This is a genomic window from Rathayibacter sp. AY1C2 (assembly GCF_002931195.1).
In the GTDB taxonomy this organism is placed as follows: Bacteria; Actinomycetota; Actinomycetes; order Actinomycetales; family Microbacteriaceae; genus Rathayibacter.
Genome location: NZ_PSWG01000025.1, coordinates 1 through 53,978, shown reverse-complemented (window position 1 = coordinate 53,978; position 53,978 = coordinate 1). Strand labels below are relative to the sequence as shown.

Here is a 53,978-nt window from a genome sequence, read left to right as displayed (position 1 = left end):
CCCCGCTCCAGCCCCCCACGGCCGCTCGTGCCCCCGGCACGGCGCCCCGCGCTCGCGCCGCAGGCACGGCGCCCACCCCACCAGCACAGGGCTAGGCGGCGTCCGGGTGCGGTTCTGGCAAGGCGGAGGAGGAAGCCGTAGCGGCGCTACGGCGCCCGACGACAACGCCGCCAGAACCGCACCCGGGCGGCGCCTAGTCGTTGCCGAGGATGATGATGGCGGCGGTAGGGGGTAACGCGTCCTCGTGGTATCGCTCGATCTCCTCGATGGCGATCGGGTCGGCCTGCTGGAGGAACTGGGTGAGGCGGGTGACCTCCTCGGTCTCGCCGATGGAGTCGGCGGCGCGGCGGAGGGCGTAGAGGGAGAGCAGGAATCCGCGGTTGGGTCCGTGGCGCCAGGGGATGGGGCCCTGGCCGCGCCAGCCGGCTCCGCGGAGGAGGTCGAGGCCGCGGTGGTAGCCGACGCGGGCGTAGGCGTAGGAGGGGAGGGCCGCGTCGATGCCCCAGACGCTGTCGGCGAGCAGTGCCCAGGCCAGCGGGGAGCGCGGGTGGGCGGCGGCGAGGGCGGCGAATTCGACGGCTCCCGGGTTCGCGTGCTTCGCGAGGGCCGCGGTGACCGCGGGCTCGTCGGGGAGGAGGGTCGGTTCGGGGCCCAGCAGGTTCTCGCCACTCATGCCTCCCAGGCTATCCCGCTCGCGGCTGTGCGGGTCCGGGGTCCGGCCGTCCGGCGCACGACGGTCGTCCCTCCACAGGGGCGTCAGCGGAGGGAGCCGGGCGGTTCGCCGGTCGTCGCCGTCGTGCGCGGGGGTGCCGCCGATAGCATCGACCCATGGCGACGAACCGCAGTGAAGTCGAGGCCTGGCTCACGGACATGGACGGCGTGCTGGTGCACGAGAACAAGGCGCTCCCCGGCGCGCCCGAGCTGATCCAGGAGTGGACCGATTCGGGCACGCCGTTCCTGGTGCTGACGAACAACTCGATCTTCACGCCGCGGGATCTGGCGGCGCGGCTGCGCGGGTCGGGGCTGCACGTGCCGGAGGAGCGGATCTGGACGAGCGCTCTGGCGACGGCGGACTTCTGCGCGTCGCAGAAGCCGGGCGGGAGCGCGTTCGTGATCGGCGAGGCGGGGATCACCACCGCGCTGCACGAGGCGGGCTTCATCATGACGGAGACGGCGCCGGACTACGTGGTCGTGGGCGAGACCCGCAACTACAGCTTCGAGGCGATCACGAAGGCGATCCGCCTGATCGTCGCGGGTGCGCGCTTCATCGTCACCAATCCCGATGCGACGGGGCCGAGCGCCGAGGGCGTGCTCCCGGCGACGGGGGCGATCGCGGCGCTCATCACGAAGGCGACGGGCAAGGATCCGTACGTCGTCGGCAAGCCGAACCCGATGATGTTCCGCTCGGCGATGAACAAGATCGGCGCGCACAGCGAGAACACCGGGATGATCGGCGACCGGATGGACACCGACATCGTCGCGGGCATCGAGGCGGGCCTGCACACCGTGCTGGTGCTGACGGGGATCAGCGACGAGGCCGAGATCGAGCGCTACCCGTTCCGCCCGGACGAGGTGCTGAGCGGGGTGCACGAGCTCCTGTCGTCGGAGCCGCTGGAGTCGGAGTTCCCGCCGGATTCAGCGGTCTGAGTCCCGGCGGCCCGGCAGCGGGCCGGGCGCCGGTTCCTGACACGGCACCGCGGCTCGCGGGGGTCAGAAGCGGACGTGCTGCAGCACCCAGGCGTGCATCGCGACGGCTGCCGCCGCCGAGGCGTTGATCGACCGGGTCGAGCCGAACTGCGTGATCTCGAGCACGGCCTCCGAGGCGGCGATCGCCTCCTCCGAGAGGCCGGGTCCCTCCTGCCCGAACAGCAGGAGGCAGCGCTCGGGGAGCCGGTAGGTCTCGAGCGGCACGCAGCCGGGGACGTTGTCGACGGCGAGGAGGGGCACGTCCGCCTCCGCGGCCCACTGCGCGAGGTCGGCCACCGTCTCGTGGTGCTGGACGTGCTGGTAGCGGTCGGTGACCATCGCGCCGCGCTTGTTCCAGCGCCGCCGGCCGACGATGTGGACGCCCTCCGCGCCGAACGCGTTGGCGCTGCGGACGATCGAGCCGATGTTCATGTCGTGCTGCCAGTTCTCGATCGCGACGTGGAACGGGTGCCGCGTGCGGTCGAGCTCCGCGACGATCGCGTCCATCCGCCAGTAGCGGAAGCGGTCGACCACGTTGCGCGCGTCGCCGCGCTCCAGCAGCTCCGGGTCGAGGCGGTCGTCCTCGGGCCGCTCGCCCTGCCAGGGGCCGACGCCGTTCGTGGTGAGCTCCACGGAGGCGGTGGGTCCGGTCGCGGGGGTCGCCTCGTTCTCCTGCACGACGAGCGATCCTACTGGGCGCTCCGCGGCTCGGCCGGGTGCACCGGGCCGGTGCCCGGCGGCGTCCCCCGAAGCCTGAGGGACGGCGCGCGTCAGGCCGCGGGAGTGCCAGCGAGGGAGCCGGTCAGTTCGCCGCCGCCCGCCCGGTCGACGAAGCAGTAGTAGCTGCGCTCGCCCGCGTCCCACTGCTCCTGGGTGACGGGGAACGCACCGGCGACCTGCACGTCGCCGTAGGTCTCGGCCGCGGCGACGTCCACGACGCCCTGCGCCTGGCAGAGCGAGGAGACGGTGACGGCCAGGGCGTCCTGGCCGGGGAACGCCGCGTCGGTCAGCTCCGCGGTGGAGACGAGCTGGGCGGAGTGGGCCCCCGCGCAGTCCACGACGGTGAACTCCTCCGCCCAGACGGAGTCGAAGGGCTCGACGCACTCGCCGCCGAGGAGCGCGCTCCAGGCCCAGGTGCCGACGGGCAGCGGTCCGACGGTCGGGAGGGTCGCGGTCGGCGTGGGCGAGGGGGTCGGCTCCGCCGTGGGCGTCTCGCTGACGACCGGGACGGCCTGCGGCTCTGCTCGGCCGCCGGCGCTCCCGACGGCGATGCCGATCGCGAAGAGCCCGGCGAGGAGGATCACCGCACCCGCCGCGATCAGGCCGATCAGGAGCCGGCGTCGGCTGAGCGTGCGCCACGCGGGCGCTGCGGCGGGCGCCGAGTCGCGTTCGCGGCTCTCGGGTCGGGACCGGGCGGAGCGGCGCTTCCGCGGCGGAGCGGCGTTGACGTGGGCGGCCGCGGGAGCGGTGCGGAAGGGCGCGGGCTCGGCGCGGTCGGCGGGCTCGGCGGCCGGCTCGAGGTTCCACGAGTAGGCGCCGGCGGTCTCGCGCCACAGCTCCTCGTCGCCGCCGTCCTCGTCGGGCTCGTCCTGCGGAGCGACGACCTGCTCCCACACGGGCGGCTGGTCCCAGTCCCCGCGCGGGTCGGGCCACTCGTAGACGGCGGGCGGAGTCGGCTCGCGCGGAGTCGGCGGGGTCGCGCCGACCGGGCGTCCGTCAGCGGGGTAAAGGGCGCCGGAGCGGTCCGCCGGGTCGACGTCGGCCGAGGATCCGGCATCGGGCTCATCGTCCGGCCGGTGGGCGCTGCGGAGTCCGGCGGGGGCGGTCGGCAGGTCGGCGGGAGGGTCGGTGTGCGGCAGGACCGGGCGCACGGAGTCCGCCCCGCGGCGGTGCACCTCGGTGCGGCCGGCATCGGCGGAGGCGTCGGAGCCGGAGCCGTCGGCGTTGTCGTCGCGGAGGGGGGCGAAGAACGCGTCGAAGGCGTCCTCGTCGGACACGTCCGCGTCGGAGGCACTCGTGTCGCGGGCAGTCGTCCCACCGGCACCCGTCTCTCGGGCACCCGTCTCGCTGGCACTCGCCTCACGGGCACCCGTCTCGGGCGCTCCCATGGCGCGGGCTCCCGTGTCGGGGGCTCCCGTGTCAGGGCCCGGAGAGCTCCGTCCCTCGGCGGGGACGCCGTCGCGGCCGGAGGAGCGCTCCGGCTCCGCGACCGTTCCGCGGTCGGCGTCGGCGTCCTGCTCCTCCACCGGAGCGGAGTCGTCCGCGGGGTTCGGGAGGTCGCCGCCGGCCTCCTCGGCGGCGGGCGTCGCACTCAGCACGGGCTCCCCCGGCCACAGGCCGACCGGAGCGGCAGGGGCACGGCGCGGCGCAGCGTCGGAGTCGCCCGAGGACGGTCCGGCCGCGTCGGCAGAGGAGGCCGACTCACTCGCAACGCTCCGCTCCTCCGTTGACGCGTGGGCCTCGTCGGCTGCGGACTCAGCAGGACCGGACGTCCGCTCCGCGCGCGACTCCTCCACGGGAGGGACGGGGCGGGGCGAATCGAAGATGCTCTTCAGGCGGCCGCCGCTGAGCTGCTGCAGCAGCCACTCGCTGCTGCCGACGGGACGCTCCGGCTCGGGTCGCTCCGGCTCGGCACGCTCCGGCTCGGAGGTCTCCGATCCGGCAGGCTCCGGCTCGTGGCCCTCCGGCTCGCGGCCCTCGGACCCGCGGCGCTCCGGCTCCGGGTGCTCGCCGCCTCCCGGGCCCCCGCCGCGTCCCCCCTCGTCGACCATCAGCTCAGGCCGAGGTCGGCCAGACCGATCGCGGCGAAGTACGGGTAACCGGCGTCCTCGATGATCTCGCGGGCCCCGGTCGCGCGGTCGACGACGACGGCGACTCCTGCGATCTCGGCGCCGACCTTCAGCAGGGCCTCGATCGCCTTCAGCGGCGAGCCGCCGGTGGTGGACGTGTCCTCGACGACGACGACGCGCTTGCCCTCGAGGTCGGGGCCCTCGACCTGCCGGCCGCGGCCGTGGTCCTTGGGCTCCTTGCGCACGACGAACGCGTCGTAGGCGAGACCGCGGGCGGCGCCCTGATGGAGGATCGCGGCGGCGATCGGGTCGGCTCCCATGGTGAGGCCGCCGACGGCGTCGACGCGCTCGATGGGCGCGATGAGGTCGAGCATGACCTGCCCGATCAGCGGCGCGACGCGGTGGTCCAGGCTCACGCGGCGCAGGTCGACGTAGTACGACGCCTTCTTGCCGCTCGTGAGGGTGAAGTCCCCGTGGAAGACGGCGTCGGAGCCGATGTACTCGATGAGCTGCTGGCGTGCGTCGGTCACGCGCCTACTCTACGGGGCGACCCCTCCCCCGCTCGGGAGCGCGCCCGCTGCGGCGTGCTCTCCCGCCTCGTCGCCTCCTCCGCGGAACTGTGTCATGTAGAGCTCGTAGTAGGCGCCGCGCTGCTTCAGGAGCGCCTCGTGCGCGCCCTGCTCGACGATCCGGCCCGACTCCATCACCAGGATGGTGTCGGCGTCGCGGATCGTGGAGAGCCGGTGCGCGATGACGAACGAGGTCCGGTCGGTGCGCAGCGCGTTCATCGCGTGCTGCACGAGCAGCTCCGTGCGGGTGTCGACCGAGGAGGTGGCCTCGTCGAGGATCAGCAGCGACGGGTTCGCGAGGAACGCGCGCGCGATCGTGATCAGCTGCCGCTCGCCCGCCGAGACGCTGCCGCCGTCGGCGTCCAGCACCGTGTCGTAGCCGTCGGGCAGCTGGCGCACGAAGCGGTCGACCATGGTGGCCTTCGCCGCGTCGACGATCTCCTCGTCGGTCGCGTCCAGGCGCCCGTAGCGGATGTTCTCGCGGATGGTGCCCTGGAAGAGCCACGCGTCCTGCAGCACCATGCCCACGCGCGAGCGCAGATCGCCGCGCGCGAGGCTCGTGATGTCGACGCCGTCGAGCAGGATGCGCCCTCCGGTGAGCTCGTAGAAGCGCATGACCAGGTTGACCAGCGTGGTCTTCCCCGCCCCGGTCGGACCGACGATGGCGACCGTCTGCCCGGGCTGCGCCGAGAAGGTCAGGTCCTCGATCAGCGGCTGCTCCGGGTCGTACGAGAACGAGACGCCCTCGAACTCCACGTGGCCGTCGGTGCGCTGCGGGAGCGACGCGGTCGCCGTCTCCGGCTCCTGCTCCTCGGCGTCGAGAAGCTCGAACGTGCGCTCGGCCGAGGCGACGCCGGACTGCAGCATGTTCGCCATGCTCGCCAGCTGGGTCACCGGCTGGGTGAACTCGCGCGAGTACTGGATGAACGCGGTCGCGTCGCCGAGCGTCAGCTGACCTGAGGCGACCCGCAGGCCGCCGACCACGGCGATGAGCACGTAGGAGAGGTAGGAGACGAAGGTCATCGCGGGCATGATCATGCCCGAGACGAACTGGGCGCCGAACGAGGCGGTGTAGAGGCTGTCGTTGCGGCGGTCGAACTCCTCGAGCATCTCGCGGTCGCGGCCGAAGGCGCGGACGATCTCGAGCCCGGAGAAGGTCTCCTCGATGTGGCCGTTGAGCGCGCCCGTGTTCTTCCACTGGGCGGCGAAGAGCTTCTGGGAGCGGGCGCCGATCACGCCCGCGATCACGCCCGAGAGCGGGATCGAGATCAGCGCGATCAGCGCGAGCTGCCACGAGACGATGAACATCATCGCGGCGATGCCGATGATGGTGAGCACCGACTGCACCAGCTGCGAGAAGGCCTGCTGCAGCGCCGTCTGGATGTTGTCGACGTCGTTCGTGACGCGCGACATCACGTCGCCGCGCTGCCGGGTGTCGAAGAAGCGCAGCGGGAGGCGGTTGAGCTTCGCCTCGATGTCCTGGCGGAGGCCGAAGACCACCCGCATCACGAGGCCGTTGAGGATGTAGCCCTGCGCCCACATGAGCACCGACGCGACGACGTACATCAGCAGCACGATGATGATCAGGCGGCCGAGGACCACGAAGTCGATGCCCGCGCCGGGCACGATGTCGGTCTTGGCCAGCATGTCGGCGAAGGTGCCGTTGCCCGAGGCGCGCTGCTGCTCGATGATCTGCTCGAGCGGGACGCCGGCGGGGAGCTGGGAGCCGATCACGCCGTTGAAGATCGTGTCCATCGCCTGCCCGAGGATCTTGGGCGCGATGACGGTGAGGACGACCGACAGCGAGACCAGGGCGACCACGAGGACCATCCGGGCGCGCTCGGGGCCGAGCAGCGAGAAGAGGCGCTTGGCCGAGGGCCAGAAGTTCTGCGCCTTGCGGGCGGGCGGCCCGTCCCCGAACACGCCGCCGTCGCCCTCGCCGGGCTCGAACTCGGGCTCGGGGGACGTCGTCTCCTCGGGGGCGGTGGTGTCGCGTGTGCGCGCCATCTCAAGACACTCCTTCGACGCTCAGCTGGGATTCGACGATCTCGCGGTAGGTCGCGTTCGTCTCGAGGAGCTCGTCGTGCGTGCCGCGGCCGACGATGCGGCCCGCGTCGAGCACGACGATCTGGTCGGCGTGGCGGATGGTCGACACCCGCTGGGCCACGATGATCACGGTCGCGTCGGTGGTGGCGTCGGCCAGCGACTCCCGCAGCCTCGCATCGGTCGCGACGTCGAGCGCCGAGAACGAGTCGTCGAACAGGTAGACCCGCGGCTTCGCGACGAGGGCCCGCGCGATGCAGAGCCGCTGGCGCTGCCCGCCGGAGACGTTGGTGCCGCCCTGCGAGACCGGCTCGTCGAGCCCGTGCTCCTTGCTCCGCACGAAGTCCTCGCCCTGGGCGATGCGCAGCGCCTCCCACAGCTCGGCGTCCGTCGCGTCGGGGCGGCCGAAGCGCAGGTTCGAGGCGATCGTCCCCGAGAAGAGGTAGGGGCGCTGGGGCACGAGCCCGATCACCTCGGCGAGCTGCGCCCGGTCGAGGGAGGAGACGGGCACGCCGTCGATCGTGACGCTGCCCTCCTGCGGGTCGAACAAGCGCGGCACGAGGCCGAGCAGGGTCGTCTTGCCGGCGCCGGTGGAGCCGACGACGGCCGTGGTGCGGCCCGGCTCCGCGACGATGTCGATGCCCGAGAGCACGGGGCGCTCGGCGCCCGGGTAGCCGAAGACGACCCCGGAGAACTCGACGCGGCCGCGCGCGGGCGTCGGGACTCCGCCCTCGGGCGTGGTGAGGCTGGTGCGGGCGTCGAGCACCTGCTGGATCCGCTCGGCGCAGACGACCGCGCGCGGGATCATCATCACCATGAAGACGCCCATCATCACGGCGGTGAGGATCTGGAGGAGGTACTGCAGGAAAGCGGTGAGCGAGCCCACCTGCATCTGACCGGCGTCGACCCGCTGCCCGCCGAACCACAGCACGGCCGCGGTGGCCAGGTGCAGGATCATCATGATCGCGGGGAACATCAGCACGAAGATGTTGCCGACCTTGATCGACACCTCGGTGATCGCCGCGTTGGCCTTGCGGTACCGCTCGGACTCGAACGGCTCGCGCACGAAGGCGCGCACCACGCGGATGCCCGTGATCTGCTCGCGCAGCACGCTGTTGATCCCGTCGATCCGGTCCTGCATGAGGCGGAACAGCGGCAGCAGCAGGAATACCAGGAAGCCGACCACGACGAACAACAGCGGCACCGACACCCAGACCAGCCAGGAGAGGCCGGCGTCCTCGCGCAGGGCGAAGACGATGCCGCCGACGCACATGATCGGCGCGGAGACCATGAAGTTGAGGGTCATCAGCACGAGCATCTGCACCTGCTGCACGTCGTTCGTGCCGCGGGTGATCAGGGTGGCCGTGCCGAAGCCGCCGACCTCGAGCCCGCTGAGCGAGTCGACGCGGCGGTAGACGTCGCGGCGCAGGTCGCGGCCGACGGACATGGCGGTGCGGGCGCCGAAGTAGACGGCTCCGATCGCCGCGGCGACCTGCACGACGCAGACGCCGAGCATGGTCATGCCGGTGCCCCAGATGAAGTCGGTGTCGCCGCGGCCGATGCCCTGGTCGATGATCTCGGCGTTGAGGCTCGGCAGGTAGAGCGCGGCGAGCGTCGCGACGAGCTGCAGCACGACGACGGCGGCCACCCAGCGCGCGTAGGGCTTCGCGTAGGCGGAGGCGAGGCGGAGCAGGATCATGGGTCCTCCGGAGGGGCGGAGCAGGAGCGGGAGGGGAGGGGACCGGGCTGGGGAGCAGTGAGCGCCGGGGAGCCCGTCGGGCCCGCACGGCGCGGGCGGCGGCGGCGTCCGGACGGCACGACGAACGGCCGGTCGGGACGGCGCTAGACAACCATCGACCACCGACACCGGTTCCGCAATCCGCCGAGGGGATGACTCCCCCGGCCCGCGGCCGCCGGGACGCGCGGAGGACGCGCAGGAGACGTGTCGGCGGCGGCTCCTACACTTCCAGGATGCGCATCGCCACCTGGAACGTGAACTCCATCCGGGCCCGCACCGGCCGCGTCGTCGACTGGCTCCTGCGCGAGGACGTGGACGTCCTCGCCATGCAGGAGCTCAAGTGCAAGCCCGAGCAGTTCCCGCACGAGGCCTTCGCCGACGCCGGCTACCACGTCGAGATGGTCGGGCTCAGCCAGTGGAACGGCGTCGGCATCGCCTCGCGCCTGCCGATGGAGGACGTGCAGATCGGCTTCCCGGGCATGCCCGGCTTCGCGAAGGAGGCGGCGGCCGACGGCTCCTACCCGCTCGAGGCCCGCGCGATCGGCGCCACGGTCGACGGCGTGCGCGTCTGGAGCCTCTACGTCCCGAACGGCCGCGCGGTCGACGACCCGCACTACCTCTACAAGCTCGAGTGGCTCGCGGCCCTCGAGGCGAGCACCCGCGAGTGGCTGGCCGCAGAGCCCGACCTGCCGCTCGCCCTGGTCGGCGACTGGAACGTCGCGCCGCTCGACAGCGACGTGGGCGACCCGAGCCTCGGCCCCGGATCCACGCACGTCTCGATCCCCGAGCGCGCCGCCTTCGCCGCCTTCGAGGACGCGGGCCTGCGCGACGTCGTCCGCCCGCTCGTGCCCGAGGGCTACACCTACTGGGACTACAAGCAGCTCCGCTTCCCGCGGAACGAGGGGCTGCGGATCGACTTCGTGCTCGGCTCCCCCGCGTTCGGCGAGCTCGTCACCGGCGCCTCGATCCACCGCGACGAGCGCAAGGGCGACGCCCCGAGCGACCACGTCCCGGTGGTGGTCGACCTCGACCTCGAGACGACCCTCGACGACGACCGCCCGATGATCTTCTGAGCATGGCCTCGTCGAAGAAGAAGCGCGCGCGGGCCCAGGCCGCCTCGGCCGGCGCCTCCCGCCCCGCCGCCCGACCCGCGACGGCACGCCCCGCGACGGCACGCCCTGCGACCGCCCGCCCCGGAGCCGCGCACGACGAGTTCCGGTCCGACGCCTACCGCTCGGTGGGCGAGATCATCGCCGCCGGGAAGCCGCGCCGGCGCCGCTGGGACCTCGTGCTCTCGATCCTCGGCTGCCTCGCCCTCGGCCTGCTCACGATCGTGCTCGGCTACCTCGCCGCGATCCTCTCGGTCTTCCCCGCGCAGTGCGAGGGCCAGAACTTCGCCTGCGACTTCGACCGGATCGACTGGGGCGTCTCGATCGCGCTGATCGGGCCGCCCGCGCTGACGCTGATCGCCGTGGTCGTGACGGTCGTGCGCTACCTCGTGGGCCGACGCGCGTTCCTCGTGCCGGTCATCGGGTTCGTGCTCTGCATCGCCACCGCGTTCCTCGCCTCCTCGCTCGTGACGAGCTCGATCCCCGGGTCGGCGCTGGTCTAGCACCGACCCGGGGGGCGCGTCAGCGGTCGGGCGGGCGGCGCTGGTCCAGCACCGACCCGGGGGCGCGTCGGCGGTCGGCGTGCTCGGGGCGCGATCGCGAGGTCAGCCGCAGGCGGGCTCGTCGTTCAGCGTCACCGCGGTGGGGTTGATCATCGGGGTCACCCGCACGGTCTGGTCGCCGAAGCCGGAGGCGTCGCCGGCGCTGAACTGCACGTCGAACGTCTCGGACTGGCCGGGCGAGAGCTGCACGGCGACCTTCGAGACGGGACGGCCGAGGTCGTCGAGGCTCTCGGGTCCGTAGCCCGTGCCGTCGGCCCAGGCCGCACTCGACACCGTGGTCCCGGGAGGGCCGTAGACGTAGATGTTGGTGACGAAGTCGCCCAGAGGGTACGCACCGCGCCCGCCGGCCGCGGCGACGTAGCCGGGCAGCGTCCGAGCGACCGCCTTCGAGATCGTGTTGGTCACGGTGACGGAGGTGGTGAAGACCGCGCCGGAGGCGGCGCACCGGCCCGCGCTCGACTGCGTGACCGCCGTGCTCAGGTAGTAGTCCATCTTCGAGCCGCCCGAGGCGTCCTGGAAGAACACTCCGGTGGTCGTGCCGTCGGTCGTCGTCTGCGGCAGGACCCCCGCGATCGGCGTGGGCGCGAGGAGCGCCTGCTCGTCGGCGTCGGAGCTGTAGGCGAGGATGCGGCTCTCGTCGACCGCCTTCACGATCGCCGGGAGCATCTTCGTCGGCTCCATCTCTCCGCCGAGGATCTTGCCCAGGACCGTCGCGCTCGCCTCCGAGAAGAACTCGTCGGTGCGCTCGGCCACGACCGACTCCGGGTATCGGAAGTAGACCTCGTTGAGCAGGGTCGAGACGGTGTTCTCGCTCGTGAGGACCGTGCCGTCGGTGAGGGTCACGGGCCCGGTCGAGCCGAGGAGGTAGGAGAGGGCGACGGGGTCGATCGCGAGGACGCCGTCGATCCTCTGCTCGGGGAACTTCTGCGCCCAGAACTGCGAGGCGATCGAGGCGGCCGTCGGGAAGTCGGGGCGGCTGGTCGAGACGTTGAAGGTCGTCGCCATGTTCTCGCCGATGGTGTCGAGCGCACTCTGGTCGACGGTGACGGGCGCCAGACCGCGGAAGTCGCCGCTGCCCAGCTGACGGCCGATCGAGATCGCGCCGCCGTCGACGTCGAGCTGCATCACCGACGACGCGCCGCCGCCCAGAGCCTGCGACTCCGCCAGGTTCTGGAACATCACCAGGTAGTGGCGCGGACCGGACGCTCCGAGGGAGTCGGGGAGGATCGCGGTGAGCGGCTCGACCTGCTCCATCGCCGCGGTGGCGGTGGCCAGCTGCGGAGTGAAGGAGTCGAGCGCGGAGGCGACCTGCGGCACCAGCGGGCCGCGGTCGATGCCCTCGACGCGGGTCTGCGCCGCGTCGACGACCTCCTTGGCGACGGTGATCTTCTGCGACAGCTCGGTGATCGCCGCGAGGTCGACCCTGCCGTCGACGGGCTTGAGGATGTCGAGCGAGGTAGTGGAGAGCGGCGTGACGATCCGGCCGGAGACGTCGTCGGCGATCTCGGTCGCGGCGCGGACCGCGGACAGGTTCGGCCCGAGGACGGGCACCACCTCCATCACCCGCCACACCGGGTCCTCGGTCTCGTCGCGCGCCTCGCCGGTGAGGGTCGCGATCCGGCCCGCGGTCTCCTCCGCACCGGAGGTGTCGAACGTCGTCAGCCTGTCCGTCACCTGCGACACCAGCGGGATCGCCTCGGTCAGCTTGTCGCGGACGGTCATCGCCTTGTCGTAGGTGCGCACGCCGAGGAGCACCGCGACGACGGCGCCGATCAGCAGGACCAGGAGGACGATCAGCGTGATCCAGAGGCCGCGACGGCGGCGCGGCCTGCCGCGGGCGGAGCGGTCGGCGGACGTGGTGGTGCTCATTCGAGAGAGCCTAAGCGACGGTCGGCGGAGTGCGACCGGGCCCGCGCCACCGGCCCCGTCCCAGGACGAGGGACACGCGACGCGGATGCGCGGGCCGTCCGGCGCCTCCGCCAGGCCCGAGCGGGAGCCGGGGATGCTGCTCCGCTCAGCCCAGCAGGAGGGACACCCCGATGAGCACGGGCACCGCGGCGACCGTGGTCACGAGGGCCGTGTCGCGGGCGACGGCGACGCCCCGGTCGTAGCGCGAGGCGAAGGTGAAGATGTTCTGCGCGGTCGGCAGCGCGGCGGTCACCGTCACCACGAAGAGGTGCTCGGAGTCGAGGTGGAACGCGAAGCGCCCCAGCAGCAGCGCGACCGCAGGCATCGCCAGCGACTTGAGCACGGAGGCGACGACCACCTCGACCCGCGCCGGCCCCGCCTCCAGCGGCCGCTGCCCGCGCAGCGACATCCCGAAGGCGATCAGCACCAGCGGGATCGACGCGTTGCCGATGATCGAGAACGGCTGCAGCACGGGCGCGGGAAGCTCCACGCCGGTGAGGGCGACGACGAGGCCGAGGGCGGAGGCGATGATCATCGGGTTCCGCAGCGGCTGCGTGAGGATCGCGCCGACCGAGGTCCGCCCGCTCGTCGAGACGTCGAGCAGCGTCAGGATCGTCGGCGCGAGGACGATCAGCTGCAGGAGGAGCGTCGGCGCCACCCACTGCGGATCGCCCAGCACGTAGATGGCGACCGGCAGTCCGATGTTGTTGGCGTTGACGTAGGAGGAGGCCGCGGTCCCGATCACCGTCTCCGGCAGCGGGCGGGGGAAGAGCAGCCGCGAGGCCAGCACGTAGAGCAGGGCGACGGTCAGCACCGTCAGGAGCGAGACGAGCAGGAACGAGGAGAAGAGGACGGAGACGTCGGCCCGCGACAGCACGGTGAACAGCAGCGCCGGCGTCGTGACGAAGAAGGCGATCCGCGACAGGATCAGCCGGCTCTCGGGCGGGACGATCCGGAACCGCGCGATCAGGTAGCCGACCGCGATGACGACCCCGATGATCGAGAAGCCGGTGAGCACGCCCTCCACGCCGCCGCCTCCCCGCCGCGGCCGGTCCGCTGTCGCGCCTCCACCCTAGGCAGTGGCCGGGGCGTTGCAGCGCCGGCGCGACGCGCCTACGGTGTGCGGCATGCCGCATCTCGAGGTCCCCGGCGCGAGCCTCCACTGGGAGGCGGACGGCCACGCCTCCGCTCCCGCCCTGCTGCTCGTGCACGCGGGGATCGCCGACCTGCGGATGTGGGACCCGCTCGTCCCCGACCTCTCGCGCGACCGGCTGGTGGTCCGCTACGACGTCCGCGGCGCGGGCGGAACGAGCACGGAGGACGTGGAGTACGACCCGCGCCGGGACGCCCTGGACGTGCTCGACCACCTCGGCGTCGAGCGCGCGGTGGTCGTCGGCTGCTCGCGGGGCGGAACGCTCGCGCTCGACCTGGCGCTCGAGCATCCGGAGCGGGTGACCGGCCTGGTCGTGATCGCCCCGGGCCTGGCAGGCTTCGACTACCCCGCGCTGACGGCGGAGGAGGAGCGCCGCTTCGGGGAGGTCGAGGCGCTGGAGCTCGCGGGCGAGCGGGAGGCCGCGGCGATCGTCGAGGCGGAGCTCTGGGCCGTGGGTCCCGACCGCTCCGCGGACGACGTGGCTCCGGAGTTCCTCGCGCGGGTCCGGGAGCTCGCGCTCACGGGCGTCGGCCACGAGGCGGAGGCCCCCCGCCCGATCGATCCCTCCGGGCCGGCGGGCGAGCGGCTCGGGGAGATCGCCGTGCCGACCCTCGTCGTGGCGGGCGCGCACGACCTCTCCGAGTCGCTGCCGGTCTGCGAGCACCTCGCCGCCGAGGTGGGCGGTGCCGAGCTGCACGTGCTCGAGGACGCGGCGCACCTGCCCGGCCTCGAGCACCCGGAGGAGTTCCTCGCGGTGCTGCGGCCGTGGCTGGAGCGCCACGGGATCTGATCAGGCCACGGCGGCCAGGTCGAACGCCCAGTCCACGTAGAGCTCCGGCGACTCGCCCTGCTCGACGAGGTCGATCCGGTCGAAGCCGGCCTCGACGCAGGTCGCGCCGGCGTCCAGGTCGCTCTCCGCCACGAAGGCGTGCACGAAGCGGGGCACGGGGAACGCCGCCGCCTCCTCGAGCAGCATCCGCACGGAGTCCGCGGTGATGCCGCGGGCGTGCGGAGCGATGCTCCATGCCGCCTCGTAGGCGACGACGCCGCGCGAGCAGCCGTACCAATAGCCGATGGAGCCGACGGAGAGTCCGTCCAGCTCGACCACGTAGAAGAACGCGTCGCCGTCCGCCCAACCGCGCAGGTAGCGGTCGTGGCGCGCGAGGATCTCGCTCTCGCTCTCGAGTCCGCCGCCCGCGTGCGCGAGGGTGTCGCGCAGGACGGAGGCGTCCGCCTGCGGCCAGGGGAGCAGGCGGAGGTTCTCGGGGTGGTGGTCGATGCTGGCTGTTCTCTGGTCGCTTCCGGGTTCGGGTCCCGTCACGCGCTCCGATCCTCTCTCTCAGGATGGCTCGCCGATCGAGCGCGCCGCCAGGGTGTTCGGCGCGCCTGTCCGATCGGATGTCTCCGCACTCGGGATGCGGACACGGTGTCGCCCCATCTTCGACCCGATGAGGGGAGGGAAACCGAAGCGGTGAGGAATCTAGCCCCGGACGGGGGGTGGCACCTGCACAACACCTGGGCAACCGCTGACCGCGGGGCCGGAGAGGGGCGGCGGAGACGTGCGCCCGCCCCTGCGAGATCGCCGCTTCGCTCCGCCGAGACGCAAGAAAAGCGCGCGCACGAGCCCATACGCTCGGAGTCGGAGCGCGTTCCGCTCCTGCAGCCCCGTATCACCAGCGTGAGGAGGATCACCATGTCGCAAGCCGTGCAGAGCACCGTCGTCGGAGAACCCGAGGTCGTCGAGGACCGCGTGGAGGACTCCGCCGCCTGGCTCGACCTGAAGGCCGCCGCCGCCGCGCTGCAGCCGCTCCAGTCTCAGGACGGCTCGCTCGCCGAGCCCGAGCGGCTCGAGGAGGCGCGCACCCTCGTCGAGCGGATCGTCGCCGGCGTCCGCACCCTCGCCCCCGCGTTCCCGCACGACGCCGCGTACCTCGACGCGCTGGTCGTCGACCTCGAGCGCTGGAGCGCCGGCGGACTCGGCCTGCCCGACTTCCTCGACTCGCTCACCGCGTTCCAGCCGCAGCTCGAGCGCGTCGACGGCCGCCGCCACCTCGTCGTCTTCCCCATGTACACCCAGAACGGCAGCCGCGACCGCCACGTCGAGGCCGTCCTCGTCGAGGTCGTCTGGCCGCGGTTCGTCGCCGAGCTGGAGGCGGGCGACTACTCCAACGCCCTCTTCGTGCCCGTGCGCTTCGTCGACTTCACCGCCGGCTACGACACCGACAGCGCCGTGCTGTTCCCCGAGACGGTCGCGATGCGCTCCGTCCCGTCCTTCACCTGGGGCGCGATCTTCGCCGACCGCGAGGCGGCCCGGTTCCGCCGCGTCGTCACGGAGGCGGCCCGGATCACCCGTCTCGAGCTCCCGGAGGACGCGCAGCGCCTGCTGGCCGACCAGCGCCTGGCGGAGGAGTCCTTCGTGATGTGGGACCTCATCCACGACCGCACCCACATGCGCGGCGACCTGCCGTTCGACCCGTTCATGATCAAGCAGCGGATGCCCTTCTTCCTCTACTCGCTGGAGGAGCTGCGGTGCGACCTCACCGCCTTCCGCGAGGCCGTCGCCATCGAGCGCCGCCTCGGCGCGCTGGACCGCCGCGACGACGAGGAGGAGGCGCTGGCCGAGCGCTCGCGCTTCGTGCAGTACGCGATCCTGTTCGACCGGCTCTTCCGCTTCCCGCTCACCGGGTCGCGGGTGCGCAACTACGACGGCCTCGGCGGCCAGCTGCTCTTCGCCTGGCTGCACCAGCACGGCGTCCTGCACTGGACCGACACCCGGCTGGCGTTCGAGTGGGACGGCGTCGCCGACGTGGTCGTCGCCCTCTCGGACGCGATCGACGAGCTCTACTGGCGCTCGATCGACCGGCCGAAGACGGCGCACTGGCTGGCCGCGCACGAGCTGATCGCGGCCACTCTCACTCCGCACCCCGCCTCCGCCTGGGCCCGCGGGCTCCCGGACGAGGTGCTGCTCGGCGCCCCGCGCGGCCTCACCGACGCGGTGCTGGACGACGAGTTCCCGCTGTCGATGTTCTACGAGGCCCTCGGGAAGAAGATGGGCGACGTCATCGCCTCGACCCGGGGCATCACCGGCCGGGACTGACGTCGCGCCCGGGAGGCGGCGGGGTGCGCTCCTCCGCCTCCCGGGGCCCCGTCCGACCGGCGTCGGTTAGCGTGGGGCGCATGCCCTCAGGTGACGGAGCCGCGGACCCGCTCGACGCGGGCTGGATCCGGCGAGCGCCGAGCCGGGCCGGATACGTGCGCGACGCGGTCACCGCGGGGATCCTGCTGGTGGCGACGGTCGTCTCCGTCGCGCTGTACTCCTCGGCGGGCTTCCCGGACGCGGCGCACCCCGTCGTCAGCGCCCACTGGGCCGTCCTGATGACCCTTCCCCTCGCGCTGCGCCGCCGGTTCCCCGCGAGCGTGGCGGCCGGGCTCTCCGTCGTCTACGCGCTCGGGATCGTGCTCCAGGTGCCGGAGTCGCTCTTCGGCCAGATCTGCCTGTTCCTCGCGCTCTACACGGTCGGCGCGTGGGGCCGGAACCGGCGCACGGCGCTCGTCGTCCGGGTGGCGATCGCGGTCGGGATGCTGGGCTGGCTGCTCACCACCCTCGCCACGGGCGAGTACTTCGGCAGCTCCGTGCCGGTCGACGACTCCCCCGGCCTGCTCTCGCCCTACGCGGCGGAGTCGGCCCTCGCGGTCGTCTCGAACCTGCTCTACTTCGGCAGCGCCTACGTCTTCGGCGAGGCGTCGTGGCAGTCGGCCCGCCGGCTGGAGGCGCTCGAGACGCGCACGGCCGAGCTCGACGACGAGCGGGAGCGCTCCTCGCGGCAGGCCGTGTCCTCCGAGCGGCTGCGGATCGCGCGCGAGCTGCACGACGTGGTCGCGCACCACGTCAGCGTGATGGGCGTGCAGGCGGGAGCGGCGCGGCGGGTGCTGGCGCGGGATCCGGAGCGGGCGGCGGCATCGCTCAGCGCCATCGAGGGCGACGCGCGCTCGGCGATCGAGGAGCTGCACCGCATCCTGGTCGCGCTGCGCGCCGAGGACGCGGTGCCGAATCCGCTCACCGACGCCGCGTCCACCCGCGGGGTGGCCCAGCTCGAGGAGCTGGTCGCGGCGTCCAGCGGGTCGGGCCTGCCCACCGTCTTCCTCACCCTCGGCACGCCCCGCGAGATCCCCGCGACGGTGGGGCTCAGCCTCTACCGCATCGCGCAGGAGTCGCTCACGAACGTCCGCAAGCACGCGGGGCGCGGCGCGCACGCCGAGGTGCGCCTCCGCTACGCCCCCGACGCGGTCGAGCTCGAGATCGCCGACGACGGCGGGTCCGGCCCGCACCCGAGCGCTCCCGCCTCCTGCGGACTGGGGCACACCGGCATGAGCGAGCGCGCGGCCGCGGTCGGCGGCTGGATCGAGATGGGGCCGAGGGGCGGAGGCTACCTCGTGCACGCCCGGGTTCCGCTGTCCCCCGTCCGGGCGAGCGTGCCGGACGCCGACGACCCGGTACCGTCGTCGGAGACGTCGCGGGGGCGTCAGGAGCGAGCGAGCGGGGGCCGCCCATGACCGAGCACGTGCGCGTGCTGCTCGTCGACGACCAGGAGCTCGTCCGCGTGGGCTTCCGCATCATCCTCGAGTCGGAGCCGGGGATCGAGGTGGTCGGCGAGGCCCGCACCGGGCTCGAGGCCCTGCAGCGCGCCTCCGAGCTGCGCCCCGACGTGATCTGCATGGACGTGCAGATGCCCGGCCTCGACGGCCTGGCCGCGACCCGCGAGATCGTGGCCGACCCGCGCCTGTGCTCGCGGGTGCTCATCCTCACCACCTTCGACCGCGACGACTACCTCTTCGAGGCGCTCTCGGCCGGCGCCAGCGGGTTCCTGCTCAAGAACGCGTCGCCGGAGGAGCTGGTCGAGGCCGTGCAGGTGGTCGCCCGCGGCGACGCGATGCTCGCCCCCGACGTCACCCGGCGCGTGATCGAGCGGTTCGCGTCCGTGCCCGAGCGCACGCCGGCCGCCGCCGAGCACTCCGGAGTGGCCGATCTGACGGACCGCGAGCGCGAGGTGCTCGTGCACCTGGCGCGGGGCTGGTCGAACGCCGAGATCGCGGCCGAGCTGTTCGTGGGCGAGGCGACCGTGAAGACGCACGTCTCGAAGATCCTGATGAAGCTCGGCGTGCGCGACCGGATCCAGGCGGTCGTGTTCGCCTACGAGCACGGGATCGCGGTGCCGGGGCGCCCCTGAGCGGTCGGCCGGGGGATCTGCTTGCGGGTGCTCGACGCCGGGGCGGTCAGCGCCGGGACTGGCTCGAGGCCGGGCGCGGCGGGATGCGGCGGACGAACTCCATCCGGATCTCCGGCACGATCTTCCGGTCGAGCACGACCGTCATGTAGCGGCCGTCGACGCGGGCGCCGATCGCGACCACGTCCGGATCGGTGTCCACGCGGTAGCCGCGCAGCGCCTCCCCGTCCACGATCACCGGGACGCCCCGCACGACGTCCTCGTCGCGGAGGGCGGCGGCGACCACCGGCATCCCGCCGCGGCGGCTGCGCACGCGGCCCGGGAAGGTGTTGCGGAGCACGTCGCCCATGTGGGCCGCGAGGCGGGACTCCAGGGGCCGGCTGCGCTCGGCGGGGATCGGCACGGAGGTGCGGACCGCCTCCCAGAGCACCGGGTACCGCATCCGCGTCACCTGGTCGACCATCCACGGCGGCAGGTGGTCGTTCTCGGCGCGCTCGATCGCGCGCTTCTGCTCGGGGGTCAGCGGGACGTGGTTGACGGGGTCGGCGCGGTTGCGCGGGTTCTTGTAGAACGAGTACGAGAGCGAGATCTCGACGAAGCGGCCGAGCGCCATCGTCTGCGCCGCGGCGAACTCCTCCAGCCTCGGCTGGGGCGCGAACGCGAGGACGGGATCGCCGAAGCGAGCCGCGATCTCGTCCACCCCGGGAGGGGCGGGCATGTCGCGGACAGCTTCCGTCGTGTCCATGCGCATACGTCAAGAGTGGCCTGCCTCCCAGCCGATACCAACTTCTTGACGGAGATCGGCTTTCGGGTCGTCGTCCTTTCACCTGCCCGAAACATGCGGGAGGCGGGAGGGGTGTCTCGGCGGGCGCCTCCGGGGCTCCTCCGGGCGGCGGGCTGCGAAGATGGAGGGATGAGCGCTCTGCACGATCCCGACGTCCGCGGCTTCGCCTCCGACAACTACTCCGGAGTGCACGACGAGGTCCTCGCCGCGATCGCCGCGGCCAACGGAGCGCACCAGATCGCCTACGGCGAGGACGTCTACACCGAGCGCCTGCAGGAGGCGTTCCGCCGCGAGTTCGGCGAGCAGGCCCAGGCCTTCCCCGTCTTCAACGGCACGGGCGCCAACGTCACCGGCCTGCAGTCGATGCTGCCGCGGTGGGGCGCCGTCGTCTCGGCGGGCACCGCGCACATCACCTCCGACGAGGGCGGAGCGCCGGAGAAGGTCGGCGGAATCAAGATCCTCACGGTCCCCACGCCCGACGGCAAGCTGACCCCGGCGCTGGTCGACCAGGAGGCGTGGGGCTTCGGCGACGAGCACCGCGCCCAGCCGCTCGTGGTCTCGATCACCCAGTCCTCCGAGCTCGGCACCGTCTACACCCCGGAGGAGGTGCGCGCGCTCGCCGACCACGCGCACGGCCTCGGCATGCGGCTGCACATGGACGGGGCGCGCATCGCGAACGCCGCGGCCGCCCTCGGCCTGCCCCTGCGCTCCTTCACGACCGACGCAGGCGTCGACGTGCTCTCGTTCGGCGGCACCAAGAACGGCATCCTGCTCGGCGAGGCGATCGTCGTGCTCGACCCGGCGGCCTCGACCGGGCTGACCTTCCTCCGCAAGACCAACATGCAGCTGTCCTCCAAGATGCGCTTCATCTCGGCGCAGCTGCTCGCCCTGCTCGGCGACGGCGGCGAGGAGGAGCCCCTGTGGCTCCGCTCGGCCCGGCACGCGAACGCCATGGCGGCGCGCCTGCGCTCGGGGCTCGAGGAGGCGATCGCCGCCGGCCGGATCACCGGGCTCGAGTTCACGCAGCAGACCCAGGCCAACGCGGTGTTCGCGACGCTGCCGCCCGGAGTCGCGGACCGGCTCCGCGCCGCCTACCGCTTCTACGACTGGAACCCGGCGACCGGCGAGGTCCGCTGGGTCTGCTCCTTCGACACGACGGAGGACGACATCGACGCGTTCACGGCCGCGATCGAGCGCGAGCTGGCCGCGTGAGGGCCCGCCTCCCGCGCCTGGCGACGGTCGGCGCCGCGCTCGCCGTTCTCGTCGCGCTGACGGGCTGCACGTCGGCCGAGCGCTCGGACGTCGCGGCCACCCCGTCGGCGTCCGAGACCGCCGCTCCGACTCCCTCCGCGACTCCGACGCCCTCGCCCACGGCCTCGACCCGCCTGGGCTGCGACTCCCTCCTCCCCGCCACACGGGCGGCCTCGGCGCTGGGGGTCTCCCGCAGCGCTCTCGAGGGCAGCCGCGAGGTGACGACGCGCTCCTCGGGCGAGCTGATCCGCGAGGCCGCGGAGGAGAACGGCGGAGTGCTCCGCTGCGCCTGGTACGACGAGGACGCCTCGATCACCGCGGCCGCGGTCGACGACGCCGCCGAGGCCTTCGCCGGCCGTCCGGGCCCGCGCCTCGAGACCGCCGTCGAGGCCTACGGCTCCTGCACCGACGGCAGCTGCGACCTGGACCTGCTCGCCGGCGCCACCTGGGTGACGCTGCAGCTGCGCGGCGCCCCCGCGGCCGTCGACCTCGCCGCGCTGGCGACCGGCACCGCCTCCGCCGCGCTCGGCACCCTCGACGAGCCGGTCACCGCGACGGCGCCCGTCTGCACCGAGGTCCTGACGGCCGAGCAGCTGTCCGGTGCCGCCGGTCTCGCGCAGGCGACCGCGGGGACGGGGACCGGGACGGCGACCACCGCGTCAGCCGCTGCCGCCGCCCGGGCCGGGTACGCCTCCTGCAGCTGGAGCGACGCCTCCAGCGCCGCCTACTCGGGCGTGACGGTCGACGCGCTCCCGAACGGCGACGACGGCTGGCGGAACCTCTCGCTGACCTCGGGCCTGGCGATCCCGCTCGGGCCGCTCGACGGCTTCGGCGAGAAGGCCCTCACCGGCTGCGCGGCGGGCGTCTGCGAGATCGACGCGCTGGCCGACGACGTGTGGTGGCGCGTGACCGTCACCGGCGACGCGGCGAAGGCCGAGGCCGTCGCCCGCGCCGTGCTCGCGAACGCCTGACCCGCGGCGCCTCTCTCCTCCTCCGCGAGCGGGTCAGCGCCAGTACTCGTACCAGGACGACTCGCGGCAGCCGAGGGACGCGTAGAGGCGGCGGGCGCCGGCGTTCTCGGCGAGCACCTGGAGCCAGAAGCGCGCGACGCCCCGGCCGGACGCGTCCTCGAGGAGGGCGCGGACCACGGCGGAGGCGAGCCCGCGGCGCCGGGCGTCCGGGCGGGTCGCCAGGGCGAAGAGGCCGCCCCAGAGCTCGCCGTCCGGCGCCGTGACGAGCGCGAGGCGGCCGGTCGCGGCCGGGCCGTCCCCGTCGACGGCGAGAGCGTAGGAGGAGGGGCAGCCCGCGAGGATGCGCTCGGCGACCGCACGCTCCTCCGCTCCACCGCGACCGTCCACCGACCACCAGAGGGCGAGCCAGTCCTCGTCTGGAGCCGGGGCGAGCCGGACGCGAGGCCGCGGCGCGGATATCGGCGGCGCGGGCCTCGACGTCGCGGGCAGGGCGGCGAGCGCCTCCTGCACCGATCCGGTCAGCACGAGCGTCCGATCGATCGGCGCGGCGCCCCGCTCGGCGAGCAGCCCGGTCAGACCGGCGGGGCTCGGCGGGCCGATCTGCACGAGGGGTGCGATCCCGTGCTCGCAGGCGAACGCCTCCGCCGCGTCGAGCGCCGCCTCCTGGTCGACGACGTCGCCGGACGCGAGCACCGAGTTCGCGCGCTTGGTGACCCCTGCGGAGGCGCGCAGCTCCCACGCGCCGAGGGGGCGCCGCACGAGCGCGGGCCAGGCGTCGGCGGCGAGGCGGTCGAGCAGGCGCGGATCCATCGGGCCACGGTAGCGGGAGCGGCGCCGGAGCCCGGCGGGCACCCCCGGAGACGGCTCCGGCCCGCCGGATCCGCCGCGGACGAGCCGAGCGGGATCCTGCGGGCCGGAGGCCGTGGAGGGACGAGCCCTACATGTTGATCATGTGCCCCTTGAGGCCGTGGAAGCCCTCCTGCAGCGCCTCCGACAGCGTCGGGTGGGTGTGCACGTTGCGGGCCAGCTCGGTCGCGGTGAGGTCCCACTTCTGGGCGAGCGTGAGCTCGGGGAGCAGCTCCGAGACGTCCGGGCCGATCATGTGGGCGCCGAGGAGCTCGCCGTACTTCTTGCTCGCGATGAGCTTCACGAAGCCGGTGGGCTCGCCGAGGCCGTGGGCCTTGCCGTTCGCCATGAAGGGGAAGGTCGAGACGGTGATCTCGTGTCCCTCGTCCGTCGCCTGCTTCTCGGTGAGGCCGAAGGAGGCGATCTGCGGCTGGCAGAACGTCGCGCGCGGCATCATCCGGTAGTCGCCCAGGGTCTGGGTCTCGGCACCGGCGAGGGTCTCGGCGGCGACGACGCCCTGCGCCTCCGCGACGTGCGCGAGCTGCAGCTTCGCGGTGACGTCGCCGATGGCGTAGATGTGCGGCACGTTGGTGCGCATGTGGTCGTCGATCGCGATCGCGCCGCGCTCGGTGAGCTCGACGCCCGTCTTCTCGAGGCCGAAGCCCTCGGTGCGGGGGACCCAGCCGATCGACATGAGCACCTTGTCGACCTCGAGGGTCGACTGCGTGCCGTCCTTCGCGGTGTAGGTGACCGTGACGTAGCCGTCCTTGTCGACGACCGACTCGACCTTGGTCGAGGTCAGGATCTCGACGCCGAGCTTCTTGTACTGCTTCTGGATCTCCTTGGAGACGTCCGGGTCCTCGTTGGGGAGGGCGCGGTCCATGAACTCGATGATCGTCACGTCGACGCCGTAGTTCTTGAGGACGTAGGCGAACTCCATGCCGATGGCGCCCGCGCCCACGATGGCCATCGTGTCGGGGAGCTCGCGGGTCATGATCTGGGTCTCGTAGGTGACGACGTTCTCGGAGAGCTCGACGCCGGGGAGGAGGCGGACGCTCGCGCCGGTCGCGATGATCGCGTCGTCGAAGGTCAGCGACTCCGTGCCGCCCTTGCTCAGCTGCACGTCGAGGCCCTGCGGGCCGGTGAAGGAGCCGACGCCGTCGAACTCGGCGATCTTGTTCTTCTTCATCAGGAAGTGGACGCCCTTGGTGCGGCCGTCCGCGACCGAGCGGCTGCGGTCGAACGCCGCGCCGAAGTCGAACGAGACGTCGCCCGAGATGCCGAACTGCTTCGCCTGGGTGTGGAAGAGGTGGGCGAGCTCCGCGTTGCGCAGCAGCGCCTTGGACGGGATGCAGCCGACGTTGAGGCAGACACCGCCCCAGTACTGCTTCTCGACGACGGCGACGGACTTGCCGAGCTGGGCGGCGCGGATCGCGGCCACGTATCCGCCGGGGCCTGCCCCCAGGACGACGACGTCGAAGTGCTGGGCCATGGATGATCCTCCAGAGTCGTGGATGGTGGTGCGCGGGGTGACCACGCCGTCTCCCACCGTACCGTTCCGGGGCTCGGAGGCGGCCCGCTCCTCCGTGGGCGAACGCGCGTGCGGGCGCCTGCCGTGCACGCGCGGGAATGCCCGCGGGGCGGGGACGGTTGGGCTCCACGGGCGACGGAGCCCCTCCCCCAGTCCCCCGCACGGAAGAAGCCCCGCGATGTCCGCCACCGCCTCCCGCACCGCCAGCACCAGCGCCCCGATCCTCGACGTCCTCGCGGAGCGCTGGAGCCCCCGCTCCTACGACGCGTCCGCGACCGTCTCCGACGAGACCCTCGCGTCCCTCCTCGAGGCCGCGCGCTGGTCCCCGTCCGCCAGCAACTCGCAGCCGTGGCGCTTCATCGTCGCCCGCCGCGGAACCGACGAGTTCGACCGCATCGTCGCGACGCTCGCCGGCTTCAACGGCGCCTGGGCCGGCTCCGCCGCCGTCCTGGTCGTCGCGCTCGCCGAGACCGTCGACTCCGAGGGGAAGCCGCGCCCCTGGGCCGTCTACGACCTCGGCCAGTCGATCGCCCACCTCAGCGTCCAGGCGCACCACGAGGGCCTGCACGTGCACCAGATGGCCGGCTTCGACAAGGACGCCGTCCGCGCCGCGTTCGACGTCGACGAGCGCTTCGACCCGGTGACGATCGCCGCGGTGGGAGTCGCGGCCGACGCCGACGCGCTGGCGAACGAGACCCTCCGCGAGCGCGAGACCGCGCCGCGCACCCGCCTGCCCCTCGAGGAGCTCGTGCTCGTCCAGGCATAGCCCTCCGGCGGAAGGCCTCCCCCGTCCGCGGACCGGGGAGGCCTTCCGCGTCCCACCCCCTGTGTTACTCCCCGTGTCGGTCCCCGCTGTGCCGCCGGGAGCCTCTCCGTACGATCGGACGATCCGCCCGCCCGTCCCGCTGCCCGGAGAGACATGCCCGCCACCCCCGCCGCCCGCACGAGCCTGGCCTTCGACGCCGAGCTCGGCCAGTCGGCGTTCCCCGTGCGCTTCGAGGGGGTCGGCCGCACCTTCGCGCCCGGGTCCCCCGTACTGACGGACGTGACGCTCGAGGCCGCCGCGGGCGAGGTCATCGCGATCCTCGGCCCGAGCGGCTGCGGCAAGTCGACGCTGCTGCGCATCGCGGCGGGCCTGGACACCGCCTCCGAGGGGTCCGTCCTCATCGACGGCGCCCCCGTCTCCGGCATCGACCCGCGCTGCGCGGTGGCGTTCCAGGAGCCGCGGCTGCTGCCCTGGCGGAGCATCGCCGACAACGTCGCGCTCGGCCTGCCGCGCGGCACCCCGCGCCCGGCGGCCCGCGCCGCCGTCGACGAGCTGCTCTCGCTGGTCGGCCTCACCGCGCACGCCCGCTCGCGGCCTCGCGAGGTGTCCGGAGGGATGGCCCAGCGCGCCTCCCTCGCCCGCGCCCTCGCCCGGAACCCCGGCGTGCTCCTCCTGGACGAGCCCTTCGGGGCGCTCGACGCGCTGACCCGCCTGCGGATGCAGGACCTGCTGCTCGACGTGCACGCGGCGGCTCCGGCGACGATCCTGCTCGTCACCCACGACGTCGACGAGGCCCTCCAGCTGGCCGACCGCATCGTGCTCCTCGGGCGCGACGAGCCCGGAGGCGTCTCGCGCATCCAGCGGATCGTCGCCGTCCCCGGAGCGCGGCCGCGCGACCGCGGCTCGGCGGAGCTCGCCGAGCACCGGGCCGAGCTCCTCGCGGGGCTGGGCATCGAGCGGCACTGACCCCGGGCGGATCGACCCGCATCCCTCCACCCGGGCGGCACGGTCCGGGCGGCACGACCTCCCTCCCCAGCCGCCTCCTCCTCCCGCTCTCCACCGCACGAGCACCTCCCCGCACCGCCCCTCCCCTGCAGCGTCCACACTCGCTGTCACCGCATCCCCGAAGCCGAGGCCCCCATGTCGTTCACCAGCTCCCCGCTCACCCGCCGCACCGCTCTCGCCGGTCTGCTCACCGCCGCCGCCGTCCCGCTCCTCGCGGGCTGCGTGCAGGGCGAGGGCGGAGGAGGAGCGGCGGCCGCGACCGCCGACGCCGCCTCCGGAGGAACTCAGGGCGGCACGCTCACGCTCGACTTCGCGACGTACAACCCGCTGAGCCTGGTCATCAAGGAGAAGGGCTGGCTCGAGGCCGCCCTCGCCGAGCAGCAGGTCACCGTCGCCTGGGTGCAGTCGGCCGGCTCCAACAAGGCCAACGAGGCCCTGCGCGCCGGAGCGATCGACGTCGGCTCCACCGCCGGCTCCGCCGCGCTGCTCGCCCGCTCGAACGGCTCGCCGATCAAGACGATCGACATCTTCTCGCAGCCGGAGTGGTCGGCCCTCGTCGTCCCCGCCGGCTCGGCGATCACGTCGGTCAAGCAGCTCAAGGGCAAGCAGATCGCGGCCACCAAGGGCACCGACCCGTACTTCTTCCTGGTGCAGGCGCTCGAGGCCGCCGGGCTGGGCATCGGCGACGTGACGGTGCAGAACCTGCAGCACGCCGACGGCTGGGCGGCGCTGCAGAACGGCTCCGTCGACGCCTGGGCGGGCCTGGACCCGATCATGGCCGGCGCCGAGGCGGCCGGGGCGACCCTGCTCTACCGCAACGTGGACTTCAACTCCTACGGCCTGCTCAACGCGACCGAGAGCTTCCTCGCCGAGAAGCCGGACCTCGCGCAGACCGTCGTGAACGCGTACGAGCACGCCCGCGCCTGGGCGCTCGAGAACCAGGACGAGACGGCGAGCATCCTCGCCTCCGTCGCCGGCCTCGACGTGGCGGTGGCGACGACGGTCATCACCGAGCGCAGCAACCTCGACGTCGACAACGTCCCCGGCTCCGCGCAGACCGACGTGCTCGCCGTGATCGGCCCGATCTTCGTCGAGAACGGCGACGTCGCCTCGCAGCAGCAGGTCGACGACGCGCTCGACTCGCTGCTCGACGACACCTACGCCTCGGCGGCCGACCCGAGCGCCATCGGCGCCTGAGGGTCCGGCCCTCCGCCCCCGACCCCGTGATCCGAGGAGACCGACGATGACGATCCGCGACGACGACACCGCGACCGACGCCGATGTGCTGCGGCGGAGCGCGCTGTCCGCGCCGATGCCGGGTGAGCCCGGACTCGTGACGGCGGGCCCGTCGGTCGCGGCCTCCCAGCGCCGCCTCCGCGAGGACCGCTCCCACCCGCTCACCACGCGACGGTGGTTCGTGGTCGCGGGAGGCGCGATCCTGCCCGTGCTGCTGCTCGCCGCCTGGCAGATCGCGACGACGACCGGGATGGTCTCGGTGGCGGTCTTCCCCTCGCCCGCGATGGTCTGGGCGGCCGGCGTCGACCTCGCCCAGCGCGGCGACCTCGGCCAGGACGTCGCCATCTCGACGCAGCGCGTGCTCATCGGGTTCGCGCTCGGCTCGGCGCTCGGGCTCGTGGTCGGCGCGCTCTTCGGGCTCTCCCGCGTCTGGGAGGTCGTCCTCGGGCCGACCCTCGGCGCGATCCGGGCGGTCCCGTCGCTGGCCTGGGTCCCGCTGCTGCTGCTCTGGATGGGCATCGGCGAGGAGTCGAAGATCACGCTGATCACGATCGGCGCGTTCTTCCCCGTCTTCACCACGGTGGCCACGGCGCTCGGCCACGTCGACCGGCACCTCGTCGAGGCGGGCCGCGCCTTCGGCCTCTCGGGCGTCCGGCTCTTCACGACGGTGCAGCTGCCCGCGGTGATCCCCTCCGTGATCTCCGGGCTGCGCCTCGCGCTCGCCCAGTCGTGGCTGTTCCTGGTCGCCTCCGAGCTCATCGCCTCCTCGATGGGCCTCGGCTTCCGCCTCATCGACAGCCAGAACAACGGCCGGATCGACCGGGTGTTCCTGGCGATCGTCCTGCTGGCCGTGCTGGGCAAGCTCACCGATGCCGTCGTCGGCGTGTTCCAGCGCTACGCCGTGAGGAAGTGGGCGTGAGCGCCGGGGAGGGAGCTCCGAGCGTGAGCGGGACGATCGCCAACCTGCTCGACGAGCACCGCCGGTTCCCCCCGCCCGCGGCCTTCGCCGCGCAGGCGAACGCGGGCGCGGAGGAGTACTCGCGCGCCGCCGCCGATCCGGTCGCGTTCTGGGAGGAGGCGGCCCGCCGCCTCGAGTGGGCGGAGCCGTGGCACACCGCCCACAGCTGGGAGCCTGCCGCTCCGCTGCCCGACGGCTCGCTCTCGGTGCCGCACACGACCTGGTTCGAGGGCGGACGGCTGAACGTGGCCGTCAACTGCGTCGACCGCCACGTGGACGCGGGACGCGGCGGGAAGACCGCCCTCCACTTCGAGGGCGAGCGCGGCGACCGGCGGTCGATCACCTACGCCGAGCTCCAGCGCGAGGTCTCCCGCGCCGCGAACGCGCTGACCGCGCTCGGGATCGGTAAGGGCGACCGCGTCGTCGTCTATCTCCCGGTGATCCCCGAGACCATCGTCATCACGCTCGCGATCGCGCGGATCGGAGCGATCCACTCGCTCGTCTTCGGCGGCTTCTCCGCCGAGGCGGTGCGGTTCCGCGTGGAGGACACCGGCGCGAAGCTCCTGGTCACCACGGACGGGCAGTTCCGGCGCGGAGCGGCGGTGCCGGTCAAGGCGGGCGCCGACCGGGCGGTCGAGGGCGTGGCGTCGATCGAGCACGTCCTCGTCGTCCGCCGCACCGGTGAGACCGACGTCCCGTGGACCCCGGGCCGCGACGTCTGGTGGCACGAGCTGGTCGACGCGCAGAGCGACGTCCACGAGGCCGAGGCCTTCGACTCCGAGACGCCGCTGTTCATCATCTACACCTCCGGCACGACCGGGAAGCCCAAGGGGCTGGTGCACACCAGCGGCGGCTACCTCACGCAGGCCTCCTGGACGCACTGGGCAGTGTTCGACGCGAAGCCGGACGACGTGCACTGGTGCACCGCCGACCTCGCCTGGGTCACCGCGCACACCTACGAGATCTACGGACCGCTCTCGAACGGGCTCACCCAGGTGATCTACGAGGGCACCCCGAGCACCCCGCACACCGCCCGGCACTTCGAGATCATCGAGCGGTACGGGGTGACCGTCTACTACACGGCGCCGACGCTGATCCGGACGCTGATGACCTGGTTCCCCGAGGGCGTGCCCGCCCGGTACGACCTGTCGAGCCTGCGCCTGCTCGGCACCGTCGGCGAGTCCATCAACCCCGAGGCCTGGGTCTGGTTCCACGAGGCGATCGGCGGCGGACGCTGCCCGATCGTCGACACCTGGTGGCAGTCCGAGACCGGCGCCGCGGTGATGTGCCCGCTGCCGGGCGTCTCGACCCTCAAGCCGGGCTCGTCTCTCGGAGCCCTGCCCGGGCTCGGCGTCCTCGTGGTGGACGAGCACGGCGAGCGGGTGCCGAACGGCTCCGGCGGCTACCTCGTGGTCGACCGGACCGGGCCGGCGCTCGCCCGCACCGTGTGGGGCGACCCGGAGCGGTACCGCGACTCCTACTGGGCCCGCTACGCGTCCCAGGGGTGGTTCTTCTCCGGGGACGGCGCGAAGTACGACGCCGACGGCGACGTCTGGGTGCTGGGCCGCGTCGACGACGTCATCAACGTCTCCGGGCACCGCCTGTCCACGATCGAGATCGAGTCGGCACTCGTCGCCCATCCGGCCGTCGGCGAGGCCGGAGTCGTCGGAGTCGCCGACGCGACGACCGGCCAGGCCATCGCGGCGTTCGTCATCCCCTCCGACGAGACCGTCGACCGCGCCGAGGAGGACCCGGCCTACTGGGCCGCGCTCGGCACGACGCTCGCGGCGCTCCTGCGCGACCACGTGGCGGTCGCGATCGGTCCGATCGCCAAGCCGCGCGACGTGGTGGTGGTGCCGGATCTGCCCAAGACCCGCTCCGGCAAGATCATGCGGCGGCTGCTCGGCGACATCCGCGACGGCCGCCCGCTCGGAGACGTGACGAGCCTCCAGGACGACACCGTCCCGGCGCGCATCGCCCGCATCGTCGCCGAGCGCGGGTAGGCGCCGCGCCAGTCGGACGCGGCGGGCGGACCCTGTTTCGGGGAGGCGTCGGGAGCCTGCGCGTCCGCGGCGAGGAGGGGCCGCCGGAGAGCATCCGGAGTAGCGTGAAGCCGTGCGCGACGTCCAACAGCAGATCATCTCCGAGCTCCACGTCTCCCCCGCCGTCGATCCGGCCGTCGAGGTCGAACGGCGCAGCGGATTCCTCGCCGACTACCTCCGCAGCACCGGCGCGAAGGGCCTCGTCCTCGGCATCAGCGGCGGCCAGGACTCGAGCCTCGCCGGGCGCCTCTGCCAGCTCGCGGTCGAGCAGGTCCGCGCGAGCGGCGGCAACGCCTCCTTCATCGCGGTCCGCCTGCCGTACAAGGTGCAGGCCGACGAGGAGGACGCCCAGCTCGCCCTCACGTTCATCCGCCCGGACCGCCAGGTCGTCTTCGACATCCACCAGGGCGTCGACGGCGTGGCCGCAGCATTCGGCGACGCGGTCGACGAGCCGATCAGCGACTTCGTGAAGGGCAACGTGAAGGCGCGGATGCGGATGATCGCGCAGTACGCGATCGCCGGCCAGGCCGGGATGCTCGTCGTCGGGACCGACCACGCGGCCGAGGCGGTCACCGGCTTCTTCACGAAGTACGGCGACGGCGGCGCCGACGTCCTCCCGCTCACCGGCCTCACCAAGCGGCAGGGGCGCTCGCTCCTCGAGCACCTGGACGCACCGGCCCGGCTCTACGAGAAGGCGCCGACGGCGGACCTGCTCGACGACAACCCCGGCCAGACCGACGAGACGAACCTCGGGCTCACCTACGCCGACCTCGACACGTACCTCGAGGGTGGCGAGGTCGACCAGGCCGTCGCCGAGGCCATCGAGGCGCGGTACGCCGCGACCGAGCACAAGCGCCAGGTGCCGCTGTCGATGTTCGACGACTGGTGGCGCTGAGCCGCGCGGATCTGACTCTTCTCCGGCTGGCTCAGTCGATAACGCCGGAAAAGGATCGCCCCGCCCGCAACAATTTAATGACTGCCAACGAAAGCACCTCGTTCCACGAAGAGTAGACGCGGCTAGAGCGTCAAAACTCCAGCTTTACCTTTCGCGTTCTCCACGAACGGCGGCCACTACCAGCGACCACCCCTCCTAGACGGCTGCCTATAAATCTCGCCGTCGTGCGTCTGGCTTAGCTGTTGTAGGCAAGCGCGAGAACGAACCTCACCAGCGCAACGACTGTACCGATCGCACCCAGCCAGATACCCCAGAGTCCTGCACCTCGACCCGTTCCCCGAGAGGCCGACCGGTTCACTCCAACGGACCCGAAGACAATCGCTAGCACTCCTGGCACCAACAGAAAGTTCAGAAACATTGCGGCGATCCCGAGACCAAGGCCCCAGGAAGACATAGCATTCGACGGCTTTGCGGGGGCATGGGGAGCAGAAACTTCTTCCAGCCATCTTCGTCCATCCCACCATCGAGTGGAGCCACTCATATCGGCGTACCAGCCCGGCTTGGGCGCCTCTTCTCCTGGCGATCCCGGCCCAACCGGCACTGTGAAGGGACGGGCAGTTGCCGTGAATGGCTGTGATACCTGGCTCGACAGCCCGGCCCCCGCTCCGAGCGCGGTCGGGCGAAGCGCCCGCTGACGGAGCCACTCCATATAGAGGGAGGTAGTCGCATGGTCATCATTGAGAATGGCCACAGCTTCGTCATCGCTGAGGTTTAGACCGAGATAACGTCGTGCAGCAGTGTTGCCAAGGGACGCCTTGAACTGCTCTAGAGATGTTCCCACGAAGACATACTGGCGCACATTGGGCCCGTAACACACTCGGCGACGTCTTGGGCGCACGAGCTACCGCCGCACTCTCCAGCGCGATCCTGGCTGTACAGCCCGACTGTTCCACAACCGCCCTCGCAGGAGTGGAGCCAGGATGTCTTGCTTGGGGCACAAGAGTGTCGACGCGTCATTGACCCGCCGCGGCATCAGGAGTCGGCGCGGGCGTTGTAGACGAGCACCTCGCCGGAGTCGACGGAGGCGCGGTAGGCGCGGAACACGTCGAGGGCCTCGTCGCGGAGCACGCCGTCGACGACCTCGATGCCGCGGGCCTCGAACTGCGCGGCCCAGTCCTCGCGCATCGGCCCCTCGTCGAAGGTGCTGATCTCCTCGAGCTCGGGGCCGGAGCCCGCGACGACCAGGCGGCGCACCCCCGACCACATCGTCGCTCCGTAGCACTGCACGCACGGGCGCCAGTTGACGACCAGGTCGTGCGCGGGGAGGCCCTCGCCGCCGAGGTCCCACGTGCCGAGCGCGGTCTGCGCGAGACCGAGCGCCGTCACCTCGGCGTGGCCGGACGAGACCCCGCTGCCGAGGACGACGTTCACTCCGACCGAGACGAGACGACCGGAGTCGCGCTCGACGACGATCGCCGCGAACGGGCCGCCGTTCCCCTCGCGGAAGTTGCGGTCGGCGAGCGCGTGCACGAGGGCCATCCGGTCCTCGAGGCTCGGGAGGACCTCGGGGACGTCGCGGAGGGCGTCGCCGATCCAGGCGGGCAGGGCGATCTCGTAGCGGGTGGCGAGGCGGTCGATGTCCATGGGTCCTCCGGGAGACGGGGCGGGGCGGGGACGGATGCGCGGCAGGCACGGCACGGGTGACGCGCGGGCGGCGGCGGCCGTCGCCCCTCAGCCTCGCAGTGCCGAGCGCCGGAGACGGAATCGGCCCGGCGCGTCGACGCGGAGGTCAGGCGAGGAGGGCGTCGCCGAGCGCCGCGGCCTGCGCCGCCCAGAAGCGCTTCGCCACGCCGGTCCGGCGGAACAGGGCGTCGAAGCCGTGGAAGGCGCCCTCCACGATCTCGAGCCCGCACGGCACTCCGGCCGCGCGCAGGCGCTCGGCGTAGCGGACGTCCTCGTCGTGGAAGAGGTCGAGGCCGCCGACGCCGATCCAGGCCGGCGGAAGGCCCGTGAGATCGTCGCGGCGGGCGGGGGCGGCGTAGGCCGTGACGCCGGGGCCGCCGGGCTCGCCGGCGAGGTAGGCGGTCCAGCCGAAGCGGTTGCTGCCCGGGGTCCGGACGCGGACGCCGCGCGGAGGAGGACCGGGCCGGGTGACGGTGCGGTCGTCGAGCATCGGGTGGACGAGCAGCTGGAACGCCGCAGCAGTCGCGGGCCGAGGACGATCGGCGGGAGGAAGCGGCCGAGCGCGAGGTCGGGGTGGAAGAGGGGCGCCGTCGCGGCGGTGCGGGCTGACGCGGTCATGCGCGGGAGGCTACTCCTCGCGACCGTGCCGGCGCCCCTCCGCGGGACTACGGACGCACGAGGGTCTTGATCGCGCGGCGCTCGTCCATGGCGGCGTACGCCTCGGCGATCTCCTCGAGGGGCAGCTCGAGGTCGAAGACCAGACCGGGCTCGATCGCGCCGCTGAGCACGTCGGGCAGCAGCTCGGCCATGTAGCCGCGGACCGGCGCGACTCCGCCGTTGACGCCCACGTTCGAGCCGAACATCTGGCGGACGGGCAGCTCGGGGCCTCCGTTGGGGACGCCGACGTAGCCGACCATGCCGCCGGGGCGGGCGGAGTCGAGGGCCTGCTGCATCGACTCCTTGGTGCCGACGCACTCGAGCACGCAGTCGGCGCCGATCCCGCCGGTCAGCTCGCGGACGCGCGCGACGCCCTCGTCGCCGCGGGTCTCGACGATGTGGGTCGCCCCGAAGCGGCGGGCGAGGTTCTGCCGCGACTCGTGCCGCGACATCGCGATGATCGTGGTCGCGCCGAGGCGCTTGGCCGCCAGGACGGCGCAGAGCCCGACCGCGCCGTCGCCGACGACCGCGACGGTCGAGCCAGCGGTGACGCCGGCCGAGACCGCGGCGTGGTGGCCGGTCCCCATCACGTCGGCGAGGGTGAGCAGGCTGGGGATGAGCGCCGGGTCCGGATCGATGCCCACGCGGAAGAGCGTGCCGTCGGCGAGGGGCACGCGCACCTTCTCGCCCTGGGCGCCGTCCGCGAAGCCCTCCTCGCGGACCTCGGCGCCCCACCAGCCGCCGGTGAGGCACGAGGTGGAGACGCCGTTGGCGCAGTTCGCGCAGGTGCCGTCGCAGACGTAGAACGGGGCGATCACGAAGTCGCCGACCGCGACGTCGTGCACGTCGTCGCCGATCTCCTCGACGACGCCGACGAACTCGTGCCCGATGCGGTGCGCCTCCTTGGTGGGCGTGACGCCGCGGTAGGGCCAGAGGTCTGAGCCGCAGACGCAGGCCGCGGTGACGCGGACGATCGCGTCGCGCCCCGTCGAGAGCTGCGGGTCGGGGACCTCCTCGAGTCGGATGTCGCGCTCGCCGTGGATGAGTGTTGCTCGCATGGGTGCTCCTGGTCGGGAGGGGGATGGGGTCGGCGTCCACGGTACGCCCGCGACCGGCCGCGGGCGCCGGAGAGGCGGGGGCTTGCACGAACGCGCGCCGACGCGGCCCAGGTGGAGAGCCGGGGCGCGGCCGGGGGCGGTCCGGCGCCGGGCGGGAGGCGTCCTGGCGGAACGGAGGGGCCCCGCAGCAGCCCTGCGCCGCGTCACGGCTGCGCCTCCGCCCAGCCGTCGCGCCCGATCACGACGTGCGCGAGGAACCGCAGGCCGCACGCCTCTGCCCCGTCGGCGATCGCCCGCGTCGCCGCACGGTCGGAGGGGAGCACCACGGCCTCGCCCGCGTGGCTGTGCGCCAGGCCGATGCCCGCCGCGCCGCGCGCCAGCACCTCGGCGAGCACGGCGGCGACGGGGATCTCGGCGTGCGCTGGGGCTCCGTCGGCCAGCGTCAGGACATCGCGGACAGCTCCGGACTCGGCGAGCGCCACCGCCAGCACGGTCTCGACCGGCCGGGCGGCCAGCAGCGGAGCGACGAGCCCGGCCAGGCCGGCGGCGTCGGTCACGCGGGCGGCGCGCGAGGCGCGGTTCATCCTCCGCCGCAGCTCGAAGGAGGCGACCAGGCGGCAGGCGGCGACCTCGCCGACTCCGCGGTGCCGCATCAGATCGCCCACCCCGGCCCGGGCGACGGCGTCGATGCCGCCGAAGCGCGCGAGGAGGCGCTGCGCGACGACGGTCGCGTTGGCGCCGCGGACGCCGGCCCCGATGAGCACGGCGAGGGTCTCGGCGTCGGTGAGCGCTTCCGGTCCGTAGGCGCGGAGGCGCTCCCTCGGCCTCTCCTCGGGAGGGAGGTCGGCCATCCGGGGGCCGGGCGTTTCGAAGGACATGCCGCCGACGCTACGGAGCCCGCCGGACGGGCGCGCCGCGGATCCCGCGACTGTGGACGACTCCCGCCCTCGCGCGCCCTGTGGAGGGAACTTCCGTCGCCACCCGCGCGCTCCTCTCCCCTGCGAGTACGCAGAAGTCGGACTCGCGACAGGGGTCGAGCACCCCGGTCAGTCCGACGCGGGCATCCCCGCCGTCACCGACAGGCTCTCGCCGTCCGGCGCCACGTCCACCAGCACCACGTCCCCGTCGCGCACCGTGCCGCCGAGCAGCGCCGTCGCCAGCTGGTCGTCGATCGCCCGCTGCATCAGCCGGCGCAGCGGCCGCGCGCCGTACTGCGGGTCGTAGCCGCGCTCGGCCAGCCACCCGCGGGCCGCGGGCGTCACCGCCAGGTCGAGCCGTCGCTCCGAGAGCCTCCTCGACAGCCGGTCGACGTACAGCGACACGATCTCGCCGAGCTCGGTGCGGTCGAGCGCGTCGAAGATCACGATGTCGTCGAGCCGGTTCACGAACTCGGGCTTGAAGGCCTGGCGCACCATCTGCTGGACCGCCTCCTCCTTCTGCGGCCGTGACAGCGCCGGGTCCACGAGGAACTGCGACCCCAGGTTGGAGGTGAGGATGAGGATCGTGTTGCGGAAGTCGACCGTCCGCCCCTGGCCGTCGGTGAGCCGGCCGTCGTCGAGCACCTGGAGCAGGACGTCGAACACCTCGGGGTGCGCCTTCTCGATCTCGTCGAGGAGCACCACCGAGTACGGGCGGCGGCGGACCGCCTCCGTGAGCTGGCCGCCCTGCTCGTAGCCGATGTAGCCGGGAGGGGCGCCGACCAGCCGCGAGACGGCGAACTTCTCGCCGTACTCCGACATGTCGATGCGGACCATCGCCTTCTCGTCGTCGAAGAGGTGGTCGGCGAGCGCCTTCGCCAGCTCGGTCTTGCCGACGCCGGTCGGCCCGAGGAAGAGGAAGGAGCCGGTCGGCCGGTCGGGGTCGGAGATGCCCGCGCGGGTGCGGCGCACCGCGTCCGCGACGGCCGACACCGCCTCGTCCTGGCCGATCAGTCGGCGGTGCAGCTCGGTCTCGAGGTGCAGCAGCTTCTCGGTCTCGCCCTGCAGGAGACGCCCGACGGGGATCCCCGTCCAGGCGGCGATCACCGCGGCGATGTCGTCGGCCGTCACCTGCTCGTTGACCATGCGGCCCTCGGCCGGCTCCTCCTCCGCCTCGGCGGCCGCGAGCTCGCGCTCGATCACCGGGATGTCGCCGTAGAGCAGCTTCGACGCGCGCTCGAGCTTCCCCTCGCGCTGCGCGCGCTCGGCGGCGATCCGCAGGGCGTCGAGCCGGTTCTTGAGCTCGCCGACGCGGTTGAGGGAGGCGCGCTCGCGCTCCCAGCGCTCCTGCAGCTCCTCGAGCTGGGCGCCGCGGCGGGCCAGGTCCTCGCGCAGCTTCTCCAGCCGTGCCTTCGAGGCCTCGTCCTTCTCCTTCTTCAGCGCCAGCTCCTCGAGCCTCAGCCGGTCCACGGAGCGGCGCAGCTCGTCGATCTCGACGGGAGCGGAGTCGATCTCCATGCGCAGCCGCGACGCGGCCTCGTCGATCAGGTCGATCGCCTTGTCCGGCAGCTGGCGGGAGGTGATGTAGCGGTTCGAGAGCGACGCGGCGGCGACCAGGGCGGAGTCGGCGATCGCCACCTTGTGGTGCGCCTCGTAGCGCTCCTTCAGCCCGCGGAGGATCGCCACGGTGTCCTCGACGGTCGGCTCGCCGACGAAGACCTGCTGGAAGCGGCGCTCGAGAGCGGCGTCCTTCTCGATGTACTGGCGGTACTCATCGAGCGTCGTCGCGCCGATCATCCGCAGCTCGCCGCGCGCCAGCATGGGCTTGAGCATGTTCGCGGCCGCCACCGATCCCTCGCCGCCGCCCGCGCCCATCAGCGTGTGCAGCTCGTCGATGAAGGTGATGATCCGGCCGTCGGACTCCTCGATCTCCTGGAGCACGGCCTTCAGCCGCTCCTCGAACTCGCCGCGGTACTTCGCTCCGGCGATCAGGGCCGAGAGGTCGAGGCTGACGAGCTGCTTGCCCTTGAGGCTCTCGGCGACGTCGCCCGCGACGATCCGCTGGGCGAGCCCCTCGACGACGGCGGTCTTGCCGACGCCGGGCTCGCCGATGAGGACGGGGTTGTTCTTGGTGCGGCGCGTGAGCACCTGGCTGACGCGCCGGATCTCGGCGTCCCTCCCGATCACCGGGTCGAGCTTGCCGCTCGCCGCGATGGCGGTCAGGTTGACGCCGTACTGCTCGAGTGCGGACTTCTCGTCCTGCTGGGGCATCCGACCGGCCTGCATGATGGTGGTCTCCTCCGTGGCTCGAAAGTTGAGTTCGACGGACTCAACTTTACTCCCGCGACGGCTCCGGCGGTCAGGCCGTCAGAAGATCGCTGTCGCGACCCTGGAGCGCCTCGAGCGCGTTCCGGAGGATCGAGCGCAGCCGGAACTCGTCGATCCCGGTCAGCGCCGAGATCTCGGCCTGCGAGAAGCCGCCGGCCGCAGCCAGCAGCAGGAGCTCGCGGTCCGGGCAGTCGAGGGCGAGCAGGCTGCTGCCGAGCGGACGCCGGGCGAGCTCGTGCGCGGACCCGAGGGTCTCGCAGAGGACCTCGAGCACCCAGAGCACGGGCTCCGGCGAGCGGGCGCCCTCGCGGGAGCGGCGCCAGACGGCGGTGAAGACGTCGGTGCAGAGCCGGTCGCGGCCGGCCGGGTCGGCCTGGACCGTGCCGACGCACGCCGAGACGAGGCCGCCGAAGCGGTCGACGAGCTCTCCCAGAGCGGAGGCGTCCCCCGTGGCGGAGCGGGTCAGCAGACGGGCGGCGTCCTGCGTCAGCGGCGGACGCACCCGTCCACCGGTCGCGTCCTCGCCTCCAGCACTCACAGGCCTCAGCGTGTCACCGACTCCGGGACGGCGGGACCAGTTGCGCGGAAGGGGGGTGACATGTAAGGAGCGGATCCGCTGTCCGACATCAGAGGCGCGGCCAGCGCGCGCGGGCGAAGCAGAAGAGCCCGTAGGCGATGAGCCCGACGGCGACGAAGCCGAGGAGGAGCACGCCCGCCGGCAGCTCCACGAGCGACTTCAGCGCCTCGTCGAGCCCGCCCGCCTGCTCCGGATCATGGGTGACGGCGGCGACGATCAGCAGCACGCCGAGAGCGCCGAGGACCACGCCCTTGGCGACGTAGCCGGCGACGCCGAGCACGGTGACGACGGTGCCCGCCGTACCGCCCGGCTCCGCGACGTTCTCGAGGAACTTCCTGCTCGCTCCGCGGTACACGAAGACGCCGCCGACCGCGAGGACGGCCAGTCCCGCGATCACGAGCAGCACGACTCCGCCCGGCGCCGAGAGCACCTGCGCGCTCGCGCTCTCGGACGACTCGGACGAGCTCGACCCGCCGCCCGTCGCGAACTTCAGCGCCGTCACGCCGAGGGCGCCGTAGACGACGGCCTTGCCCGCCTCCTTCAGCCGGCTGCCCCAGGTCTTCAGGGCGCTCTCGCGCGGGCGGACGAGGAACGCCTCGAGCAGCCCCCACAGCGCCAGGCCGAAGAGGCCGACCGTGCAGATCCAGAGGATCACCAGACCGCCGGGCTGCGCCGCGAGGGCGCCGAGAGCACCGCTCTGGTCGGCCTCGCCTCCGCCGCCGCGGGCCACGCCGAGCGCGATCACTCCGATCAGGAGGTGGACGAGGCCGTTCGCCGCGAAGCCGCCGCGGGCGAGGGTCCGCACCGCCCGCGAGTCCTGGATGTCATCGGCGGTGCGCTGGGCGTCGGCGGTGCTCGGAGTGTTCACAGGGTGGACGCTACGCGTTTCCACACCCCCGCGCCCGGCGCTCCGCCGTTCGGAGGTGCTCCCGGAGCCGGTTCTCCACACCTTTCCACAGGGTTGTCCACAGCTGTGGAATCGCTAGAGGGACGAGTGGATCACACGTCGACGGCGCGGACGAGTCCGTCCTGCACGCCGCCCAGCCAGTCGTAGACGCTGCGGATCGCGGCCGCGCTCCCCTCCTCCGGGACGACGTCGTCGGTGTCGTCGATGCCGAGCCGCACGGCCAGAGCGAGCCGCATGTCGGTCAGTGCGCGGAGCCAGGCGATCGCCTGCGGCTCCTCGAGACGGACCGCGACCTCGCCCAGCCCCTCGAAGATCCGGCCGTGACTCGTGCCGTCGCCGGCGTCGAGGGCCGCCGTGACGGCGCGGGCGTCGTCCATCTTGCGGGCGGCGAGGTCCGGAGCGGTGAAGCGGCGGAACTCGTCGGCCGCCTCGGCGTCGTCGCGGTAGGCGTCGGGCAGGAGGCGCGCGAGCGCCGGATCCGAGCGGGCCTCCTCCGAGGACGCCCCGCGATCGAGCAGCTCGAGCATCTCGCCGGCCAGATGGCGGAGGATCCCGGCCTCCTCGCGGTCGAAACGGGCGACGGCCGCTCCGGAGGAGTCGCGGCGGAACGCGCGCATCAGCCGAGTCCTCGGATGCCGCGAGCGGGGTGCTCTCCGGTCTCCGCGGCGGTAGGGCGCAGCGGGGCGCTCACGCGTCGGCCTTCTGCAGCGTCGCCCACAGGCCGTAGCCGTGCATCGCCTCCACGTGCCGCTCCATCTCCTCGCGGTTGCCGGTCGCGACGACCGCGCGCCCCTCGGTGTGCACCTGCAGCATCAGCCGCTCCGCCTCGGCCCGGCCGAAGCCGAAGTAGCTGCGGAAGACGTACGAGACGTACGACATCAGGTTGACCGGATCGTCCCAGACCAGCACGATCCACGGGACCTCGGCCGCCGAGCGGGTCGCCAGGCGCTCGTCCGCGCGCTCGATCGTGTCCGCCATCCCTCCAGCGTAGGCCGCGGCGCGGGCGGACGCCCGGGCGCGCGGCCCGGAGCGCGCCGCCCGCAGCCCGCGAGTGCCCAGGAGTCGTCGCACTCGGCGCGGGGGCACGAGGACGGGGACCGCGAGAAGCCAGGAGTCGTCGCTGATTCGGCTGCAGCAGCGGCGCCCGCCCTACGCCGACAGGCGCGGCAGGACCTCCCGGGCGAAGAAGTCGAGGTGGTCGAGGTCCTGCAGGTCCATGAACTGCAGGTAGACGCGCTCGCAGCCGGCCTCGCGGAGGGACTCGAGGCGGTCGACCGCCTCGTCGACGCCGCCGGCCACTCCGTGCTCGCGCAGCTCGGCGGGCTCGCGGCCGATCGCCGCGGCACGGCGCGTGAACTCCGCCTCGTCGCCTCCGCCGACCGCGATCAGCGCGACCGAGTGCACGAGCGACGAGGGCTCGCGCCCGATCGCCCGGCACGCCTCGTCGACGCGCTCGAAGGCCCCCGGGATCGCGTCGAACTCGGGGAAGGGCAGGTTGAACTCGCTCGCGAACCGCGCCGCGAGCGCCGGGGTCCGCTTGGGGCCGCCGCCACCGACGATCACCGGCAGCGGCAGGCGGGCGGGCTTGGGCAGGGCCGGGGAGTCGGTCAGCGTGTAGTGCTCGCCGGCGAAGGAGTAGCGCTCGCCGACCGGCGTCGACCACAGGCCGGTCACGATCTCGAGCTGCTCCTCGAGGAGGTCGAAGCGGCGCGGAGGGAAGGGGATGCCGTACGCGGCGTGCTCCTCCTCGAACCAGCCGGTGCCGAGGCCGAGCTCGGCACGGCCCCCGGACATCGCGTCGACCTGGGCGACCTGGATCGCGAGGATCCCCGGCGGCCGGTAGGTGACGGAGGAGACGAGGGTGCCGAGCGCGATCCGCTCGGTCTCGCGGGCGAGGCCGGCGAGTGTCGTCCACGCGTCGGACGGGCCCACGCCGGGGTCGCCGTCCCCCATCCGGAGGTAGTGGTCGGAGCGGAAGAAGCCGTCGTAGCCGAGGCTCTCGGCGGCCTGCGCGACGGCGAGGAGGTCCTCGTAGCTCGCGCCCTGCTGGGGTTCGGTGAAGACTCTGAACTGCACGGGTCCAGCCTCCCGCACCGGGGCCGGATCATGCCAGCCCGGCTCCCCCGGCCGGGGCCGCCGACGGGCCCCCGTGTACCGTGGACGGTTGCCGCCGACGAGAGGACCCCATGTCCGAGCACCCGTCCTCCCCGGACACCGCCCCCGCCACCGCGGGCACGACCGCCCCTCCGCACCGCCTCGCGCGGTGGGTCTTCTGGCCCGCCGCCGTCCTGACGCTGTCGATCGCGGCCTTCGCGATCCTCGCGCCCGACGCCGCGACCTCCGTGTTCTCGACGCTGCAGACCACCGTCGTCAACACGTTCAGCTGGTACTACGTGCTGATCGCCGCGGTCTTCGTGGCCTTCGCCATCTGGATGGGCGTGAGCCGCTTCGGCGACATCAAGCTCGGCGCCGACGACGACGAGCCCGAGTTCTCGATGCTCGCCTGGATCTCGCTCCTCTTCGCCGCCGGCATGGGCATCGGCCTCGTCTTCTACGGCGTCGCGGAGCCACTCACCCACTTCGCCACTCCGCGCCCGGGCGTCACCGGCACCGAGACGCAGCTCGCGCAGAGCGCGATCTCGCAGACCTACCTGCACTGGGGCGTCCACGCCTGGTCCATCTACGTGGTGGTCGGCCTCGCCCTCGCGTACGCGATCCACCGCCGCAAGCGGCCGGTGTCGATCCGCTGGGCGCTGGAGCCGCTGCTGGGCCGCCGGGTCCGCGGCGGCTGGGGCAACGCGATCGACGTGGTCGCCCTGGTCGGCACCATGTTCGGAGTCGCGACCTCGCTCGGCCTGGGCGTCACCCAGATCTCGGCGGGCCTGGAGGCGAGCGGCATCGTGGAGTCGTCGCTCACCGTGCAGATCGTGGTCATCGCCGTGGTCACCGGCCTGACCGTCCTCTCGCTGATCTCGGGCGTGGGCAAGGGCATGAAGTGGCTCTCGACCGGCAACCTGCTGCTCGCCGCGGCGCTCCTCGTCTTCGTGCTCGTCGCCGGCCCGACCCAGTTCCTCCTGCGCGAGTTCGTGCAGTCGCTCGGCAACTACCTGCAGAACTTCATCGGCCTGACCTTCACGGTCAGCGCCTACGCCGGGCGCGAGGGCGAGCAGTGGCAGGCCTCGTGGACCACGTTCTACTGGGGCTGGTGGATGTCGTGGGCGCCGTTCGTCGGCATCTTCATCGCCCGCGTCTCGAAGGGCCGGACGGTCCGCGAGTTCGTCGGCGGCGTGCTGCTCGTGCCGACGATCATGACCTTCCTCTGGTTCAGCGTCCTCGGCGGCACGGCCATCTACCGGGAGCTCTACGGCGACGGCGGCCTCGTCGGCGCCGACGGCTCGGTCGACACCAACCTGGCGCTCTTCTCGATGCTGCAGGGACTGCCCGCGGGCTCGGTGCTGACGATCGGCGCGATCCTCCTGATCGGCGTCTTCTTCGTGACCTCCGCCGACTCCGGAGCGCTGGTGATGTCGATGATCGCGACCGGCGGCGAGCCGGAGCCGCGCAACCGCATCCGCGTGTTCTTCGCCGTCGCGACCGCGCTGCTCGCCCTGTCGCTCCTGATCGCCGGCGGCCTCGACGCCCTGCAGACCGCGGCGATCCTCTCGGCCCTGCCGTTCAGCGTCGTGATGATCCTGATGTGCGTCGCGACGGTGATCGCCTTCCGACGCGAGATCCGCGCGTACGACAAGGCCCGCCGCAAGGCGTTCGTCGGCGACATCGGCACGTTCTACGGCCTCGAGGTCGAGGATCCGGCGGAGCGCGAGCCCGCCCACCCGATCAAGCGCCTCGCGAGCCGCCTGAAGCCGGGGTCGAAGGAGTAATCGGCTCGGAGGAGAAGCCAGATCGGAGGAGGCCGGGCGCCGCTGGGGCGCCCGGCCGGTCGATCAGCTGGGCGACGGGATGAAGGGGTGCTCCGGCGGGTCCTGGTCGTCGCCGAGGCGGGCGTCGGCGCCCTGGTCGAGCGCCTCGTCGATCGACTCGGGGTCGTCGATCTCGGCCGGGTCCTCCGGCGGGACCGGCAGGGAGTCGCCGTCGGGGCGGGTGGTGTCGGTGACGTCCTCGGGGGCGTCGAAGCCGAAGCTGCTCATGGTTCCCTCTCCGCGGTGCGCCCGGGAGGCGGCGCCGCTGCGGGCAGCCTAGGTCGCGCCCCCGGAGGCGGTCACGGACTTGACGGGGCACCCGAGGGGCCCCGCGGGGTCGGCCTGCTCCGGAGGAGCCTCCGCCCGGGCAGCCGTCAGTGCACGTACTCGAGCAGGTCGGCTCCGAGGGTGCGCATTCCCTCCAGCACCGCGAGGCGGTAGTGCAGGGTCGTGTCGTCGAACTGGGTGGCGACCGCGTAGGCGACTCCGGCACGTGGGCCGCGGAGGACGCCGGCCTCGGCGCGGACGCCGACGTCGGTGCCGGTCGCGTTGACGAGCAGGACCCCGTGGTCGGGGTGCCGGTGCGCGAGCGGGTCGAGCCCGAACGAGGCGGCGACCATCGAGAGGTCGGTGCCGAGCGAGAGCCAGCCGATCACCCGCGAGCTCACGGCGGCGTCCACGATCTCGCCGTTCGCGAGGGTGGCGAGCAGCCAGGTCAGCTCGCGGGCGGAGCCGATCGAGAGCTGCGGCGCGTCGTCCGGGCCGCGCTCATCGCGCACGACGTCGAGCAGGGCGGTGCGGGAGAGGCCGAGCGCCTCCGCCCGCTCGCGCACGGCATCGAGGCCGACGCGGCGCAGCAGGACGTTGGTCGCGAGGTTGTCGCTCGAGGCCCCGACGAGGGCGGCGAGGTCGGCGATCGGCATCGACGGCACCTGGAGGTGCTGCCAGAGCCCGGAGCCCGAGACCGCGTCCGCCGCGGTCCGGTCGACCAGGCGCAGGTTCTCCTGCGGCTCGTTCGCCAGCCGGGCGGCGACCTCGATCAGCAGCACGACGGTGCCGAGGGAGGCGGTGGGCATCGAGACGGAGTCGTCGACCGCGAACAGGGTGCGGCCGGTCGCCAGGTCGACGGCGCGCGCCGAGACGACGACCCCGTCGATCGCGAGACGGCCGAGGGCGTCGAAGCCGCGCTGGAAGTTCTCGCGGTCACCGCCGCCCTTGTGGCGCCCCCGGCGGTTGCGTCGGCTCTCACGGCGGGTCTCGCTGGTGGGGATCACCACGGGTACGGCCCCTCTACGGGTCGGGAGTGCGGTCGTGCGGAGGGGGGACCTGGGTCCTCACGCGCCGGCAGGACGCGCGATCGGCGGACGACCCCGCTGCATCGGTCGGCTCTCGATGCCCGGGGCTCCTCGTCCGTGGTGCGGAGGTGGTCGGCGGCGACTACCAGATGGTGACGCGCTCGCTCGGGGAGAGCCAGAGGGCGTCGCCTTCGGAGACGTCAAAAGTAGCGTAGAACTCGTCGATGTTCCGGACGATCTGGTTGCAGCGGAACTCGGCCGGAGCGTGCGGATCGATGGCGAGGAGGCGGATCGTCTCCTCGTCGCGCGACTTCTGCTGCCAGGCCTGCGCCCAGGAGAGGAAGAAGCGCTCGGCGCCGGTCAGGCCGTCCACGACGGGCGGCTCCTCGCCGTCCAGCGAGAGCAGGTACGCCTTCCAGGCGATGCCGAGACCGCCGAGGTCGCCGATGTTCTCGCCGATGGTCAGGGCGCCGTTCACGTGGTGCCCGGGCGTGGTCGCGGGAGCGAGCGCGTCGTACTGCGCGATGAGCGCCTTCGTCCGCTCCTCGAACGCGGCCCGGTCCTCCTCGGTCCACCAGTCGGTGAGGCGGCCGTCGCCGTCGAAGCGCGAGCCCTGGTCGTCGAAGCCGTGGCCGATCTCGTGACCGATGACGGCGCCGATCGCTCCGTAGTTCGCGGCGGGGTCGCGGGCCTCGTCGAAGAAGGGGAACTGCAGGATCGCGGCCGGGAAGACGATCTCGTTGAAGCCCGGGTTGTAGTACGCGTTGATCGTCTGCGGGGTCATGAACCACTCGTCGCGGTCGAGCGGGCGGCCGATCTTGCCGAGCTCGCGGGCGAACTCGAACTCGGCCACGCGGCGGGCGTTGCCGAGCAGGTCGGCCGGGTCGATCGAGAGGGCGGAGTAGTCGCGCCAGCGCACCGGGTAGCCGATCTTGGGCGTGAACTTCGCGAGCTTCTCGAGCGCGCGCTCGCGGGTGGCGGGGCTCATCCACTCCAGGTCGACGATGGAGCGGCGGTACGCCTCGATGAGGTTCGCGACCAGCACGTCCATCGCGGCCTTCGCCGTCTCGGGGAAGTGGCGGGCGACGTAGGTGCGGCCGACCGCCTCGCCGAGCGAGCCCTCGACGAGCGAGACGGCGCGCTTCCAGCGCTCCCGCTTCTGCGGGGTGCCGGTGAGGGTGCGGCCGTAGAAGTCGAAGTTGGCGTCGACGAAGCCGCTGGACAGGTAGGCCGCGGCTCCGCGGATCACCTGCCAGGACAGCCAGTCGCGCCAGGCCGGGAGGCGGTCCTCGGTGAGCAGGCCCGCGAGGCCCTGGAGGAAGCTCGGCTGGCGGACGACCACCTCGGCGAGCGCCCCCTCCGGAGCGCCCATCGCGGTGAGCCAGACGCCGAGGTCGACGCCCGCGGCGAGCTCCTCGACCTCGGACCAGGAGCGGAGGTTGTAGGTCGCCTGGCTGTCGCGGCTGCGGACCTTGTCCCAGTGCGCGGCGGCCAGGTCGGTCTCGAGGGCGACGATGCGCTCGGCGCGGGCCTCGGCGGCGTCGATGCCGGCCAGCGCCAGCATCCGCGCGACGAACGGCGTGTAGGCCTCGCGGACGGAGGCGAACTCCTCCTCGCGGTAGTAGCTCTCGTCCGGCAGGCCGAGGCCGCCCTGGTTGACGAAGACGAGGTAGCGCTCGGGGCTGCCCGGGTCGTTGTCGACGAAGAGGCCGAAGAGCCCGGGGACGCCGGTGCGCTCGAAGGCGCCGACCGCGCGGAGCAGGCCGGGGATCGAGTCGACCCGCTGCACGGCGGCGAGGTCGTCGGCGATCGGGGCGGCGCCGAGCTCCTCGGCCCGCTCCTCGTCCATGAAGGAGGCGTAGAGGTCGCCGAACAGTCGCTCCTCCGTGCCGTGCTGCGCGGTCTGCGCCTCGACGATGATGTCGCGCACGGCCTTCTCCGCCTCCTCCTGGAGCACGTGGAAGGAGCCGTAGCGCGCCTTGTCGGCGGGGATCTCGGTGCGGTCGATCCAGAGCCCGTTGACGTGCCGGTAGAGGTCGTCCTGCGGGCGCGTCGCGGGGTCGAGTTCGGAGCGGTCGATACCGGAGCGAGGCGTCGTCGAGGTCATGGCGGACAGCCTACGTCGGGGCGCCGACACGGTGGCGCGAGGTGCGGCGGGTCGAGCGCGGAGCCTCGGAGGGCGGGCGCGGAGCCGCGGACGGGAGTGCCCGGCGCGGAGCCGCGGGAGGGCCGGGCGCGCCACCGTCCGGCTCGCGGGGGCGGACTGCTCCTGCGAGCCGGACGGTGGCCGACGGGGACGCCGGAGCGTCAGCGCCCGAGCTGCTCCTCGACGTACGCGCGGATCGGCGTGGTCGGCCGCCCGATCAGGCGGGCGAGCGAGCCGTCGGTCCCGCCGAGGAGGCCATCGGCGATGTTCGCGTCGAGGCCGACGACGAAGCCGACTCCGCCCTCGGGGACGCCGGCGCCGGTGAGGACGCGGGCGTGCTCGTCGGAGGAGACGTGGCTGATCGCGGCGTCGCGTCCGGCGACCTCGGCGACGATCGCGGCCAGCTCGTCGAAGCTCCAGGCGGTGTCGCCGGAGAGCTCGTGCACGGTGCCGACCAGGGACGGGTCGGTCAGGGCGACCGCTGCGGCCTCGGCGTAGTCGGTGCGCGCGGCGCTGGCGACGCGGCCCTCGCCGGCGCTCGAGAGGGTGCTGCCGGTGGAGGCGAGCTCGGCGACGGTCTGCTCGTAGTTCTCGTTGTACCAGCCGTTGCGGAGGATGACAGCGGGGACGCCGCTGGCGGCGATCGCCTCCTCCGTGGCCTTGTGCTCGGGGGCGAGGATGAGCGCGCTCGTGGTCGCCTTCGGGGCGCTCGTGTAGACCAGGCGCGCGCCGGCGCGGACGGCGGCGTCGATCGCGGCGGTGTGCTGTGCGACGCGCCTGCCGACCTCGGAGCCCGAGACGAGGAGGACGGCCTCGGCGCCGGAGAAGGCGGCGTCGAGCGAGGCGGAGTCGTCGAAGTCCGCGACGGCGGTGCGGACGCCGAGGTCGGCGGCGAGCGCCTCGAGCTTCGCGGCGTCGCGGCCGGTGGCGACGATGTCGGAGGCGGCGGTGCCGCGGGCGAGCAGGTGCTCGACGGCGAGACGGCCGAGGTGGCCGGTGGCTCCGGTGACGACGAGGGTCATGAGGGGTCCTTCCTGACGGGTGGGGCGGGCGGGGTCCGCCGCCAGGAGGGTGCAACCGGCGCATCCTCCTCCTGCTTCCCGGAATGCAGTACCCACTATTTCGTTAGTACAGTCACCACCCCTGTCCCGAGGAGCACCCCATGACGATCGCCGACTCCGCCCTGCTCGCCGGGGACGTCTACTCCGCCGACTGCCCGAGCCGCGAGGTCTTCGGCCACGTCACCAGCAAGTGGGGCGTCCTGGTGCTCGCGGCGCTCGCTCCGGGCACGCTGCGCTGGGGCGCTCTGCGTCGCCGGATCGGCGGGATCAGCGAGAAGATGCTCGCCCAGACGCTGCGGATCCTGGAGGAGGACGGCTTCGTGCACCGCGAGGCGCGGCCGGTCGTCCCGCCGCACGTCGAGTACCGGCTGACGCCGCTGGGAGCGGAGCTGGCGGAGCGGCTGCTGCCGGTCGTCGAGTGGATCGCGGGGAACGTCGGGGCGGTCCTGGAGGCGCGCTCGGAGGGCCGCCGGGAGGGAAGGTGAGCCTCACCTTCTTGTGAGAACGTTCACAATCCGTTCAGGGAGGAGCCTCCACCCGGCGGCATCGGCGACCCCTCCCCCTGCTTGCCTCGATCGCGTCTCCTGCTCGTGATCGAAGGACCTCCATGTCAGACACCGCCCGCCGCCCGCTCCTCCTCCCGATGGCCGGCCACGTGCGCGGCAAGCGCAGCCCCGTCACCTGCGCGCTGAAGTGCGCCAACGCCTGCTCCACCGCGACCTGCAACACGTCGCACAACAGCTACTTCCGCGACATCGTCTCGTCGCAGCTCTCCCGCCGCAGCGCCCTCGGCCTCGGCCTGGCCGGCGCGGTCACCGTCGCCGTCGCCTCCGCCGGAGGAGCGCCCACCGCCGAGGCGGCCGTGGCGACCGCGGCCGACGGCTCGCCGCTCGCCTTCACTCCGATCGCTCCGGTGCCGTACACGGTCGACCGGTTCACCGTCCCCGAGGGCTTCGCGTGGCAGCCGATCATCCGCTGGGGCGACCCGCTCTTCGCCGACAGCCCCGCCTTCGACATCGCCGACCAGACGGAGGCCGCCCAGGCCGCGCAGTTCGGCTACAACAACGACTACACCGACATCGTCGAGATCCCGGGCTCGAAGCGCCTCCGCGCCCTGCTCGTCGTGAACCACGAGTACACGAACGAGAGCATCATGTTCCCGGCCGCGCAGCTCGAGGCGGAGCCGGAGCGCGTGCGCGCCGTCGGCCGCGCCGCCCACGGCCTCAGCGTCGTCGAGCTGGTCCGCACCGCGGTCGACCGCCCGTGGGCCTACGTCCGCGGGGGCGAGCGCAACCGCCGCTACCTGCTCGACACCCCCTACGAGGTGACCGGCGCCGCCGCCGGCACCGACCTGCTGAAGACGGTCGCCGACCCCGAGGGCCGCACCGTGCTCGGCACGCTCGGCAACTGCTCCGGAGGCACGACGCCGTGGGGCACGATCCTCTCGGGCGAGGAGAACTTCAACGGCTACTTCCGCGCCGTCGGCACGAGCGACGCCGAGAAGCGCTACGGCCTCGCCGACTCCGAGACCTCGCGCCTCTGGGAGCTCGACGACCCCCGCTTCGACGCCCGCACCCCGGGCTACGAGAACGAGCCGAACCGCTTCGGCTGGATCGTCGAGTTCGACCCCTTCGACCCCGACTCCACGCCGAAGAAGCACACGGCGCTCGGCCGGCTCAAGCACGAGGGCGCGAACGTCATCATCGCCCCGGACGGCCGCGTGGTCGCGTACCAGGGGGACGACGAGCGCTTCGACTACCTCTACAAGTTCGTCTCGACGAAGCGCTACATCGAGGGCGACCGCGCCCACAACAAGACCCTGCTGGAGGAGGGCGACCTCTACGTCGCCCGCTTCACCGGCGACTCCCCCGTGGCCGAGATCACCGGCACCGGGGCGGTCCCCTCGGACGGCGGCTTCGACGGCATCGGCGAGTGGCTGCCCCTGGTGCTGAACGGCGCCTCGACGATCGCCGGGATGAGCGTCGCCGAGGTGCTCGTGCACACCCGCCAGGCGGCGGACGCCGCGGGCGCGACCAAGATGGACCGCTGCGAGGACGTGCAGCCCAGCCTGGTCAGCGGCCGGATCTACGTGGCCTGCACCAACAACTCCGCCCGCGGCACCGAGGGCGCCAAGGAGGGCGCGACCGAGGTCAACCCGCGCACCGAGAACCGCGACGGCCACATCGTCGAGATCATCGAGGACGGCGGCGACCAGACCGGCCGCACCTTCACCTGGAACCTGCTGATGCTCTGCGGCGACCAGGCGCAGGGCGACGTCGTCTACTTCTCCGGCTTCCCGGCGGACCAGGTCTCGCCGATCTCGTGCCCGGACAACCTGGCCTTCGACTCGGTCGGGAACCTCTGGATCTCGACCGACGGCGCCCCGAGCGGCATCGGCTACAACGACGGGCTCTTCAAGGTCGCTCTCGAGGGCGCGACGCGCGGCAGAGTGGAGCAGTTCCTCTCGGTGCCCCGCGACGCCGAGACCTGCGGACCGATCGTCCACGACCTCGACCAGCACGTGTTCGTGGCGGTGCAGCACCCGGGCGAGGAGGGCACCTTCGAGGCGCCGACCTCGTTCTTCCCGGACTACGGATCCACGGCGGCGGGGGCGGTGGCGGCACCGCGTCCGACCATCGTGCAGATCCTGCCGGCCTCGCAGGTGGTGGCGCCGACTCCGACGCCGACCGCCGGGCCGACCACGGCACCGACGACCCCGCCGACCACCGCGCCCACGGCTGCTCCCACCACGGCACCGACCGCCGGGCCGACCGCGGCGCCCACCGCGGCTCCGTCCCCGGTGCCTACGACCGCGCCGACCGGCACGCCGACCCCGCTGCCCGTCGGCGGCTCGGGCGGCGGGCTGGCCTCGACCGGAGTCGAGAGCGTCGGCCTGATCGCGGGCGCCACCGCGCTCCTGGCCGCGGGCGCCACCGCGCTCGGCCTCGGAGCGCGCCGCCGCGCGGCCGCCGAGGGCGAGGACGACCCGCAGGCGTGAGGCCGGACAGGGCCCGGGACCGATCAGAGGATCGGGGCCCGGGCCCTGTCGCGCTCGGGGACCCGCCGCTCAGGCCCCCGGGACCGGCGGGCCGGTGCGCCAGCGGAGGATCGCCGCGGCGTCGGCGTCGGCGTCGTGCGGCAGCGTCACCACGTCGGCCCCCTCCGGAGCGGTGCGGGAGTCGGTGACGAGCACGCGCGCGTCCGTGAGCACGGCGGCGCGGGCCAGCGCGAGGGCGGCGTCGACGGAGTCGATCACCTCGGCGCCCAGCGCCTCCTCCGGGGCCGACGCGACCCACGGCTCCGCGGCGAGCGCCAGCAGAGCGCGCTCGCGCAGCCGGCCGGGGTCGAGCACCAGCGTCTCGACCTGCGCCGAGGCCAGCGCCGTGACGATCGCGCCGAGCGAGTACTCGACGGTGCGGCGCGGCTCCCCGGTGCGCAGGGCGTCGAGCACGTCCTCCTTCTCACGCAGCAGGATCCGGTCGAGCTGCTCGTCGACGAACCGCTCCAGCGCCCCCTCCTCGCTGCCGGCGGCCCGCGTGTTCACGGGCTCGACGGCCAGGATCGCGGCGCTGCTCGGCGAGAGCTGCTGCGCGAGCAGCTGCCGGGCGTGGATGTCCCCCGCGACGACCAGCAGGCGCGGCCGGTGCACGCGCACGAGCTCGTCCACCGCGGCGGCGAGCTCGGCCTGCGTGCGCCGCCAGATCTCCTCCCGGTCGTGCCGCCAGCCGCCGGCCTGCGCCTTGTGGAGGGTGTCGGTGCGGCCCTGCACGGCCTGCTCGGCCTCGGGACGCTGCGCGCCCAGGCGGTGCAGGCGGATCTCGCCGCCGTCCCGCGAGGTCTCGACGACGAGGACGCGCAGGTCGGGCCGGTGCTGCAGCAGCGGCACGATGTCCGGGAGCGGGCTGTAGGAGACGCCCTCGGGCGCGACCGGCCGACCCGGCAGCACCTCGTTCAGCACGACCCTCCCGTCCACGGCGACCGCGAAGAGACAGCAGCCGCCCTGGGGGCGCCCGGCCCCCTCGAGCAGAGCGGTGAGGGCCTGGATGTCGGCCTGGGGCGCACCCTGGCGGGCGAGCTCGTCTCCGAGGGACGTGGCGCGCTCGAGCGAGATGTCCGGCGGATCCCCGGAGTCGATCGCGAGGTCGACGTAGAGCTGCGACACGGGCCGGGAGTCGCGGAGGAGCTCGGCCAGGGTCGGGAGAGCGGGGGTGGTGGTCACCATCGGGTCGTCCTTTCCTGTCGTGTCCCGACAGTGTCGGACGGCAGGAGCGGGAGGAGGGACGGGGTTGACTGCTCGCGCGCGCCTCAGAGCAGGCGGCGGGCGGAGGCCCAGGCGGTGAGCTCGTAGCGGGAGGAGAGCTGCAGCTTGCGGAGGACGGCGGAGACGTGGGACTCGACCGTCTTGACCGAGATGAAGAGCTCGGCGGCCGCCTCCTTGTAGGCGTAGCCGCGGGCGATCAGGCGCATCACCTCACGCTCGCGGGCCGAGAGCCGGTCGAGCTCGTCCCCCGACTCCGCCTGCTCGCCCGCCAGCGCCCCGAAGGCGTCGAGCACGAAGCCGGCCAGGCGCGGCGAGAACACGGCGTCCCCGCCCGCCACCGCGAGCACGGCCCGGCTGACCTCGGCTCCGGAGCTGGCCTTGGTGATGTAGCCGCGGGCACCGGCGCGGATCACGCCGACCACGTCCTCCGCGGCGTCCGAGACGCTCAGCGCCAGGAAGCGCGACGACGACCCGGCGCTGCGCCGCAGCACCTCGGCCCCGCCTCCGCCCGCACCGCCCGGCAGGTGCACGTCGAGCAGCACCACCTCGGGCGCGAGCGAGGCGACCAGGCCGACGGCGGAGTCGACGTCGGCCGCCTCCCCGACGACCTCGAGCTCGGGGGCGAGGTCGGCCCGCAGGCCGGAGCGGAAGATGGAGTGGTCGTCGACCAGCAGCACGCGGGTCACCGCTCGACCTCCGCGGGGAGCCGCAGATGCACCTCGGTGCCGGTGCCGCCGACTCCGGGGCGCACGGTCGCGCTGCCGCCCGCGCGCGCCATCCGGCCGATGATCGACTCCCGGATGCCGAGGCGGTCGCCGGGCACCTCGTCGAGGACGACGCCGGGGCCGCGGTCGCGCACGAACACGTCGACGCCCTGCACGGAGGACTCGAGGTACACCGAGACGTCGCCGCCCGCGTGCCGGGCCGCGTTGAGCACGGCCTCGCGGGTCGCGGCGAGGAGCGCGGCGGCGCCGGGGACGGACGCTCCGACAGCCACCACCTCGAGGTGCACGGGGTAGTCGAGCTCGACGGCGGCGGCGATCGCCCGGACCTCGGCGGCCAGGTCGTTGGCGACCGGGACGTCGCGCTCGAACAGCCAGTCGCGCAGCTCCCGCTCCTGGGCGCGGGCGATGCGGGCGACCTCGCTCGAGGCTCCGGCGCGGTTCTGGATGAGCGCGAGGGTCTGCAGCACGGAGTCGTGCAGGTGCGCGGCGATCTCGGCCCGCTGCTCCTCGCGCACGCGGGCGGCGCGCTCGCCCATCAGCTCGGACCAGAGGGTCACCACCCGGGGCGCGGCCAGCACGCCGGCGGCGATCAGCAGCACGCCCACGGCGAGCACCGCGTTGAGCGCGCTCGGGCGGCCGGTGAGCACGGCCGCTCCGGCGAGCACCAGCAGCGCGCAGGAGGCGAGGCGCACTGCGGAGCCGTACCGGGCGGGGCGGACGGCGTCGCCGCGGTCGAGCCCGAGGCTCCAGCCGACGGCTCCTCCCGCGAGCAGGCCGACGGCGACGAGCGCGCGCGTGATGTCGGCGTCGTCGCCGCTGTCGACGGCGATCAGCACGGCGAGCGCCGCGACGGCGGCGGCGAGGGTCAGCAGGCCGGCCACGGGAGCGGAGCGGCGGACGGCCGGATCCGCGTCGCGCGAGTCGAGCGGCGCGAGGGGCACCAGGGCCCAGAGCCAGAGGTAGAGGAGCGCGCCGCCCCCGCCGAGCGCGGTCGTGAGGGCGGCCAGGAGGCGGGTCCTCCGCACGCTCCAGCCGAGGTGGTCGGCGACCGCGGTGCACACTCCGCCGAGCAGCATCGTCCGCGGCCGCTGCAGCGGGGGGCGGACGGCGGTGCCGGGGACTGTGCTCACCCCTGCATCCAAACAGGTCGGCCGCACGATCGGGGGTGCTCTCGGGGTCGGATCAGGGGTTCCCCCGATGGTCCGGGCCGTGGAGCGCACGGGAGACTCGCAGCATGACAGGACAGAGCACGACCCCGCCGAGCTCCGCGGAGCCGGACGGCACGGAGGCGGCAGGCACAGCGACGACGCCGATCGGGACGGATCCCGGAGCCGCCGGCCCCGACAGCCCCGGCCCGGACAGCCCCGGCCCCGAG

47 protein-coding genes and 1 pseudogene are annotated in these 53,978 nt (G+C 73.2%); 18 read left to right on the top strand and 30 right to left on the bottom strand.

Going from position 1 to position 53,978, the window contains the following annotated elements:
- Nucleotides 1-193 precede the first annotated feature (193 nt).
- Complete coding sequence (locus tag C5C55_RS14515; protein ID WP_104234388.1) at nucleotides 194-673, bottom strand: DUF3151 domain-containing protein; 480 nt, start codon at nucleotides 671-673, stop codon at nucleotides 194-196.
- Between the two features lie 155 nt (nucleotides 674-828).
- Here C5C55_RS14515 and C5C55_RS14510 point away from each other — a divergent pair, with 155 nt between their 5' ends.
- Nucleotides 829-1,647 carry an HAD-IIA family hydrolase gene (locus tag C5C55_RS14510; protein ID WP_104225721.1) on the top strand — a complete coding sequence of 273 codons (819 nt, stop codon included), beginning with the start codon at nucleotides 829-831 and terminating at the stop codon, nucleotides 1,645-1,647.
- Between the two features lie 63 nt (nucleotides 1,648-1,710).
- Here C5C55_RS14510 and C5C55_RS14505 read toward each other — a convergent pair whose 3' ends face one another.
- The 5 genes from C5C55_RS14505 to C5C55_RS14485 form a co-directional block, all read right to left on the bottom strand.
- Nucleotides 1,711-2,364 (bottom strand): TrmH family RNA methyltransferase, encoded by a 654-nt coding sequence (locus C5C55_RS14505; RefSeq protein WP_104222802.1) that lies wholly within the window; start codon nucleotides 2,362-2,364, stop codon nucleotides 1,711-1,713.
- A gap of 92 nt (nucleotides 2,365-2,456) precedes the next feature.
- Nucleotides 2,457-4,004 (bottom strand): septum formation family protein, encoded by a 1,548-nt coding sequence (locus C5C55_RS14500; RefSeq protein ID WP_146080958.1) that lies wholly within the window; start codon nucleotides 4,002-4,004, stop codon nucleotides 2,457-2,459.
- A 452-nt stretch (nucleotides 4,005-4,456) separates the two neighbouring features.
- Nucleotides 4,457-5,005, bottom strand: coding sequence for an orotate phosphoribosyltransferase (gene pyrE, locus C5C55_RS14495; protein WP_104222804.1), 549 nt, complete (start codon nucleotides 5,003-5,005; stop codon nucleotides 4,457-4,459).
- 9 nt (nucleotides 5,006-5,014) lie between these two features.
- Nucleotides 5,015-7,051 carry an ABC transporter ATP-binding protein gene (locus C5C55_RS14490; protein ID WP_104234386.1) on the bottom strand — a complete coding sequence of 679 codons (2,037 nt, stop codon included), beginning with the start codon at nucleotides 7,049-7,051 and terminating at the stop codon, nucleotides 5,015-5,017.
- 1 nt (nucleotide 7,052) lies between these two features.
- Nucleotides 7,053-8,786: an ABC transporter ATP-binding protein gene (locus C5C55_RS14485; RefSeq protein WP_104234385.1), complete on the bottom strand. Its 1,734-nt coding sequence runs from the start codon at nucleotides 8,784-8,786 to the stop codon at nucleotides 7,053-7,055.
- Nucleotides 8,787-9,058: 272 nt separating this feature from the next.
- Between C5C55_RS14485 and C5C55_RS14480 the strand changes: the two genes are divergently transcribed.
- Nucleotides 9,059-9,898: an exodeoxyribonuclease III gene (locus C5C55_RS14480; protein ID WP_104234384.1), complete on the top strand. Its 840-nt coding sequence runs from the start codon at nucleotides 9,059-9,061 to the stop codon at nucleotides 9,896-9,898.
- Nucleotides 9,899-9,900: 2 nt separating this feature from the next.
- Nucleotides 9,901-10,437, top strand: a complete 537-nt coding sequence (locus tag C5C55_RS14475; RefSeq protein ID WP_104234383.1) for a hypothetical protein — start codon at nucleotides 9,901-9,903, stop codon at nucleotides 10,435-10,437.
- Nucleotides 10,438-10,539: 102 nt separating this feature from the next.
- Here the strand turns inward: C5C55_RS14475 and C5C55_RS14470 are convergent, their stop codons facing one another.
- Nucleotides 10,540-12,366 carry a DUF4012 domain-containing protein gene (locus C5C55_RS14470; protein ID WP_104222808.1) on the bottom strand — a complete coding sequence of 609 codons (1,827 nt, stop codon included), beginning with the start codon at nucleotides 12,364-12,366 and terminating at the stop codon, nucleotides 10,540-10,542.
- Between the two features lie 145 nt (nucleotides 12,367-12,511).
- The gene (locus C5C55_RS14465) at nucleotides 12,512-13,432 is read right to left on the bottom strand and encodes an AEC family transporter (RefSeq protein ID WP_104234382.1); all 921 of its coding nucleotides are present in this window, start codon (nucleotides 13,430-13,432) and stop codon (nucleotides 12,512-12,514) included.
- Between the two features lie 100 nt (nucleotides 13,433-13,532).
- Between C5C55_RS14465 and C5C55_RS14460 the strand changes: the two genes are divergently transcribed.
- Nucleotides 13,533-14,348 carry an alpha/beta fold hydrolase gene (locus tag C5C55_RS14460; protein WP_104234381.1) on the top strand — a complete coding sequence of 272 codons (816 nt, stop codon included), beginning with the start codon at nucleotides 13,533-13,535 and terminating at the stop codon, nucleotides 14,346-14,348.
- Here the strand turns inward: C5C55_RS14460 and C5C55_RS14455 are convergent, their stop codons facing one another.
- Complete coding sequence (locus C5C55_RS14455) at nucleotides 14,349-14,879, bottom strand: GNAT family N-acetyltransferase (protein WP_104234380.1); 531 nt, start codon at nucleotides 14,877-14,879, stop codon at nucleotides 14,349-14,351.
- 372 nt (nucleotides 14,880-15,251) lie between these two features.
- Here C5C55_RS14455 and C5C55_RS14450 point away from each other — a divergent pair, with 372 nt between their 5' ends.
- The 3 genes from C5C55_RS14450 (at nucleotide 15,252) to C5C55_RS14440 (ending at nucleotide 18,786) form a co-directional block, all read left to right on the top strand.
- Complete coding sequence (locus C5C55_RS14450; protein WP_104234379.1) at nucleotides 15,252-16,655, top strand: DUF6421 family protein; 1,404 nt, start codon at nucleotides 15,252-15,254, stop codon at nucleotides 16,653-16,655.
- A gap of 80 nt (nucleotides 16,656-16,735) precedes the next feature.
- Nucleotides 16,736-18,112, top strand: coding sequence for a sensor histidine kinase (locus C5C55_RS14445; protein WP_104234378.1), 1,377 nt, complete (start codon nucleotides 16,736-16,738; stop codon nucleotides 18,110-18,112).
- Nucleotides 18,109-18,786 (top strand): response regulator transcription factor, encoded by a 678-nt coding sequence (locus tag C5C55_RS14440; RefSeq protein WP_104234377.1) that lies wholly within the window; start codon nucleotides 18,109-18,111, stop codon nucleotides 18,784-18,786. Before C5C55_RS14445 ends, C5C55_RS14440 begins: the two co-directional genes overlap by 4 nt.
- A 46-nt stretch (nucleotides 18,787-18,832) precedes the next feature.
- Here C5C55_RS14440 and C5C55_RS14435 read toward each other — a convergent pair whose 3' ends face one another.
- Nucleotides 18,833-19,528, bottom strand: a complete 696-nt coding sequence (locus tag C5C55_RS14435) for a hypothetical protein (protein WP_146080957.1) — start codon at nucleotides 19,526-19,528, stop codon at nucleotides 18,833-18,835.
- A gap of 168 nt (nucleotides 19,529-19,696) precedes the next feature.
- Between C5C55_RS14435 and C5C55_RS14430 the strand changes: the two genes are divergently transcribed.
- Both C5C55_RS14430 and C5C55_RS14425 read left to right on the top strand, forming a co-directional pair.
- Nucleotides 19,697-20,779, top strand: a complete 1,083-nt coding sequence (locus tag C5C55_RS14430) for a low specificity L-threonine aldolase (RefSeq protein WP_104222816.1) — start codon at nucleotides 19,697-19,699, stop codon at nucleotides 20,777-20,779.
- Complete coding sequence (locus C5C55_RS14425; RefSeq protein WP_104234375.1) at nucleotides 20,776-21,789, top strand: hypothetical protein; 1,014 nt, start codon at nucleotides 20,776-20,778, stop codon at nucleotides 21,787-21,789. Before C5C55_RS14430 ends, C5C55_RS14425 begins: the two co-directional genes overlap by 4 nt.
- Before the next feature lie 33 nt (nucleotides 21,790-21,822).
- Here C5C55_RS14425 and C5C55_RS14420 read toward each other — a convergent pair whose 3' ends face one another.
- A complete protein-coding gene (locus C5C55_RS14420) occupies nucleotides 21,823-22,599 on the bottom strand; it encodes a GNAT family N-acetyltransferase (RefSeq protein WP_104234390.1) in 777 nt (258 codons plus the stop codon).
- Between the two features lie 127 nt (nucleotides 22,600-22,726).
- Complete coding sequence (lpdA, locus tag C5C55_RS14415; protein WP_104222818.1) at nucleotides 22,727-24,127, bottom strand: dihydrolipoyl dehydrogenase; 1,401 nt, start codon at nucleotides 24,125-24,127, stop codon at nucleotides 22,727-22,729.
- A 217-nt stretch (nucleotides 24,128-24,344) separates the two neighbouring features.
- Here lpdA and C5C55_RS14410 point away from each other — a divergent pair, with 217 nt between their 5' ends.
- The 6 genes from C5C55_RS14410 (at nucleotide 24,345) to nadE (ending at nucleotide 31,068) form a co-directional block, all read left to right on the top strand.
- On the top strand, nucleotides 24,345-24,932 hold the full coding sequence (locus C5C55_RS14410; RefSeq protein WP_104234374.1) for a nitroreductase family protein: 588 nt from the start codon (nucleotides 24,345-24,347) through the stop codon (nucleotides 24,930-24,932).
- Between the two features lie 153 nt (nucleotides 24,933-25,085).
- Complete coding sequence (locus C5C55_RS14405) at nucleotides 25,086-25,898, top strand: ABC transporter ATP-binding protein (RefSeq protein WP_104234373.1); 813 nt, start codon at nucleotides 25,086-25,088, stop codon at nucleotides 25,896-25,898.
- Nucleotides 25,899-26,072: 174 nt separating this feature from the next.
- On the top strand, nucleotides 26,073-27,134 hold the full coding sequence (locus C5C55_RS14400; protein WP_104234372.1) for an aliphatic sulfonate ABC transporter substrate-binding protein: 1,062 nt from the start codon (nucleotides 26,073-26,075) through the stop codon (nucleotides 27,132-27,134).
- A 46-nt stretch (nucleotides 27,135-27,180) separates the two neighbouring features.
- On the top strand, nucleotides 27,181-28,092 hold the full coding sequence (locus C5C55_RS14395) for an ABC transporter permease (protein WP_244229541.1): 912 nt from the start codon (nucleotides 27,181-27,183) through the stop codon (nucleotides 28,090-28,092).
- 23 nt (nucleotides 28,093-28,115) lie between these two features.
- Nucleotides 28,116-30,134 (top strand): acetate--CoA ligase, encoded by a 2,019-nt coding sequence (gene acs, locus C5C55_RS14390; RefSeq protein ID WP_104234389.1) that lies wholly within the window; start codon nucleotides 28,116-28,118, stop codon nucleotides 30,132-30,134.
- Nucleotides 30,135-30,246: 112 nt separating this feature from the next.
- On the top strand, nucleotides 30,247-31,068 hold the full coding sequence (gene nadE, locus C5C55_RS14385; RefSeq protein ID WP_104234371.1) for an ammonia-dependent NAD(+) synthetase: 822 nt from the start codon (nucleotides 30,247-30,249) through the stop codon (nucleotides 31,066-31,068).
- A 235-nt stretch (nucleotides 31,069-31,303) separates the two neighbouring features.
- Here nadE and C5C55_RS14380 read toward each other — a convergent pair whose 3' ends face one another.
- The 11 genes and pseudogenes from C5C55_RS14380 to C5C55_RS14330 all read right to left on the bottom strand — a co-directional run bounded on the left by C5C55_RS14380 (nucleotide 31,304) and on the right by C5C55_RS14330 (nucleotide 41,271).
- Nucleotides 31,304-31,777 (bottom strand): DUF2510 domain-containing protein, encoded by a 474-nt coding sequence (locus C5C55_RS14380; RefSeq protein WP_219813017.1) that lies wholly within the window; start codon nucleotides 31,775-31,777, stop codon nucleotides 31,304-31,306.
- Between the two features lie 323 nt (nucleotides 31,778-32,100).
- Nucleotides 32,101-32,712, bottom strand: coding sequence for a nucleoside deaminase (locus tag C5C55_RS14375; RefSeq protein ID WP_181027247.1), 612 nt, complete (start codon nucleotides 32,710-32,712; stop codon nucleotides 32,101-32,103).
- Nucleotides 32,713-32,857: 145 nt separating this feature from the next.
- A pseudogene (locus C5C55_RS14370) lies at nucleotides 32,858-33,259 on the bottom strand (alpha/beta hydrolase fold domain-containing protein); the annotation flags it as partial.
- Nucleotides 33,260-33,416: 157 nt separating this feature from the next.
- Nucleotides 33,417-34,466 carry a zinc-dependent alcohol dehydrogenase family protein gene (locus C5C55_RS14365; protein ID WP_104222823.1) on the bottom strand — a complete coding sequence of 350 codons (1,050 nt, stop codon included), beginning with the start codon at nucleotides 34,464-34,466 and terminating at the stop codon, nucleotides 33,417-33,419.
- Between the two features lie 203 nt (nucleotides 34,467-34,669).
- Nucleotides 34,670-35,344, bottom strand: a complete 675-nt coding sequence (locus C5C55_RS14360; protein WP_104225738.1) for a RadC family protein — start codon at nucleotides 35,342-35,344, stop codon at nucleotides 34,670-34,672.
- Nucleotides 35,345-35,512: 168 nt separating this feature from the next.
- Nucleotides 35,513-37,654, bottom strand: coding sequence for an ATP-dependent Clp protease ATP-binding subunit (locus C5C55_RS14355; protein WP_374952925.1), 2,142 nt, complete (start codon nucleotides 37,652-37,654; stop codon nucleotides 35,513-35,515).
- An 88-nt stretch (nucleotides 37,655-37,742) separates the two neighbouring features.
- Nucleotides 37,743-38,249, bottom strand: a complete 507-nt coding sequence (locus C5C55_RS14350; RefSeq protein WP_146080955.1) for an RNA polymerase sigma factor — start codon at nucleotides 38,247-38,249, stop codon at nucleotides 37,743-37,745.
- 88 nt (nucleotides 38,250-38,337) lie between these two features.
- Nucleotides 38,338-39,156 (bottom strand): DUF1206 domain-containing protein, encoded by an 819-nt coding sequence (locus C5C55_RS14345; RefSeq protein ID WP_104225741.1) that lies wholly within the window; start codon nucleotides 39,154-39,156, stop codon nucleotides 38,338-38,340.
- Nucleotides 39,157-39,287: 131 nt separating this feature from the next.
- Nucleotides 39,288-39,812, bottom strand: a complete 525-nt coding sequence (locus C5C55_RS14340; RefSeq protein ID WP_104225742.1) for a DUF2017 domain-containing protein — start codon at nucleotides 39,810-39,812, stop codon at nucleotides 39,288-39,290.
- Between the two features lie 70 nt (nucleotides 39,813-39,882).
- Nucleotides 39,883-40,173, bottom strand: coding sequence for an ATP-dependent Clp protease adapter ClpS (gene clpS, locus C5C55_RS14335; protein WP_104222829.1), 291 nt, complete (start codon nucleotides 40,171-40,173; stop codon nucleotides 39,883-39,885).
- A 171-nt stretch (nucleotides 40,174-40,344) separates the two neighbouring features.
- Complete coding sequence (locus C5C55_RS14330) at nucleotides 40,345-41,271, bottom strand: LLM class F420-dependent oxidoreductase (protein WP_104234367.1); 927 nt, start codon at nucleotides 41,269-41,271, stop codon at nucleotides 40,345-40,347.
- Nucleotides 41,272-41,381: 110 nt separating this feature from the next.
- On the opposite strand from C5C55_RS14330, the gene C5C55_RS14325 reads away from it, so the two are divergent.
- Nucleotides 41,382-43,076: a BCCT family transporter gene (locus C5C55_RS14325; RefSeq protein ID WP_104234366.1), complete on the top strand. Its 1,695-nt coding sequence runs from the start codon at nucleotides 41,382-41,384 to the stop codon at nucleotides 43,074-43,076.
- Nucleotides 43,077-43,139: 63 nt separating this feature from the next.
- Here the strand turns inward: C5C55_RS14325 and C5C55_RS14320 are convergent, their stop codons facing one another.
- The 4 genes from C5C55_RS14320 to C5C55_RS14305 form a co-directional block, all read right to left on the bottom strand.
- On the bottom strand, nucleotides 43,140-43,343 hold the full coding sequence (locus tag C5C55_RS14320; RefSeq protein ID WP_104222832.1) for a hypothetical protein: 204 nt from the start codon (nucleotides 43,341-43,343) through the stop codon (nucleotides 43,140-43,142).
- A 146-nt stretch (nucleotides 43,344-43,489) separates the two neighbouring features.
- A complete protein-coding gene (locus C5C55_RS14315; protein WP_104222833.1) occupies nucleotides 43,490-44,392 on the bottom strand; it encodes a serine hydrolase in 903 nt (300 codons plus the stop codon).
- 160 nt (nucleotides 44,393-44,552) lie between these two features.
- A complete protein-coding gene (locus C5C55_RS14310; protein WP_104222834.1) occupies nucleotides 44,553-46,517 on the bottom strand; it encodes a M13 family metallopeptidase in 1,965 nt (654 codons plus the stop codon).
- A gap of 200 nt (nucleotides 46,518-46,717) precedes the next feature.
- Entirely contained in the window at nucleotides 46,718-47,578 is an 861-nt protein-coding gene (locus tag C5C55_RS14305) for an NmrA family NAD(P)-binding protein (protein WP_104234365.1), read from the bottom strand.
- Nucleotides 47,579-47,718: 140 nt separating this feature from the next.
- Between C5C55_RS14305 and C5C55_RS14300 the strand changes: the two genes are divergently transcribed.
- Both C5C55_RS14300 and C5C55_RS14295 read left to right on the top strand, forming a co-directional pair.
- On the top strand, nucleotides 47,719-48,102 hold the full coding sequence (locus tag C5C55_RS14300) for a helix-turn-helix domain-containing protein (RefSeq protein ID WP_104222836.1): 384 nt from the start codon (nucleotides 47,719-47,721) through the stop codon (nucleotides 48,100-48,102).
- A 122-nt stretch (nucleotides 48,103-48,224) separates the two neighbouring features.
- The gene (locus tag C5C55_RS14295; protein ID WP_104234364.1) at nucleotides 48,225-50,615 is read left to right on the top strand and encodes a PhoX family phosphatase; all 2,391 of its coding nucleotides are present in this window, start codon (nucleotides 48,225-48,227) and stop codon (nucleotides 50,613-50,615) included.
- 69 nt (nucleotides 50,616-50,684) lie between these two features.
- On the opposite strand, the gene C5C55_RS14290 is transcribed toward C5C55_RS14295, so the two are convergent.
- The 3 genes from C5C55_RS14290 to C5C55_RS14280 form a co-directional block, all read right to left on the bottom strand.
- Nucleotides 50,685-51,839: a hypothetical protein gene (locus tag C5C55_RS14290; RefSeq protein WP_104234363.1), complete on the bottom strand. Its 1,155-nt coding sequence runs from the start codon at nucleotides 51,837-51,839 to the stop codon at nucleotides 50,685-50,687.
- A gap of 83 nt (nucleotides 51,840-51,922) precedes the next feature.
- Nucleotides 51,923-52,564, bottom strand: coding sequence for a response regulator transcription factor (locus C5C55_RS14285; protein WP_104222839.1), 642 nt, complete (start codon nucleotides 52,562-52,564; stop codon nucleotides 51,923-51,925).
- Complete coding sequence (locus tag C5C55_RS14280) at nucleotides 52,561-53,733, bottom strand: sensor histidine kinase (protein WP_104288862.1); 1,173 nt, start codon at nucleotides 53,731-53,733, stop codon at nucleotides 52,561-52,563. Before C5C55_RS14280 ends, C5C55_RS14285 begins: the two co-directional genes overlap by 4 nt.
- Between the last annotated feature and the right edge of the window lie 245 nt (nucleotides 53,734-53,978).

What these genes read in the sequence shown, in the direction of transcription:
- C5C55_RS14400 (WP_104234372.1), top strand. Translation starts at nt 26,073, where the DNA reads ATGTCGTTCACCAGCTCCCCGCTCACCCGCCGCACCGCTCTCGCCGGT.
- C5C55_RS14355 (WP_374952925.1), bottom strand. Translation starts at nt 37,654, where the DNA reads ATGCCCCAGCAGGACGAGAAGTCCGCACTCGAGCAGTACGGCGTCAAC.
- C5C55_RS14450 (WP_104234379.1), top strand. Translation starts at nt 15,252, where the DNA reads ATGTCGCAAGCCGTGCAGAGCACCGTCGTCGGAGAACCCGAGGTCGTC.
- C5C55_RS14325 (WP_104234366.1), top strand. Translation starts at nt 41,382, where the DNA reads ATGTCCGAGCACCCGTCCTCCCCGGACACCGCCCCCGCCACCGCGGGC.
- C5C55_RS14470 (WP_104222808.1), bottom strand. Translation starts at nt 12,366, where the DNA reads ATGAGCACCACCACGTCCGCCGACCGCTCCGCCCGCGGCAGGCCGCGC.
- C5C55_RS14485 (WP_104234385.1), bottom strand. Translation starts at nt 8,786, where the DNA reads ATGATCCTGCTCCGCCTCGCCTCCGCCTACGCGAAGCCCTACGCGCGC.
- C5C55_RS14510 (WP_104225721.1), top strand. Translation starts at nt 829, where the DNA reads ATGGCGACGAACCGCAGTGAAGTCGAGGCCTGGCTCACGGACATGGAC.
- C5C55_RS14475 (WP_104234383.1), top strand. Translation starts at nt 9,901, where the DNA reads ATGGCCTCGTCGAAGAAGAAGCGCGCGCGGGCCCAGGCCGCCTCGGCC.
- C5C55_RS14375 (WP_181027247.1), bottom strand. Translation starts at nt 32,712, where the DNA reads ATGGACATCGACCGCCTCGCCACCCGCTACGAGATCGCCCTGCCCGCC.
- C5C55_RS14360 (WP_104225738.1), bottom strand. Translation starts at nt 35,344, where the DNA reads ATGTCCTTCGAAACGCCCGGCCCCCGGATGGCCGACCTCCCTCCCGAG.
- C5C55_RS14380 (WP_219813017.1), bottom strand. Translation starts at nt 31,777, where the DNA reads ATGGAGTGGCTCCGTCAGCGGGCGCTTCGCCCGACCGCGCTCGGAGCG.
- C5C55_RS14420 (WP_104234390.1), bottom strand. Translation starts at nt 22,599, where the DNA reads ATGGATCCGCGCCTGCTCGACCGCCTCGCCGCCGACGCCTGGCCCGCG.
- C5C55_RS14310 (WP_104222834.1), bottom strand. Translation starts at nt 46,517, where the DNA reads ATGACCTCGACGACGCCTCGCTCCGGTATCGACCGCTCCGAACTCGAC.
- C5C55_RS14410 (WP_104234374.1), top strand. Translation starts at nt 24,345, where the DNA reads ATGTCCGCCACCGCCTCCCGCACCGCCAGCACCAGCGCCCCGATCCTC.
- C5C55_RS14305 (WP_104234365.1), bottom strand. Translation starts at nt 47,578, where the DNA reads ATGACCCTCGTCGTCACCGGAGCCACCGGCCACCTCGGCCGTCTCGCC.
- C5C55_RS14405 (WP_104234373.1), top strand. Translation starts at nt 25,086, where the DNA reads ATGCCCGCCACCCCCGCCGCCCGCACGAGCCTGGCCTTCGACGCCGAG.
- clpS (WP_104222829.1), bottom strand. Translation starts at nt 40,173, where the DNA reads ATGGCGGACACGATCGAGCGCGCGGACGAGCGCCTGGCGACCCGCTCG.
- C5C55_RS14435 (WP_146080957.1), bottom strand. Translation starts at nt 19,528, where the DNA reads ATGGACACGACGGAAGCTGTCCGCGACATGCCCGCCCCTCCCGGGGTG.
- C5C55_RS14430 (WP_104222816.1), top strand. Translation starts at nt 19,697, where the DNA reads ATGAGCGCTCTGCACGATCCCGACGTCCGCGGCTTCGCCTCCGACAAC.
- C5C55_RS14440 (WP_104234377.1), top strand. Translation starts at nt 18,109, where the DNA reads ATGACCGAGCACGTGCGCGTGCTGCTCGTCGACGACCAGGAGCTCGTC.
- C5C55_RS14300 (WP_104222836.1), top strand. Translation starts at nt 47,719, where the DNA reads ATGACGATCGCCGACTCCGCCCTGCTCGCCGGGGACGTCTACTCCGCC.
- C5C55_RS14515 (WP_104234388.1), bottom strand. Translation starts at nt 673, where the DNA reads ATGAGTGGCGAGAACCTGCTGGGCCCCGAACCGACCCTCCTCCCCGAC.
- C5C55_RS14480 (WP_104234384.1), top strand. Translation starts at nt 9,059, where the DNA reads ATGCGCATCGCCACCTGGAACGTGAACTCCATCCGGGCCCGCACCGGC.
- lpdA (WP_104222818.1), bottom strand. Translation starts at nt 24,127, where the DNA reads ATGGCCCAGCACTTCGACGTCGTCGTCCTGGGGGCAGGCCCCGGCGGA.
- C5C55_RS14395 (WP_244229541.1), top strand. Translation starts at nt 27,181, where the DNA reads ATGACGATCCGCGACGACGACACCGCGACCGACGCCGATGTGCTGCGG.
- C5C55_RS14460 (WP_104234381.1), top strand. Translation starts at nt 13,533, where the DNA reads ATGCCGCATCTCGAGGTCCCCGGCGCGAGCCTCCACTGGGAGGCGGAC.
- C5C55_RS14320 (WP_104222832.1), bottom strand. Translation starts at nt 43,343, where the DNA reads ATGAGCAGCTTCGGCTTCGACGCCCCCGAGGACGTCACCGACACCACC.
- C5C55_RS14365 (WP_104222823.1), bottom strand. Translation starts at nt 34,466, where the DNA reads ATGCGAGCAACACTCATCCACGGCGAGCGCGACATCCGACTCGAGGAG.
- C5C55_RS14340 (WP_104225742.1), bottom strand. Translation starts at nt 39,812, where the DNA reads ATGCGCGCGTTCCGCCGCGACTCCTCCGGAGCGGCCGTCGCCCGTTTC.
- C5C55_RS14290 (WP_104234363.1), bottom strand. Translation starts at nt 51,839, where the DNA reads ATGGTGACCACCACCCCCGCTCTCCCGACCCTGGCCGAGCTCCTCCGC.
- C5C55_RS14445 (WP_104234378.1), top strand. Translation starts at nt 16,736, where the DNA reads ATGCCCTCAGGTGACGGAGCCGCGGACCCGCTCGACGCGGGCTGGATC.
- C5C55_RS14295 (WP_104234364.1), top strand. Translation starts at nt 48,225, where the DNA reads ATGTCAGACACCGCCCGCCGCCCGCTCCTCCTCCCGATGGCCGGCCAC.
- C5C55_RS14490 (WP_104234386.1), bottom strand. Translation starts at nt 7,051, where the DNA reads ATGGCGCGCACACGCGACACCACCGCCCCCGAGGAGACGACGTCCCCC.